This is a genomic window from Streptomyces sp. WMMB 322 (assembly GCF_900090145.1).
Classification (GTDB): Bacteria; Actinomycetota; Actinomycetes; order Streptomycetales; family Streptomycetaceae; genus Streptomyces.
Genome location: NZ_FMHI01000001.1, coordinates 56,557 through 111,440, shown reverse-complemented (window position 1 = coordinate 111,440; position 54,884 = coordinate 56,557). Strand labels below are relative to the sequence as shown.

The 54,884-nt window shown below is 72.1% G+C and carries 54 protein-coding genes and 2 pseudogenes (2 of these 56 only partly in view); 25 read left to right on the top strand and 31 right to left on the bottom strand.

Going from position 1 to position 54,884, the window contains the following annotated elements; translation table 11 throughout:
• The 7 genes from H180DRAFT_RS00530 to H180DRAFT_RS00500 all read right to left on the bottom strand — a co-directional run.
• Positions 1–526, bottom strand: partial view of a DoxX family protein gene (locus H180DRAFT_RS00530; protein WP_055483964.1) — the 5' portion only. 1,319 nt of this gene lie to the left of the window's left edge; the window shows 526 of its 1,845 coding nt (coding positions 1–526); its start codon is at positions 524–526; its stop codon lies off the left edge, out of view.
• A gap of 147 nt (positions 527–673) precedes the next feature.
• The gene (rlmB, locus tag H180DRAFT_RS00525) at positions 674–1,621 is read right to left on the bottom strand and encodes a 23S rRNA (guanosine(2251)-2'-O)-methyltransferase RlmB (protein WP_055483963.1); all 948 of its coding nucleotides are present in this window, start codon (positions 1,619–1,621) and stop codon (positions 674–676) included.
• A 223-nt stretch (positions 1,622–1,844) separates the two neighbouring features.
• Positions 1,845–3,260: a cysteine--tRNA ligase gene (cysS, locus tag H180DRAFT_RS00520; protein WP_055483962.1), complete on the bottom strand. Its 1,416-nt coding sequence runs from the start codon at positions 3,258–3,260 to the stop codon at positions 1,845–1,847.
• Positions 3,261–3,364: 104 nt separating this feature from the next.
• Positions 3,365–3,772, bottom strand: a complete 408-nt coding sequence (locus H180DRAFT_RS00515) for a PPOX class F420-dependent oxidoreductase (RefSeq protein ID WP_055483961.1) — start codon at positions 3,770–3,772, stop codon at positions 3,365–3,367.
• 121 nt (positions 3,773–3,893) lie between these two features.
• Positions 3,894–4,418: a 2-C-methyl-D-erythritol 2,4-cyclodiphosphate synthase gene (ispF, locus tag H180DRAFT_RS00510; RefSeq protein ID WP_055483960.1), complete on the bottom strand. Its 525-nt coding sequence runs from the start codon at positions 4,416–4,418 to the stop codon at positions 3,894–3,896.
• A complete protein-coding gene (gene ispD / locus H180DRAFT_RS00505; RefSeq protein ID WP_079099735.1) occupies positions 4,408–5,316 on the bottom strand; it encodes a 2-C-methyl-D-erythritol 4-phosphate cytidylyltransferase in 909 nt (302 codons plus the stop codon). Before ispD ends, ispF begins: the two co-directional genes overlap by 11 nt.
• A 469-nt stretch (positions 5,317–5,785) precedes the next feature.
• A complete protein-coding gene (locus H180DRAFT_RS00500; RefSeq protein WP_016472332.1) occupies positions 5,786–6,268 on the bottom strand; it encodes a CarD family transcriptional regulator in 483 nt (160 codons plus the stop codon).
• A 535-nt stretch (positions 6,269–6,803) separates the two neighbouring features.
• Between H180DRAFT_RS00500 and H180DRAFT_RS00490 the strand changes: the two genes are divergently transcribed.
• A complete protein-coding gene (locus H180DRAFT_RS00490) occupies positions 6,804–7,493 on the top strand; it encodes a copper chaperone PCu(A)C domain-containing protein (RefSeq protein ID WP_055483959.1) in 690 nt (229 codons plus the stop codon).
• Positions 7,494–7,600: 107 nt separating this feature from the next.
• Here the strand turns inward: H180DRAFT_RS00490 and H180DRAFT_RS00485 are convergent, their stop codons facing one another.
• Together H180DRAFT_RS00485 and H180DRAFT_RS00480 are read right to left on the bottom strand one after the other, a co-directional pair.
• The gene (locus tag H180DRAFT_RS00485) at positions 7,601–8,281 is read right to left on the bottom strand and encodes a two-component system response regulator PhoP (RefSeq protein ID WP_055483958.1); all 681 of its coding nucleotides are present in this window, start codon (positions 8,279–8,281) and stop codon (positions 7,601–7,603) included.
• A complete protein-coding gene (locus tag H180DRAFT_RS00480; RefSeq protein ID WP_079099734.1) occupies positions 8,278–9,969 on the bottom strand; it encodes a sensor histidine kinase in 1,692 nt (563 codons plus the stop codon). Before H180DRAFT_RS00480 ends, H180DRAFT_RS00485 begins: the two co-directional genes overlap by 4 nt.
• 200 nt (positions 9,970–10,169) lie before the next feature.
• Here H180DRAFT_RS00480 and phoU point away from each other — a divergent pair, with 200 nt between their 5' ends.
• Positions 10,170–10,871, top strand: a complete 702-nt coding sequence (phoU, locus tag H180DRAFT_RS00475; RefSeq protein WP_055483957.1) for a phosphate signaling complex protein PhoU — start codon at positions 10,170–10,172, stop codon at positions 10,869–10,871.
• 552 nt (positions 10,872–11,423) lie between these two features.
• On the opposite strand, the gene H180DRAFT_RS00470 is transcribed toward phoU, so the two are convergent.
• Both H180DRAFT_RS00470 and H180DRAFT_RS00465 read right to left on the bottom strand, forming a co-directional pair.
• The gene (locus tag H180DRAFT_RS00470; protein ID WP_055483956.1) at positions 11,424–12,038 is read right to left on the bottom strand and encodes a dihydrofolate reductase family protein; all 615 of its coding nucleotides are present in this window, start codon (positions 12,036–12,038) and stop codon (positions 11,424–11,426) included.
• A gap of 127 nt (positions 12,039–12,165) precedes the next feature.
• The gene (locus H180DRAFT_RS00465) at positions 12,166–12,924 is read right to left on the bottom strand and encodes a phosphoglyceromutase (protein WP_055483955.1); all 759 of its coding nucleotides are present in this window, start codon (positions 12,922–12,924) and stop codon (positions 12,166–12,168) included.
• A 113-nt stretch (positions 12,925–13,037) separates the two neighbouring features.
• On the opposite strand from H180DRAFT_RS00465, the gene H180DRAFT_RS00460 reads away from it, so the two are divergent.
• On the top strand, positions 13,038–14,546 hold the full coding sequence (locus H180DRAFT_RS00460) for an MFS transporter (RefSeq protein ID WP_079099733.1): 1,509 nt from the start codon (positions 13,038–13,040) through the stop codon (positions 14,544–14,546).
• On the opposite strand, the gene H180DRAFT_RS00455 is transcribed toward H180DRAFT_RS00460, so the two are convergent.
• Positions 14,508–16,475 (bottom strand): helix-turn-helix domain-containing protein, encoded by a 1,968-nt coding sequence (locus tag H180DRAFT_RS00455; RefSeq protein WP_055484419.1) that lies wholly within the window; start codon positions 16,473–16,475, stop codon positions 14,508–14,510. The genes H180DRAFT_RS00460 and H180DRAFT_RS00455 overlap by 39 nt on opposite strands.
• Before the next feature lie 396 nt (positions 16,476–16,871).
• Entirely contained in the window at positions 16,872–17,672 is an 801-nt protein-coding gene (locus H180DRAFT_RS00450; protein ID WP_055483954.1) for a 3-hydroxybutyrate dehydrogenase, read from the bottom strand.
• 156 nt (positions 17,673–17,828) lie between these two features.
• On the opposite strand from H180DRAFT_RS00450, the gene H180DRAFT_RS00445 reads away from it, so the two are divergent.
• Both H180DRAFT_RS00445 and H180DRAFT_RS00440 read left to right on the top strand, forming a co-directional pair.
• Positions 17,829–18,866, top strand: a complete 1,038-nt coding sequence (locus H180DRAFT_RS00445) for an extracellular catalytic domain type 1 short-chain-length polyhydroxyalkanoate depolymerase (protein WP_079099732.1) — start codon at positions 17,829–17,831, stop codon at positions 18,864–18,866.
• A 281-nt stretch (positions 18,867–19,147) separates the two neighbouring features.
• Positions 19,148–19,393 carry a hypothetical protein gene (locus H180DRAFT_RS00440; protein WP_055483953.1) on the top strand — a complete coding sequence of 82 codons (246 nt, stop codon included), beginning with the start codon at positions 19,148–19,150 and terminating at the stop codon, positions 19,391–19,393.
• Positions 19,394–19,665: 272 nt separating this feature from the next.
• On the opposite strand, the gene H180DRAFT_RS00435 is transcribed toward H180DRAFT_RS00440, so the two are convergent.
• Together H180DRAFT_RS00435 and mshA are read right to left on the bottom strand one after the other, a co-directional pair.
• Entirely contained in the window at positions 19,666–20,271 is a 606-nt protein-coding gene (locus H180DRAFT_RS00435; RefSeq protein ID WP_079099731.1) for a type III secretion system chaperone family protein, read from the bottom strand.
• Positions 20,264–21,646, bottom strand: a complete 1,383-nt coding sequence (gene mshA / locus H180DRAFT_RS00430) for a D-inositol-3-phosphate glycosyltransferase (protein ID WP_055484417.1) — start codon at positions 21,644–21,646, stop codon at positions 20,264–20,266. The genes H180DRAFT_RS00435 and mshA overlap by 8 nt, the downstream gene beginning before the upstream one ends.
• A 499-nt stretch (positions 21,647–22,145) precedes the next feature.
• On the opposite strand from mshA, the gene H180DRAFT_RS00425 reads away from it, so the two are divergent.
• Positions 22,146–22,985 carry a hypothetical protein gene (locus tag H180DRAFT_RS00425; RefSeq protein WP_055484416.1) on the top strand — a complete coding sequence of 280 codons (840 nt, stop codon included), beginning with the start codon at positions 22,146–22,148 and terminating at the stop codon, positions 22,983–22,985.
• 42 nt (positions 22,986–23,027) lie between these two features.
• Here H180DRAFT_RS00425 and H180DRAFT_RS00420 read toward each other — a convergent pair whose 3' ends face one another.
• From H180DRAFT_RS00420 to H180DRAFT_RS00370, 11 genes and pseudogenes are all read right to left on the bottom strand, one after another.
• Positions 23,028–23,408: a DUF2267 domain-containing protein gene (locus tag H180DRAFT_RS00420; protein ID WP_254665807.1), complete on the bottom strand. Its 381-nt coding sequence runs from the start codon at positions 23,406–23,408 to the stop codon at positions 23,028–23,030.
• A 134-nt stretch (positions 23,409–23,542) separates the two neighbouring features.
• Positions 23,543–23,968 (bottom strand): Hsp20/alpha crystallin family protein, encoded by a 426-nt coding sequence (locus tag H180DRAFT_RS00415; RefSeq protein WP_055483951.1) that lies wholly within the window; start codon positions 23,966–23,968, stop codon positions 23,543–23,545.
• A gap of 113 nt (positions 23,969–24,081) precedes the next feature.
• Positions 24,082–25,233 (bottom strand): CHAD domain-containing protein, encoded by a 1,152-nt coding sequence (locus H180DRAFT_RS00410; RefSeq protein ID WP_055483950.1) that lies wholly within the window; start codon positions 25,231–25,233, stop codon positions 24,082–24,084.
• A gap of 45 nt (positions 25,234–25,278) precedes the next feature.
• A complete protein-coding gene (locus H180DRAFT_RS00405) occupies positions 25,279–27,633 on the bottom strand; it encodes an RNA degradosome polyphosphate kinase (RefSeq protein ID WP_074466532.1) in 2,355 nt (784 codons plus the stop codon).
• 340 nt (positions 27,634–27,973) lie between these two features.
• A complete protein-coding gene (mshD, locus tag H180DRAFT_RS00400) occupies positions 27,974–28,891 on the bottom strand; it encodes a mycothiol synthase (RefSeq protein ID WP_055484415.1) in 918 nt (305 codons plus the stop codon).
• A gap of 130 nt (positions 28,892–29,021) precedes the next feature.
• The gene (locus H180DRAFT_RS00395; RefSeq protein WP_079099730.1) at positions 29,022–29,738 is read right to left on the bottom strand and encodes an NADPH-dependent FMN reductase; all 717 of its coding nucleotides are present in this window, start codon (positions 29,736–29,738) and stop codon (positions 29,022–29,024) included.
• Positions 29,739–29,848: 110 nt separating this feature from the next.
• Entirely contained in the window at positions 29,849–31,387 is a 1,539-nt protein-coding gene (locus H180DRAFT_RS00390) for a sensor histidine kinase (protein WP_175437710.1), read from the bottom strand.
• Positions 31,388–31,458: 71 nt separating this feature from the next.
• Positions 31,459–31,764, bottom strand: a pseudogene (locus H180DRAFT_RS30885) (winged helix-turn-helix domain-containing protein); the annotation flags it as partial.
• Positions 31,765–31,908: 144 nt separating this feature from the next.
• Positions 31,909–32,283, bottom strand: a pseudogene (locus H180DRAFT_RS30880) (response regulator); the annotation flags it as partial.
• A 165-nt stretch (positions 32,284–32,448) separates the two neighbouring features.
• Positions 32,449–33,486 (bottom strand): LacI family DNA-binding transcriptional regulator, encoded by a 1,038-nt coding sequence (locus tag H180DRAFT_RS00375; protein ID WP_055483949.1) that lies wholly within the window; start codon positions 33,484–33,486, stop codon positions 32,449–32,451.
• A gap of 251 nt (positions 33,487–33,737) precedes the next feature.
• Positions 33,738–34,517, bottom strand: coding sequence for a response regulator transcription factor (locus H180DRAFT_RS00370; protein WP_055483948.1), 780 nt, complete (start codon positions 34,515–34,517; stop codon positions 33,738–33,740).
• A 261-nt stretch (positions 34,518–34,778) separates the two neighbouring features.
• On the opposite strand from H180DRAFT_RS00370, the gene H180DRAFT_RS00365 reads away from it, so the two are divergent.
• The 11 genes from H180DRAFT_RS00365 (at position 34,779) to H180DRAFT_RS00315 (ending at position 43,230) form a co-directional block, all read left to right on the top strand.
• Positions 34,779–35,675: an alpha/beta hydrolase family protein gene (locus H180DRAFT_RS00365; RefSeq protein ID WP_055484412.1), complete on the top strand. Its 897-nt coding sequence runs from the start codon at positions 34,779–34,781 to the stop codon at positions 35,673–35,675.
• 151 nt (positions 35,676–35,826) lie between these two features.
• Positions 35,827–36,093, top strand: coding sequence for a MoaD/ThiS family protein (locus tag H180DRAFT_RS00360; RefSeq protein ID WP_055483947.1), 267 nt, complete (start codon positions 35,827–35,829; stop codon positions 36,091–36,093).
• Positions 36,090–37,082 (top strand): hypothetical protein, encoded by a 993-nt coding sequence (locus tag H180DRAFT_RS00355; protein ID WP_055483946.1) that lies wholly within the window; start codon positions 36,090–36,092, stop codon positions 37,080–37,082. The genes H180DRAFT_RS00360 and H180DRAFT_RS00355 overlap by 4 nt, the downstream gene beginning before the upstream one ends.
• A 159-nt stretch (positions 37,083–37,241) precedes the next feature.
• Entirely contained in the window at positions 37,242–37,952 is a 711-nt protein-coding gene (locus tag H180DRAFT_RS00350; RefSeq protein WP_055483945.1) for an LmeA family phospholipid-binding protein, read from the top strand.
• 348 nt (positions 37,953–38,300) lie between these two features.
• Positions 38,301–38,384, top strand: a complete 84-nt coding sequence (locus tag H180DRAFT_RS30875) for an Ms5788A family Cys-rich leader peptide (protein ID WP_368073103.1) — start codon at positions 38,301–38,303, stop codon at positions 38,382–38,384.
• Positions 38,385–38,689: 305 nt separating this feature from the next.
• On the top strand, positions 38,690–39,529 hold the full coding sequence (locus tag H180DRAFT_RS00340; RefSeq protein ID WP_055483944.1) for a sulfurtransferase: 840 nt from the start codon (positions 38,690–38,692) through the stop codon (positions 39,527–39,529).
• A gap of 62 nt (positions 39,530–39,591) precedes the next feature.
• Positions 39,592–39,879 (top strand): DUF1416 domain-containing protein, encoded by a 288-nt coding sequence (locus H180DRAFT_RS00335; protein ID WP_028437798.1) that lies wholly within the window; start codon positions 39,592–39,594, stop codon positions 39,877–39,879.
• 127 nt (positions 39,880–40,006) lie between these two features.
• Positions 40,007–40,384, top strand: a complete 378-nt coding sequence (locus H180DRAFT_RS00330; protein WP_055483943.1) for a DsrE family protein — start codon at positions 40,007–40,009, stop codon at positions 40,382–40,384.
• 632 nt (positions 40,385–41,016) lie between these two features.
• Positions 41,017–41,607 (top strand): heme-binding beta-barrel domain-containing protein, encoded by a 591-nt coding sequence (locus tag H180DRAFT_RS00325; RefSeq protein ID WP_055483942.1) that lies wholly within the window; start codon positions 41,017–41,019, stop codon positions 41,605–41,607.
• Positions 41,608–41,629: 22 nt separating this feature from the next.
• Complete coding sequence (locus H180DRAFT_RS00320) at positions 41,630–42,166, top strand: Fur family transcriptional regulator (protein ID WP_055483941.1); 537 nt, start codon at positions 41,630–41,632, stop codon at positions 42,164–42,166.
• Between the two features lie 92 nt (positions 42,167–42,258).
• Positions 42,259–43,230 carry a CAF17-like 4Fe-4S cluster assembly/insertion protein YgfZ gene (locus tag H180DRAFT_RS00315; protein WP_055483940.1) on the top strand — a complete coding sequence of 324 codons (972 nt, stop codon included), beginning with the start codon at positions 42,259–42,261 and terminating at the stop codon, positions 43,228–43,230.
• A gap of 129 nt (positions 43,231–43,359) precedes the next feature.
• Here the strand turns inward: H180DRAFT_RS00315 and dtd are convergent, their stop codons facing one another.
• A complete protein-coding gene (gene dtd / locus H180DRAFT_RS00310; protein WP_055483939.1) occupies positions 43,360–43,785 on the bottom strand; it encodes a D-aminoacyl-tRNA deacylase in 426 nt (141 codons plus the stop codon).
• Between the two features lie 160 nt (positions 43,786–43,945).
• On the opposite strand from dtd, the gene H180DRAFT_RS00305 reads away from it, so the two are divergent.
• The 3 genes from H180DRAFT_RS00305 (at position 43,946) to H180DRAFT_RS00295 (ending at position 47,150) form a co-directional block, all read left to right on the top strand.
• A complete protein-coding gene (locus H180DRAFT_RS00305; RefSeq protein ID WP_055483938.1) occupies positions 43,946–44,491 on the top strand; it encodes an RsiG family protein in 546 nt (181 codons plus the stop codon).
• A 263-nt stretch (positions 44,492–44,754) separates the two neighbouring features.
• Positions 44,755–45,717 carry an asparaginase gene (locus tag H180DRAFT_RS00300; RefSeq protein ID WP_055483937.1) on the top strand — a complete coding sequence of 321 codons (963 nt, stop codon included), beginning with the start codon at positions 44,755–44,757 and terminating at the stop codon, positions 45,715–45,717.
• 182 nt (positions 45,718–45,899) lie between these two features.
• Complete coding sequence (locus H180DRAFT_RS00295) at positions 45,900–47,150, top strand: GNAT family N-acetyltransferase (RefSeq protein ID WP_055484411.1); 1,251 nt, start codon at positions 45,900–45,902, stop codon at positions 47,148–47,150.
• 141 nt (positions 47,151–47,291) lie between these two features.
• On the opposite strand, the gene H180DRAFT_RS29645 is transcribed toward H180DRAFT_RS00295, so the two are convergent.
• Positions 47,292–47,468, bottom strand: a complete 177-nt coding sequence (locus H180DRAFT_RS29645) for a hypothetical protein (protein WP_175437697.1) — start codon at positions 47,466–47,468, stop codon at positions 47,292–47,294.
• Positions 47,469–47,697: 229 nt separating this feature from the next.
• On the opposite strand from H180DRAFT_RS29645, the gene H180DRAFT_RS00290 reads away from it, so the two are divergent.
• The 4 genes from H180DRAFT_RS00290 (at position 47,698) to H180DRAFT_RS00275 (ending at position 51,178) form a co-directional block, all read left to right on the top strand.
• The gene (locus H180DRAFT_RS00290; protein WP_055483936.1) at positions 47,698–48,573 is read left to right on the top strand and encodes a winged helix-turn-helix domain-containing protein; all 876 of its coding nucleotides are present in this window, start codon (positions 47,698–47,700) and stop codon (positions 48,571–48,573) included.
• A gap of 133 nt (positions 48,574–48,706) precedes the next feature.
• A complete protein-coding gene (locus H180DRAFT_RS00285) occupies positions 48,707–49,777 on the top strand; it encodes an aminoglycoside phosphotransferase family protein (RefSeq protein WP_055483935.1) in 1,071 nt (356 codons plus the stop codon).
• 110 nt (positions 49,778–49,887) lie between these two features.
• Positions 49,888–50,586 (top strand): HAD family hydrolase, encoded by a 699-nt coding sequence (locus H180DRAFT_RS00280; protein ID WP_055483934.1) that lies wholly within the window; start codon positions 49,888–49,890, stop codon positions 50,584–50,586.
• 169 nt (positions 50,587–50,755) lie between these two features.
• Positions 50,756–51,178 (top strand): ankyrin repeat domain-containing protein, encoded by a 423-nt coding sequence (locus tag H180DRAFT_RS00275; RefSeq protein WP_055483933.1) that lies wholly within the window; start codon positions 50,756–50,758, stop codon positions 51,176–51,178.
• Between the two features lie 69 nt (positions 51,179–51,247).
• On the opposite strand, the gene H180DRAFT_RS00270 is transcribed toward H180DRAFT_RS00275, so the two are convergent.
• Positions 51,248–52,441 (bottom strand): MerR family transcriptional regulator, encoded by a 1,194-nt coding sequence (locus tag H180DRAFT_RS00270; protein ID WP_055483932.1) that lies wholly within the window; start codon positions 52,439–52,441, stop codon positions 51,248–51,250.
• Positions 52,442–52,601: 160 nt separating this feature from the next.
• Positions 52,602–53,456 (bottom strand): class I SAM-dependent methyltransferase, encoded by an 855-nt coding sequence (locus H180DRAFT_RS00265; RefSeq protein ID WP_055483931.1) that lies wholly within the window; start codon positions 53,454–53,456, stop codon positions 52,602–52,604.
• A 219-nt stretch (positions 53,457–53,675) separates the two neighbouring features.
• Between H180DRAFT_RS00265 and H180DRAFT_RS00260 the strand changes: the two genes are divergently transcribed.
• Positions 53,676–54,410, top strand: a complete 735-nt coding sequence (locus H180DRAFT_RS00260) for a DUF4097 family beta strand repeat-containing protein (RefSeq protein ID WP_055483930.1) — start codon at positions 53,676–53,678, stop codon at positions 54,408–54,410.
• 1 nt (position 54,411) lies between these two features.
• Here H180DRAFT_RS00260 and H180DRAFT_RS00255 read toward each other — a convergent pair whose 3' ends face one another.
• A protein-coding gene (locus H180DRAFT_RS00255) for an aminotransferase class V-fold PLP-dependent enzyme (protein ID WP_055483929.1) crosses the window boundary here: on the bottom strand, positions 54,412–54,884 show its final stretch. The gene runs 634 nt beyond the window's last position; 473 of the gene's 1,107 nt are visible here — the last part of the coding sequence; its start codon lies off the right edge, out of view; its stop codon occupies positions 54,412–54,414.

The following is a 54,884-nucleotide window of genomic DNA, read 5'->3' as shown; positions in this document are numbered from 1 at the left end:
GCGGCTGCGTCGTCTCGACGGAGCGCGCACCGCGCTGGCCGACGACCGTCGGAGGGGCGAGGGTGTCCTCGTCGATCCGGGGCAGCACCTGGGTCGTGGAGGCGGCGGACTCCGCGATCCCCCGGTGACCGGGGCGCGCCGCCTGGTACTGCCGGGTCGCCCCGGTGTCGTCGGCGTCGGCACCCACGCCCCATACGACGGAGGTGCCGCTCGTGGTGCCCGGCGAAGACCCTGCCGTCCCGGGGCCGTTGGCGGGGACCGGTCCTGGCGCCGCACCCGGGAACGTTGCCGGGGTGCCGATGCCGGACATGGCTGGGACGGGACCGGTGGTGACGGACTCGGCGGCGGGCGGGGCGAGTTGCACACGGAAGCTCGCGTGGGTGACGACGACCTCTGCCGGATCGGAGGGGACCTTGACCGTGCTCAGCCCGGGCTCGTCGTCGAAGAAACCGCTCGGGCCGCCCTGTTGGGTGTCCCCAGGACGCCGGCCCGAGGGGTCGGGCGTGCGGGGTGTTCTGGTGTCCACACTCCACTAACCGAGTGATGGACGCTTAGGACACTGCCTCGACCGCCCCGATCTGTCCGAGGCCCGTCAAGGCCGTCGAGCCGCGGCGGGGCCGCGCCCGTGGCGCACGCCGGGCCCCGGGCCCGGCCCGGGTACGCCTCGCGGCCGTCAACTCCTGCGCCGCGCCGCCTCGTAGAGCACCACGCCCGCTGCCACACCCGCGTTCAGCGACTCCGCGCCGCCCGGCATCGGGATCCGTACGCGTACGTCGCAGGTCTCGCCCACCAGGCGGGACAGGCCCTTGCCCTCGCTCCCGACGACCACCACGACCGGCCCGTCCAGGGCGTCCAGATCCGGGAGTCCGACGTCGCCGTCGGCAGCGAGGCCGACGACCATCATCCCCGCCTTCTGGTAACTCTCCAGCGCACGCGTGAGGTTGGCGGCACGGGCGACCGGAGTGTGCGCCGCCGTACCCGCGGAGGTCTTCCATGCCCCCGCCGTCATTCCCGCGGCCCGCCGCTCCGGGACGACGACACCGTGCCCGCCGAAGGCCGAGACGGAGCGGACGACCGCGCCGAGATTGCGCGGATCGGTGATCCCGTCGAGGGCGACGATCAGCGGGTCCTCGCCCTCGTCGTAGGCGGCAGCCGCAAGATCGTCCGGGTGCGCGTACTCGTACTCCGGGACCTGGAGCACGAGACCCTGGTGGTGCAGGCCCTTCGTCATGCGGTCCAGCTCGGGCCTGGGCGCCTCCATCAGGTTGATGCCGCCGGCCTCGCCGGCGAGGCGCACCGCCTCGCGCACCCGGTCGTCGTTCTCGATGAACTGCTGCACGTACAGCGTCGACGCCGGTACACGCTCGCGCAGCGCCTCGACGACCGAGTTGCGGCCGACGACCAGTTCCGAGGCGCTCTTGCCGCCGGCCTTGCGCGCACGCCCCTGCGAGCGCCGGGCCTTGGCCTGCGCGGCGCGCTGCTTGGCATGTCCCTTGCGCATCTCGGCGGGCGGCGTGGGGCCCTTGCCCTCGAGCCCGCGGCGCCGCTTGCCGCCGCTGCCGACCTGCGCGCCCTTCTTGTTGGACGTACGCCGGTTGGGGCGCTGGCTGTTCCCGGCCATCGGGCACCTGCTTCTCTGCTGGTCACTTGCTGATTCGTCTGCCGGATCCCCGGGCGGGCCGTGGGGCCGTGGTGCCCGGCTGCCGACGGGCTGCCGTGCCGGCGGGCGTTCGCACGCTCGCGGCGCGCGGGGAATCGCCGGCTGCTGCCATTATTCCGGAGGACAGGGCCCACCGAAGAAGTGGATCAGTGCCGGCCCTCCCCGCGGGCGGCCGCGGGCACGGTCAGTGGCTGCCGCTGCCGCCGAGCTCCCAGCGCGGCCCCGACGGGGTGTCCTCGATGACCAGGCCCGCCTGCTTCAGCTCGTCGCGGATGGCGTCCGCAGTGGCGTAGTCCTTGCGCTGGCGCGCCGCCTGCCGCTGGTCGAGCACGAGACGGACCAGCGAGTCCACGGCCTCGCGCAGCTCGCCTCCCCGCCCGGCGTCCGTCGCCGTCGACTGCCAGTGCGGGCCGAGCGGATCGAGGCCGAGGACGCCGAGCATCGCCCGTACGTCCGCGAAGGCCTTCACCGTTGCTTCCTTGTCGTCCCCGCTCATGGCGGCGTTCCCGTGCCGGACGGTCGTGTGGAGGACCGCCATCGCCTGCGGAACCCCGAAGTCGTCGTCCATCGCCTCCGCGAAGGCCGACGGGACGTCGCCCGCCGGAGCCACCTCGCCGACGGTCTCGCCCGCGCGCTGCAGGAAGCCCTCGATGCGGCCGAAGGCGGCCTCCGCCTCACGCAGCGACTCTTCGCTGTACTCGATGGTGGAGCGGTAGTGCGGCGAAGCCAGGTAGTAGCGCAGCACGATGGGGCGCCAGTGCTTGACCATCTCGCTCACGAGCACCGAGTTGCCGAGCGACTTGCTCATCTTCTCGCCGCTCATGGTGACCCAGGCGTTGTGCGCCCAGTAGCGCGCGAAGCCGTCGCCGAACGCCTTCGACTGCGCGATCTCGTTCTCGTGGTGCGGGAAGACGAGGTCGACTCCCCCGCCGTGCAGGTCGAAGACCGGCCCGAGGTACTTGTGCGCCATGGCCGAGCACTCCAGGTGCCAGCCGGGTCGGCCGCGGCCCCACGGTGTCTCCCAGCTCGGCTCGCCGGGCCTGGCCGCCTTCCACATGGCGAAGTCGCGCGGGTCGCGCTTGCCGGTCTCGCCCTCGCCCTCGGGCTGGAGCAGGTTGTCCAGTTCCTGGTTGGACAGCTGGAGGTAGCCGTCGTAGGAGTGCACGTCGAAGTAGACGTTCCCGTCCGCCGCGTAGGCGTGGCCGGTGTCGATGAGGACGCGCATCATCTCGATCATCTCGGGGACGTGGCCCGTGGCCCGCGGCTCGTAGGTGGGCGGGAGGCAGCCGAGGCCCTCGTAGGCGGCGTTGAACGCGCGCTCGTTGTCGTAGCCGATGGCCCACCAGGGGCGGCCCTGCTCCGCCGCCTTCTCGATGATCTTGTCCTCGATATCCGTCACGTTCCGCACGAAAGTGACCTCGTAGCCGCGGTGGGTGAACCAGCGGCGCATGATGTCGAAGTTCAGGCCGGACCTGATGTGCCCGATGTGCGGGGCCGCCTGCACGGTGGCACCACACAGGTAGATCGAGACATGGCCCGGCGTCCGGGGGACGAAGTCGCGGATCTGCCGGCTGCTGGTGTCGTACAGGCGAATGCTCACGCGACCAGGGTAGTGGGCCCGTGAGGCCGGAGGCCCCGCACACCGGGCGTGCGTCAGCCCGCCGGCATGCGCCACGCAGTCCGGGGGCCGGGGTGTCAGGTCTGTCAGAGGCGCCCGGCGACCTTCCGGGGTGTGACGCGCACGACGACCCTCTCGGCGTCCTGGGCCGAACTCGGGTTGAACTCGGCGTAGTTCTTGCCCACGTACTTCTGCGCCAGTTCGTCGATGAGTTCCGGGCCGCCCTCGGTGGTGAGCGTGGCGGTACCGCGGATCTCCGCGTACGTGTACGGGCTGTCAGCGGGCTGCACCACGACACTGACGCGCGGGTCGCGCCGGAGGTTCAGGGTCTTGCGGCGGTCGGTCGTGGTGGAGATGAGCAGTTCGTCCCCGTCGCGCTTCACCCACACCGGTGACACCTGGGGGCTTCCGTCGGGCTGGATCGTCGCCAGTTGGACGAAGACGGGGGAGTCCAGAACCTGCTTGAGGTCGTCGGAGAGCTGTGCTGCTGCCACTGGGATCGCCTTCTCTCGGAGCGTCGTCGGTGTCCGCGGCACGGGCCTGTCATGGCGTGCCATGCGGTGTCATACCGTCAACCGGCTTGCGGGGCACGGTGTTCCGGGCCCCGCCGGGTTGTCACACCCGCGGCCCAGCGGCAGCTTCCGAAGGCGGCAGCACCAGTGCCGTCGCCACGGCCGCGAGCCCCTCGCCGCGACCGGTCAGGCCCAGGCCGTCGGTCGTCGTACCGGAGACGGAGACCGGGGCGCCGACGGCGTCGGACAGGACCCGCCGGGCCTCGTCCCGCCGCTTGCCGATCTTGGGCCGGACGCCGATGACCTGGACTGCGACGTTGCCGACGGTGAAGCCTTCCGCCCGGAGGATCCGGGCTGCCTCCGTGAGCAGAGCCACCCCGGACGCACCGGCCCACTCCGGGCGGCCCGTGCCGAAGTGCGCGCCGAGGTCGCCGAGGCCGGCCGCGGAGAAGAGGGCATCGCATGCGGCGTGCGCCGCGACGTCGCCGTCGGAGTGCCCGGCCAGGCCGTAGCGCTCCCCCTCCCAGAGCAGGCCCGCGCACCACAGTTCGCGCCCCTCCTCGAAGGCGTGCACGTCCGTGCCGATGCCGACCAGGGGCAGCACGCCGGACTGCCGGTCAGAAGCCATCGGTCGCCCGCCTCCTCGCCAGGACGGCCTCGGCGAGCACCAGGTCCAGCGGCCTCGTCACCTTGAACGCCTCGTCGTGGCCCGGGACGACCACGACCTCGACGCCGAGGCGCTCCACCATGCCGGCGTCGTCCGTCGCCCCGTCGCCCTCGCGGGCCACCTGGGCGTGCGCCGCGGCCAGCACCTTCAACTCGAAGCCCTGCGGCGTCTGCACCGCCCTCAGCCGTGAACGCTCCGGGGTGCCCGTCACCGGCTCGGGTTCGCCGGCGGGGCGGACCCGCACCTCCTTGACGGTGTCGGGGACGGGCAGCGCCGGCACGACGGCGGGCGCCCCCTCCCGTACAGCCGCCGCCACGGCGTCCACGGTCTCGACCGGCACCAGGGGGCGCGCGGCGTCGTGCACCAGCACTGAGTCGACATCGCCGGGGAGCGCCTCGAGGCCCAGCCGTACGGAGTCCTGACGCGTCTCGCCCCCGGGGACGACCACGACGTCGGTCAGGGTTTCTGCGGCGGCGAGGTGCTCGTCCAGGAGGCGGCGTACCTCGTCGGCACCGTCGGGGGGTGCCACCACCACGACGAGGGAGACGGCACGGGAGCGGGTCATCGCGCGCACGGCGTGCACCAGCATCGGCGTACCGCTCAGCGCGCGCAGCGCCTTGGGGGCGCCGGGGCCGAGGCGGACGCCGCGCCCGGCGGCCGGAATGACGGCGGCGGTGCGGTGTCCGGAACGGTCGGTCCCGGAATCGGCGGCCGGGGAGGTGGCGGAGCCGGACGCGGGCCGGGCGGCCGGAGGCTTTCCGGCCTGCCCGGCGTGCCCGGCGCGCCCGGCCTTCCGGGAATTGCCGCCTGCTCCGTCCGGGCGACCGGAATGCGACTCGCCCGCGGATTGGATTGACATCGGTTCCACGTTCAGGTTTGTGTCCTCAGCCGGTGTGGGTATGGCCTGGGCGTACCCCCGACGCAGGTCGGGGGCGTGCCGGGCGCGAAGCCTTGACCGGCCCTTCCGTGAACTCCGGTCGAGGCAACTGCCCGGGCCCGGCACGCCTTTGGCAGACGTCGAGTCCGCGCCGGAGTCCGGCACGGCGGGCAGTAGTGAGGTTACTGAACGCTGCCGGGGGTCGCTTGCAGTGCATGGACCGGCGCCGCGTGGACATGCCGCTGCGTGGACAGCCGCAGCGCAGACATGCCGCAGCGCCCGGCGACTGACGTCGTCACTCGGGCACTGCGGCACAGCCTTGCTCTACTACTGCTCAGACTTGCTCACTGCTGCTGCTCACGCTCACGCCGGACTCTCGCCACCGGCCTTCGCGTTGCTGCTCACGGCCCGCAGGTCGATGGCCGGCCCGCTCCGCCGTCGCCTCGCTCGGTCAGGATGCGAGAACCTCGTCGAGCAGCGCCTCTGCCTTGTCCTCGTTCGTGTTCTCCGCGAGAGCGAGCTCGCTCACCAGGATCTGGCGGGCCTTGGCGAGCATCCTCTTCTCACCGGCGGAGAGTCCGCGCTCACGCTCGCGGCGCCACAGGTCGCGGACGACCTCCGCCACCTTGATCACGTCGCCGGACGCAAGCTTCTCGAGATTCGCCTTGTAGCGCCGGGACCAGTTGGTCGGCTCCTCGGCATACGGTGCGCGGAGCACCTCGAAGACCCTGTCCAGCCCGTCCGAACCGACCACATCTCGTACGCCCACGAACTCCGCATTGTCCGCTGGCACACGAACCGTCAAGTCGCCCTGCGCAACCTTCAGAACCAAGTAGGTCTTGTCCACGCCTTTGATCTGCCGAGTTTCGATAGCCTCGATCAGCGCGGCCCCGTGATGGGGATAGACCACGGTGTCGCCAACCTTGAACGTCATGTGTCAGGTACCCCTTCCGTGGCTATCCAGAGTAACACGGAATCGGGCTCTTCTGAATGGCGTTTTCGCAGGTCAGGCCGCATCTCGGGGCTTGACAAGCGACCCCGTTACGTGCTGCGGCCAGTCATCTGGAACAGGTATTCGCAGGTCGGGGCACTTCTGAACGCACACCGAAACACAGCGGACACACCTGAAGAGGGTGCTTCAGAAAGGGTCAGCCGTCCGTTTTGTCCGACTGTAAGTCGTCGCCCGTTCGGCTCTCTTCACCTCTTCCCGGACTTTCCCAAGAATTGATCAGCAGTTCCGCTGATCAATTCACAGGGCGTTCGCATTCTTTCCCCGGAAAGGTCCTCCCCCGGTGTGCGGACGCCGCGCACTCCCGCGTACGCACGGGCCCGAACGGCGCGCGGCACGAGGGCCGGGTGCGGGGCCGCGGGAAGGCCTCGGTAATCTGAGCGGCGCCACAGATCGACGTATCCGCCCGCGACCGTCCCGTAGTTCGGCCGCCATAGCTCGCCCAGGAGTTGCCGCCGCCGTGAGCAGCAGCATTCGACGCGGCACCCTTGCCGCCACAGCCCTCACGCTCGCCGTCGTGACACTGTCCGCATGCGCCGCGGGGAACGACGCTCAGACGCTGGAGATCAAGCCGGACAACGCCGCGACCTCCGAGGGCTCCATCAAGATCCAGAACGTCAACATCGTCACGCCCGACGAGGGGGAGGGCCCCTCTGCCGTGACGGCCCGCATCTTCAACGAGGGTTCCAAGGACGAGACCCTCGCGGCCATCACGGTCCAGGGCGCCGGTGCCCGCGTGAAGCTGGAGCCGGCGAAGGGCGAGAGGAAGCTCACGGTGCCGGCAGGCGGTTCGCTCGCACTCGGCGGCAAGGACAACGCCTCGGCCGTGCTGCCCGCCTCCGGTTCGAGTGCCGTGCGGGACGGCAACGCACAGCCGGTGTCCTTCGACCTGAGCCGTACGGGCAAGATCTCGCTGCGTGCCACGGTCGTGCCGGCTCACGGCGACTACGCGAAGTTCGGCCCGACGGTCGCACCGTCCCCCAGCACCTCCCCGGGCACGCCTTCCGGTTCGCCTTCGGCGCCCGGGTCGGAGTCCTCACCGTCCGAGGGCGCCTCGGAGGAGGCCGGGCAGTCCGAGCCGCCGGCCGCCGGCGACGACGACGCGGCCGGAGCCGAGCAGGAGGCCGAGGGGCAGGCCGCGGAGCACTGAGCGTCCGCGCCACCCGCCGCCGCACACCATGAGCGAGGCCCCGCCCGTACGGGCGGGGCCTCGCTCATGGTGTGCTCGTGGTGTGCTCGTGGTGGTGTCCCCGGTGTCTACGGCTCGAACTTGTAGCCCAGGCCCCGCACGGTCACCAGGAAGCGGGGGACGCCCGGGTCGGGCTCGATCTTGGCGCGGAGGCGCTTGACGTGGACGTCGAGGGTCTTGGTGTCCCCCACGTAGTCGGCGCCCCAGACCCGGTCGATCAGCTGCATCCGCGTGAGCACCCTGCCGGCGTTGCGCAGCAGCATCTCGAGGAGGTCGAACTCCTTCAGCGGCAGATCGATCTTGCTGCCGTCGACGGTGACGACGTGCCTGTCCACGTCCATGCGCACCGGGCCGGCCTCGAGGGCCGCGGGCGTGACCTCCTCGGGTTCGCCCTGACGGCGCAGCACGGCCCGTACGCGCGCGACGAGTTCGCGTGACGAGAAGGGTTTGGTGACGTAGTCGTCGGCTCCTATCTCAAGGCCGACGACCTTGTCGATCTCGCTGTCCTTCGCGGTGACCATGATCACCGGGACGTTCGAGCGGCCGCGGAGCTGGCGGCACACCTCGGTGCCGGGCAGGCCCGGCAGCATCAGGTCGAGCAGTACCAGGTCGGCTCCGTTGCGTTCGAACTCGTCCAGCCCGTCGGGGCCGGTGGAGGCGACGGCGACTTCGAAACCTTCCTTGCGCAGCATGTACGACAGTGCGTCGCTGAACGATTCCTCGTCCTCGACGACGAGCACTCGGGTCACGGGAGGACCTCCGGGGCGGTCTCAGGGGCGCGCGGCAGCCCGCGCGGCGTTGTGAAAAGAGATGGGGAGGGACGGGAAGAGGAAGAAGGGGAGGGAGAGGAATAGGAGGGAGGGGACGAAGTGGGGGAAGAAGAAGCGGAAGGAGCCGCGGGGGCGGCGGAGGCAGCCGGTGACGGTTCCCTCCGAAGACCCGCGGGACCGGAGGAGCCGCGGAAGTGCCGTTGCCCCTCAGGGGCCGCGACCCCGGAGGTCTCGGCAGGGTTGTCAGGCTTGTCGGGCTCGTCGGGTGCGGCGGCATCCGGTCCGTCCGCGGAACCGTGCGGGTCGGATCGGCCGTCCGGGTCGCCCGGGACGGGCTGTCCCGCCCGATCGGCTCCGCCGTTCCGGCCGCCCTCGTCCAGGGGGTCGTCCGCGTCGTCGAAGTCGTCCGGCTCCTCGTCGACATCCTCCGGCGGACGGGCGCTGCCGCTCTTCCGCGACTCCGCACGGCTCCGTCCGGGGCCGCCCTCCGGAAGCCGGAGCGTGAACGTGGAGCCCTGTCCTTCGGCGCTCCACACGGTGACCTCGCCGCCGTGCGACGCGGCCACGTGCTTGACGATGGCCAGTCCCAGGCCGGTGCCGCCGGTGGCGCGCGAGCGGGCCGGGTCCACGCGGTAGAACCGCTCGAAGACCCGCTCCTTGTCCCGCTCGGAGATGCCGATGCCCTGGTCGCTGACCGATATCTCGATGAAGTCCCCGCCGGGCGCCGCAACCCGGCGGCCCGCGATGCCGACGCGGGTGCGGGCGGGCGAGTAGTTCACCGCGTTCTCGACGAGGTTGCCGAGGGCGGCCGCGAGCTGGCTGCGGTTGCCCCACACGTGGAGCCCGTCCTCCGCGCTGCCGCTCGTGGCCGTGCCCGCACCGCCGCCGCCCGACCGGCCCGCGACGAGGGCGATCTGCTTGCTGCTCGCCGACTGGCGGCAGCGGTCGATCGCCTCGTCCACCAGCTCGTCCACGCCGACCTGCTCGGCATCGCCCAGCGGGTCGTCGTTCTGGACGCGGGAGAGGTCGATGAGCTCCTGGACGAGGCTCGTCAGCCGCGTCGCCTCGTACTGCATGCGCCCGGCGAAGCGCTCGACCGCCTCGGGGTCGTCCGCCGCGTCCAGCACCGCCTCGGAGAGCAGGGACAGCGCGCCGACCGGGGTCTTCAGCTCATGGCTGACGTTCGCCACGAAGTCGCGGCGCACGGCCTCTATGCGGCGGGCCTCCGTCATGTCCTCGACCAGCAGCATCACGAGCCGGGAGCCGAGGGGAGCCACGCGGGCGGACACGGCGAGGGCCTCGCCCCGGCCCGTGCCGCGCCGGGGGAGGTCCAGGTCGACCTGCCGTATCTCGCCGTCCCGCCTCGTCTCGTGCGCCATCTTCAGCATCGGCTCGACGGCCAGCCGGCCGCCCCGCACGAGCCCCAGGGCATACGCCGCGGAGCTCGCCTTGACCACCTCGTCCGACTCGTCCAGCACTACGGCGGATGAGCGCAGCACGGAGAGCACGGTGTCCACACCGGGCGGCAGTACGGCCTCGGTGTGCAGCGAGGAGCGCGTGGGGCGGGCCTGGTCGCGCTCGCTCCAGCGGAACGCCAGCATCGCGATCACGCCGGTCATTACTCCGGCGATCGCCGCCGCTGCGGCGACCGCCGCGTTCACGTCCATGCCTCAAGGCTATGCGCGCTCGTCGGCACCGCCCCAGGGGAAGCGGGAGACCTCGAACACTCGTCTCCCAGAGTTCACCTTGAGGTCGTGACCGGTTCACCGCGGAGGTCGGCGACAGACGCATTCCGGACGGAGCGTGGGAACCTGAGGCCGGCCCTGCGGGCACCTCTGTCGAGAGAACATGCGAGGGAAGGACAGCCATGCGTGACGCGTACCACGAGGAGCTGGACTCGATCAGCGACAGCCTGGTCGACATGGCCCGGTTCGTCGGCTCTGCGATCGGCCGCGCCACGACGGCGATGCTGGACGCCGATCTGAAGCTGGCCGAAAGCGTCATCGCCGGGGACGAGAAGGTCGACGCCATCCAGCACGACCTGGAGAACCGAGCCATCCAGCTGCTGGCGCGGCAGCAGCCCGTCGCGACGGACCTGCGGATAGTCGTCACGTCGCTGCGGATGAGCGCCGACCTGGAACGCGCCGGCGACCTGGCGCAGCACGTGGCGAAGGTCACCCGCCTGCGGTTCCCCGACTCCCCCGTGCCGGGTGATCTGCAGGCGACGCTGCTGGAGATGGGGCAGCTGGCGCAGCGGCTGATGGCGAAGGCCGCGGAGGTGATCATCACGAAGGACGTCGACCTGGCTCTGCAGCTGGAGCACGACGACGACGCGATGGACGACCTGCACCGCACGCTCTTCCAGCACCTGATGGACGACCGCTGGCAGCACGGGATCGAGACGGCCGTCGACGTGACGCTGCTCGGCCGCTACTACGAGCGCTTCGCGGACCACGCGGTCTCGGTGGCCCGTCGCGTGGTCTATCTGGTCACCGGCGACTACGCGCACGAGCTCGACCCGGCGGCCGCTGCCGCCGGTGACGGCACCGCCCCGGTCGAGGACGCCTGAGCGCGGGACTGCCGCGGGCCCGGCGACGGCCGCATGCGGTTCGCGCGTCCGGGGGCGCGACGTACCGCTCGACGTTCGGTGCGGCCACCGGCGGCCGGGACGGGGACGCCGCCGACGGGCCGCCGTCACCCTTCTCGTGCAACTACGCGCCCTTTGTGCGCCCGTGGTCCGGGCCGGAGGGTGGGGAGTAGTCCGGGGAGGAGAAGGAGGAAGTCGTGGCTGAGCACAGCGATCCGGCCCTGCCCATGGCGCGGGCGGACGAGCGGCCGTCCCTGCACGTACTGGGGGCGTGCGGTTGCGGTCCGGGCTGCGGGTGCGGATGTCAGTCCGGCGGCCCGTGTCAGTGCGGCGGTTGCTGCGGCTGACAGAGGTCTGCCGCAGGCGGCTGCACCGCGGCCCGGGCGGTCCGAGCCGCTGAGGGCCCTGCCCGGTTCGACGGGGCAGGGCCCTCAGCTTGCGCTCCGGGGAGGTGCTTGCCGATGACCGGGCGCGGAAGATTCGGGAACCGGAAGTCGGTGAGGTTCCGCAACGCGAGCTTCGGCAACGCCCTCGTCAGACGACGTCGTAGATCAGGTGCGTCGCGGTCGATGTCGGGGTCACGCTCCGCTGCACCAGCGTGCGCTGCGCTCCGCCGGTGAACAGCGGCGTCCCGGCACCCAGCACGACGGGCGCGAGGTGCAGCGACAACACGTCGGCCAGTCCGGCGTCGAGGGCCGATCCGACTGTGGCGCCGCCGCCCATGAGGAAGACGTCGAGGTCCCTGCCGGCCTGCGACGACGCTGCCTCGGCGCGCTCGCGGGCGGCGCTCACGGCGTCGGCCAGTCCGGTGGTGACGAACGTCCAGTCGAGGTCGGTGAGCCGCACCGACTCCGGTGGCGAGCTCGTCACGACCACGAACGCGGGCTTGCCCACCTCGCCGGCGCCGTACCCGGATGTGTCGTCCCACCCGTGCGGGCCGTCGACCACGTCGAAGAGCCGGCGGCCGAGGACGACGGCGCCCGAGCGGGCGGTCGACTCACGCAGGATCCGGCGGTCCTCGGGGTCGTCGGAGAACGCCCAGGTGTGCAGGGCCTCGCCGGCGTCGCCCAGACCGTTGTCCGGTCCGGGGCGGGGCCCGGTGACGAAGCCGTCGAGGGAGACGGAGATGTCGGCAACGATTCGAGTCATGCCGGGGCAGACCCGGGCCGCCGGCCGGACTCATCGCCCGCCGCACGGCGGCGCGCAAGCAAGACCCCTGAGAAAAAAGGGCCCCTGCCCGCGCAAGCGCGAGCGGGAGCCCTTTCGTTCCGCAGTTCTACTTCTTGCCCTGGTTCTTCACGGCCTCGATCGCGGCCTTCGCCGCCTCCGGGTCGAGGTACGTGCCGCCACGCTTCACCGGGTGGAAGTCGGCGTCCAGCTCGTAGCTGAGCGGGATTCCCGTGGGGATGTTCAGGCCCGCGATCTCCTCGTCGGAGATGCCGTCGAGGTGCTTCACGAGGGCGCGCAGGGAGTTGCCGTGCGCCGCGACCAGGACGGTGTGGCCCGCGAGGAGGTCCGGGATGATGCCGTCGAACCAGTACGGCAGCATCCGTCCGACGACGTCCTTGAGGCACTCGGTGCGGGGGCGCAGTTCGCTCGGGACGCCGGCGTAGCGCGGGTCGTCGCTCTGCGAGTACTCGGCGCCGTCGGGCAGTTCGGGCGGCGGGGTGTCGTACGAGCGGCGCCAGAGCATGAACTGCTCCTCGCCGAACTCCTCACGCACCTGTGCCTTGTCCTTGCCCTGGAGGGCACCGTAGTGCCGCTCGTTGAGCCGCCAGGAGCGGCGGACCGGGATCCAGAGCCGGTCGGCGGACTCCAGTGCGAGCTGTGCGGTGCGGATGGCCCGCTTCTGCACGGAGGTGTGCAGCACGTCGGGGAGCAGCCCGGCGTCCTTGATCAACTCGCCGCCGCGGACCGCCTCCTTCTCGCCCTTCTCGGTAAGGTTCACGTCCACCCAGCCGGTGAACAGGTTCTTCGCGTTCCACTCGCTCTCTCCGTGCCGGAGGAGGATCAGCTTGTACGGTGCGTCGGCCATGCGGAGCACCCTACTGGGTGTGTCCGGTGGTGTGTTCGGAGGAGATATCCGTTGACTGCGGTGTGGCCCCCGCGCACATGTGTCGACAGCCGGTTCGTCCCTACGGTCACGCCATGAACCCCGAGAACCCCGCAGCTGACAAGAGTCCGACGCCACCCCAGGCGTCCCCGTCGCCGGAGTCGCCGGCACCGTCGTCCTCATCGTCCACGCCGCCCTCAGCGTCGCTGCGGCGCGTCGTCGCCGCCAGCCTCGTCGGCACGACGATCGAGTGGTACGACTTCTTTCTCTACGGTTCGGCCGCAGCCCTGGTCTTCGACAAGCTCTTCTTTCCCAGCTCCGACCCGCTGGTCGGCACGCTGCTGGCCTTCCTCACTCTCGCCGTCGGCTTCGCGGCCCGGCCCATCGGAGCGCTCGTCTTCGGGCACTACGGCGACCGGATCGGCCGCAAGAAGCTGCTCGTGCTCAGCCTGATGATGATGGGCGGGGCGACGTTCGCGATCGGGCTGCTGCCCACGCACGCCGCGATCGGATCGCTCGCGCCCGTACTGCTGACGGTGCTGCGCCTCATCCAGGGGTTCGCCCTGGGCGGCGAATGGGGCGGCGCGGTGCTGCTGGTCTCCGAGCACGGGGACGCCAAGCGCCGCGGCTTCTGGGCCTCCTGGCCGCAGACGGGCGCACCCGCGGGCCAGTTGCTGGGCGTGGCCGTGCTTGCTGTGCTGACGGCACTGCTGTCGGAGGAGGCGTTCCTGAGCTGGGGCTGGCGGGTGCCGTTCCTGCTCTCGGCCGTGCTGGTCGGCGTCGGCATGTGGATCCGGCTCGCCGTCGACGAGACGCCGGTCTTCAAGGAGGCCCGGGCCCGCGCCGAGGCGCGCAAGGCCGAGTCCGCGATGACCGGCGGGGACGAGCAGGCGGAGAAGATGCCGCTGGTCGCGGTGCTGCGCTACCACTGGAGGGACGTGCTCATCGCGATGGGCGCGCGGATGGCGGAGAACATCTCCTTCTACGTCATCACCGCGTTCATCCTCGTCTACGCGACGAAGGAGCTCGGCCTCTCCCAGCAGACGGCGCTCAACGCCGTGCTGATCGCCTCCGCGGTGCACTTCGCCGTGATCCCCGCGTGGGGTGCGCTCTCCGACAAGCTCGGACGCCGCCCGGTCTATCTGATCGGAGCGGTCGGCATCGGCCTGTGGGTCTTCCCGTTCTTCGAGCTGCTCAACACCAAGAGCTTCGGTTCGATGGTGCTCGCGGTGATGGTCGGGCTGGTCCTGCACGGTGCGATGTACGCGCCGCAGGCGGCCTTCTTCTCGGAGCTGTTCGCCACGAGGGTGCGCTACTCCGGTGCGTCGATCGGCGCGCAGTTCTCGTCGCTGGCGGCGGGTGCGCCGGCGCCGCTGATCGCCACCGCGCTGCTGGCGGACTTCGGCAGCTCGACGCCGATCGCGCTGTACGTGATCGCTGCCGCGCTGCTCACCGTCATCGCGATCGCGTGTGCGAAGGAGACCAGCCGACTGGACCTGACGAAGATCGGCCAGGACGCCGCCGTCGGCGACGGCGGCGCATCCGGCCCCGCGTCCGCGGACGGGTCATCCTCCGACCGCTCCCGCGAGCCTGTGCAGCCGTAGCGCGAGCTGCGTCTCGAGGGCGCGCTCCGGGGACTGCCAGTCGTCGCCCAGCAGCCTGGCCACACGCTCCAGGCGCTGGGCGACGGTGTTCACGTGGACGTGGAGTTCGTCCTTGGCGCGTGCCGGGCTCATCCCGCACGCGAAGTAGGCGTCCATGGTGGCCACCAGGTCGGTGCCGCGGCGTGCGTCGTAGTCCAGTACGGGCCCGAGCGTGCGGCGTACGAAGCTGCCGACGTCGCGGCTGTCGGTGAGCAGCATGCCGATGAAGCCGAAGTCCTCGGCTGCCGCGCCCTCTCCGGTGCGTCCGAGCAGCCGCAGCGCGTCCACGCAGCGTCGCGCCTCGGGGTAGGCCGCGGCGACGGCTCCGGACTCGGCGGCGGGCGCGGCCACGGGCGCCGAGGCGCCGACGGTGACGGGTGCGCCCGCGGAGTGCCCGAGTTCGGCGGCGATCTCGCCGGCGGTGCGGGACGGCGTGCCGTCGGCGCGCAGCGGCAGCAACAGCACGATCCCGCCGTCCCTGGCGGCGGCCAGCCCGTGCCGGGTGGCGGCCAGATGGGAGGCGGCGGCCCACAGACGCTGCCGGCCGAGGCTCTCCTCCCGCTCCGCCGGGCCCACGCGTCCGGAGGCCCCGGCGGAGGGCCCTCCGGACGGCCCTTCGGAAGACTTTTCGGAATGACCTCCGGAAGGCCCTCCGGTAGGACCTTCGAGCCGTGCGCTGAGAAGTACGTGCGGCGTGTCGAGGTCCGCGTGCAGCCGTGCCGCGCGGTCGCGCAGCAGGCGCGGGTCGTGCCGCGTGGAGTCGAGAAGGTCGTCGAGGAGTTCGCCGCGTACGCGCTGCTCGGCCTCGCCCGCCGATCGGCGTGCCAGCAGCAGCAGGGACGTGACCATGGCGGCGCGTTCGAAGGTGCGCTGGTCGACGGGGTCGAGCAGGGGATGGCCGTGCAGCACGAGCGCGCCCAGGAGTTCGCCGCCGGCGGTGACGGCGGTCACCCAGGTGTCTCCGTCCCGCATGGCGTGTCCGGCGCTTCGGGAGCGTTCCACCGAGGGATGGGCCGACGCGGCGGACGGCTCGACGAACTCGACGCGTCCCTCGAGGACTTCGGAGACCGCGGCGGCCACGTCCGTCACATCGCCGCCGCGCAGCACGAGTTCGGTGAGCCTGTCGTGGACGTCGCTGGCGCGCTCGATCGTCTCGTTGGCGCTCTCCAGTTCGGCCATCGCGTCGCGGGTCTCGGAGAGCAGCCGTGCGTTGTCGATCGCGACGGCGGCGTGGGCGGCGAACGAGCCGAGCAGGGCGATCTGTTCACGTTCGAAGACTCGCGCGCGGCGGTCGGCCGCGTAGAGGACGCCGATGACGTCGCGTCCGCCGAGCAGCAGCGGCACGCCGAGGATGGCGATCAGGCCCTCCTCGCCCACGGCCGCGTCGATGGGGCCGGTGTGCCGGAAGCGCTCGTCCGTCGGATAGTTGTCGGTGACGTAAGGGCGCGCTGTCTGCGCGACGAGCCCGCCGAGCCCCTCCCCCATGCCGAGGCGCACCTGCTGGAAGCGGGCCGAGACGGACCCCTCGGTGACGCGCATGTACGTGTCGCCGCGCTCGTGGTCCGTGAGGGACATGTACGCGACCTCTGTGCCCAGCAGCGAGCGGGCCCGCTGCACGATCGCGCGCAGCACGTCGTCCAGGTCGCGCAGTCCGGCCAGGTCGTGCACGGTCTCGATGAGCGCGGTCAGCTCGGCCTCGCGGCGCCGCCGGCCCTCCAGTTCCGCGCGGATGCGCAACGCGAGCAGCTTGCCGTTCTCCAGAGCCGCCAGCTCGGCGGCCGGTGCGCCGGCCTCACGGGCGCGCGCGAGAGGTTCGTCGTACGCCTCGACGGGCGCACGGCGCGAGAGGAGTTCCAGGTAGGCGGCGTCGGAAGACCGGGCTTCGGGCATGGTCACAGGCTTACCGTGGCGCGTGGCGTGACGCCAGTGGCCGCCGGTCCCCTCCGGGACGCCGGGGGCCGGTGCGCCGGCGAGGTCCGGGCGCTGCCGGCGGGGCCTGCCCGGCCGGCGGCCCGCCGCCCGGAAGCGGGACTGCCGGGCGGGATGACGGGCGGACTGACAGGCGGGCTGCCCGCTCTCCCCCAGGGCCCGGGGACACCACCCGGCCGAAGGCCCGGGGCCCGACCCTGCCCGGGGCCCGGGACGGGCCGAGCCCCGGGCCGCACGTCGCGACCGCCGTCGGTGGGCGCCTCAGCGAGCGCGTCAGTGCGGGCGTATGCGAGCGCGTCAGTGCGGGCGTATGCGAGCGCGTCAGCCAGCGCGTCAGTGCGCGGCCCAGCCAGCGCGTCAGTGCGCGGTCCACGCGCCGTCGAGGGGCAGCGAGGTGCCGGTGACGAAGGACGCCTCCCGGGTGCACAGATAGGCGACGGCCTCGGCGACCTCCTCCGGTTCGAGCAGCCGCTTCAGCGCGGAGTCGGCGAGCAGGATCTCCGAGACGACCCGGTCCTCCGAGATGCCGTGCGCCGCCGCCTGGTCGGTGATCTGCCGTTCCACCAGGGGCGTACGGACGTAGGCGGGGCAGACGCAGTTGGACGTGACGCCGTGCTCGGCGCCCTCCAGCGCGGTGACCTTCGACAGGCCCTCCAGGCCGTGCTTGGCGGAGACGTAGGCCGACTTGTACGCCGAGGCGCGCAGCCCGTGCACGGAGGAGATGTTCACTATCCGGCCCCAGCCCTGCTCGTACATCTGCGGGAGCGCTCCGCGCACGAAACGGAAGGGGGCCTCCAGCATCAGCGTTAGCAGCCTGCGGAAGTCCTCGGGCGGGAACTCCTCGATGGGGCGCACCAGTTGGGCGCCCGCGTTGTTGACGAGGATGTCGGTGCCGGCAGCGAGACGCTCGGCGGCGTCGAGCCCCTCCGCGTCGGTCAGGTCGAGGGGGTGGGGCTGGAGCGAGCCGCCGCCGTCCTCGTCCTGAAGGGCCCGCAGCCCGTCGGCGTCACGGTCGACGACCCGGACCTTCGCGCCCGCCGCCGCCAGTCTGAGGGCGCACGCCCGTCCGATGCCGCTCGCGGCACCGGTGACCAGCGCGGTGCGGCCGGTCAGGTCGAGGACGACGGAGTGGGGGCCGGGTGTCAGCTGCTCGGTCATGCGGCAACGCTAGGTGCGCGTGCAGCGGCCGCCCAATGTGGTGGCGCCACACTCACACCTGGTCACCACTGGACGCACGACACGTTCGGGTGCCGGTTGCCGCGCCCCTACCGTCGACGGGTCCCCAAGGGACGCCCCCCCCACGGAAGGAGCGCCATGAAAGCAATCCGCTCGAAAGCCGCTCTGCTGCTGACCGCACTGACCGCACTCGCCACCGCAGGCCTCGCCGCCGCAGCCGGCTCAGGCACCTCGTTCGCGGCGGACCCCGTCGGAGCCTCGCGCTCCGCGGGACCGGCGGACGGGAAGGCCGCGGCGGCCGGCCTGGAGAAGGTCGACGGTTTCGGCTCCAATCCAGGAGCGCTCGGCATGTACCGCTACGCCCCGGACGGACTGCCCGCGAAGGCTCCCGTCGTTCTCGCGCTGCACGGCTGCACGCAGGACGCGGCGACGTACTTCGAGGGCGCCGGCTGGCAGAAGGCCGCGGACGACGGAGGTTTCTCCGTCGTCGCACCGCAGCAGGAACAGGCCAACAACGCCAACAAGTGCTTCAACTGGTTCCAGTCGGGCGACACCGACCGCGGCAAGGGCGAAGCGCTGTCGATCAAGCAGATGGTGGACCGGACGGTCGCGGATCTGGACGCCGACCCCTCACGCGTCTTCGTCACGGGCCTCTCGGCGGGCGGCGCCATGACCGCCTCGATGCTGGCCGCCTACCCGGACGTCTTCAAGGGCGGCGCGGTAGTCGCGGGCCTGCCGCACGGGTGCGCGAACAGCGTCGTCGAGGCCTTCACCTGCATGAATCCCGGTGTCTCCAAGTCGGCCTCGGCATGGGGCGACCTGGTCAGGAACGCCGCCCCGGACCACTCGGGGGCCCGGCCGCAGGTGTCGGTCTGGCACGGCACGGGTGACACGACCGTGGCCCCGAAGAACGCCGAGGAGTCCGTCAAACAGTGGACGGACGTGCTCGGCGCCGACCAGCAGGCCGACGCGACCGAGGAGTTGCAGGGCGGCACCGCCCGCTCCGACTACGAGAACGCGGACGGCGACGTCGTCGTCCGCAGCTACCTGGTGGACGGGATGCCGCACGGTACGCCCGTGAAGCCGGACGAGGACTGCGGCAAGGCAGGCCAGCACTTCCTCGACAAGATCTGCTCGACCAAGCACATCACCGCGGACTGGGGGCTGGGAGGCTGACGCCAGGTCCCTCCCCGTTCCCGGCTGCTCCCCCGGAGGTGCAAAGGCGCGCTCCGGCACCCGGCACCCGTGCGCGCCGGCCCGCTCACACCTCTGGGGGAGCACGCATCTCCGAGTCCCTACACCCCTGTTGTGGCTTGTCCGCGCCCTCCGCGGCAGGTACGCACAGGGGTCGCGGAGCTTCCCGGGCGGGCACGGCGGTTGCGCGCCTCGCACGATGGATCCGGCGCCGGCGTCGTGCGGGCGCCATCCACGTGCAGGCAACCGCGGAAGGGAAGCAGATGATCAACCTCGCACGCGCGATAACCACTGCCGGTGTCGCACTCGCTGTCTCACTCGTCGCCGTACCCTCGGCCTCGGCCGTCGTGAGGGAAGCGGGAAGGACCGTGGCCCGTGCCGCGGCCCAGGCCCACAACGAGCCCGCCGACGCGGGCCGCATCCTGGCACCGGCCGGCGGGGATCTGACCGGCAGTCCCCTCCCCTGCGAGGTGGAGGATTCGAAGCCGGAGACCACCGTGGCGTCCTGAACGCCTCCGGCCGCTCTGTCGCCCCCGGCCGCTCTGTCTTCGGTCTCCCTGGTTCTCCGGTTCCGGTTCACCTTCTCCGGTTCACGGTTCTCCGGTTCTCGGTTCACCGGTTCTCCGGACCCTCGATCACTGCGCACCTGTCGCGCACCGTCAAGGACCGACCGCGCGTCCGGACCCTCACCGGCCGCGCATCGGACCCCGTCGCGCTCCGTCGCACTCGGGCGGCGGACGTCGGACCCGGGCCGTGGCCTCGCCCCGGCCCGTGCCGGCCGTCAGCCGCTCCCGCCGTCCGGTGTGCCTCCCGTCAGATGCGTGAAGGCGTCCAGGTTGCGCGTCGACTCGCCGCGCGAGGTGCGCCACTCGTACTCGCGGCGGATCGCCGTCGCGAAGCCCATCTCCAGCAGGGTGTTGAAGGAGCCGTCGGCGTTCTCCAGCACCGCCCCCAGCAGCCGGTCCACCTCTTCCGGGGTGACGGCGCCCAGCGGCAGCCGGCCCGCCAGATAGATGTCGCCGAGCTTGTCCAGTGCGTAACTCACCCCGTACAGGCGGGTGTTGCGTTCCAGCAGCCAGCGGTGCACGGCCGCGTGGTTCTCGTCGGGGCAGCGCACGACGAAGGCGTTGACGGAGAGCGAGTGCCGTCCGACGGCGAGCGAGCAGGTCGTGGAGAGTTTGCGCGTGCCCGGAAGCGTGACGACGTAGGTGCCCTCGGCGGGGCTCTCCCACTCCAATCCGGCCTCGCGCAAGGCCTGTTCGACGGCACCGCGGGCCCGGCCCGGCGCGTCGCCGCGGCCCCTCGCGGCGCCGGCGCCGTTCTTCTCCCCGGCGGACCCGGCACTCTCGGTGCCACGGGCGCCCTTCGCATCAGCCGCGTCAGCCATGGGCCGATCGTAGGTGACGGCGACGGTCGTGCATCGCGTCGGCATAGACCTCGAGGGTGCCTGCCGCTGCCGCGTCCCAGCCGAACCCGGCGGCGTGCCGGGCCGCGGCCTCGCCCATGCGCTCGACGGGGCTGTCCGGCCCGTCGGTGACGAAGCGCCGCAAGGTCCGCGCGTAGTCCCGCGGGTCGTGGCCGTCGACGAGGAAGCCGCTCACCTCATCCCGCACGGCGACCGGCAGCCCGCCCACCGCCGCCGCGATCACGGGCGTCCCGCAGGCCTGTGCCTCGACCGCCACCAGCCCGAAGGACTCGCTGTAGGACGGCATCACCAGGACGCTGGCGGCCCGGTACCAGTCCGCGAGCTCCTCCTGGTCCACCGGCGGGCGGAACCGCACGATGTCCGAGATGCCGAGCTTCGCGGCGAGCTTGTGCAGCCACTCCGGCTTGGCCAGTCCGCTGCCGCTCGGCCCGCCGACGACCGGGACGAGCAGCCGCCGGCGCAGTGAGGGCTCGTCCTGGACGAGCAGCGCCGCGGCACGCAGCAGGATCTCGGGGGCCTTCAGCGGCTGTATCCGTCCGGCGAAGAGCGGGATCAGGGCGTCCTGCGGCAGTCCCAGGCGGCCACGGGCGGCGGCGCGTCCGTCGGCTGGGCTGAAGCGCTCCAGGTTGACGCCCGGGTGCACGACGGCGGTGCGTGCGGGGTCGGCCTCGTAGTGCCGGACCAGTTCGCCGGCCTCCTCGGCCGTGTTGGCGATGAGCCTGTCGGCGGCGCGCACGATCTGCGTCTCGCCGATGACGCGGGCGGCCGGTTCCGGGGCGTCGCCCTCGGCCAGTGCCGCGTTCTTCACCTTGGCCATGGTGTGCATGGCGTTGACGAGCGGAACGCCCCAGCGCTGAGCGGCGAGCCAGCCGACGTGGCCGGAGAGCCAGTAGTGGGAGTGCACCAGGTCGTAGTGCCCGGGACGGTGGCCCGCCCACGCCTGCATCACACCGTGGGTGAACGCGCAGAGCTGCGCGGGCAGTTCCTCCTTGGCCAGGCCCTCGTACGGGCCCGCGTCGATGTGCCGGACGAGGACTCCGGGGGCCAGTTCGACGCTGGGCGGAAGGGCGGCCGCCGTCGAACGCGTGAATATCTCCACCTGGGTGCCGTGGGCGGCGAGCTGCTTGGCGAGTTCGACGATGTAGACGTTCATGCCGCCCGCGTCTCCCGTCCCCGGCTGGTGCAGGGGGGAGGTGTGCACGCTCAGCATGGCGACCCTGCGGGGGCGCCGGCCGGACCCGAGCCGCAGCCACGGGCGCTGCTGCTGCGGCTGGGCGGGCCGACGGGCCCGGGGGAGGGAGCGGAGCTGACCGAGCCGCGCCATGTACTGGCTCACGGGCGATGCCTCCTCGTGTGGAGTGCCTGCGCTGCGGACACCGGCGGTGCCGCCGGAGCCGCGGACTCTGCGGCACGCCCAGCGGTCCGGCATGCGGCGGGCGTGCGTACGCGGAGCCTCCGGCCCTCCCAGCGAGAACACCGGAGTTGCTGCTTCCCATTCCGGCTGTACCGAATCGTGACACCGCGGCTTTCCGATCACGGCGACGCGGTCCGCCGGATCACGGCAAAGCGGTCCGCCGGGAACGGCGACGCGGTTCCGCCGGATCACGGCACCAGATCGTGACGCCGGGGCTCGACGCGTGGGGAGCGCCTCGCCTCGACGGACGCGGTTCGAGGCGGCGAGGCGGCGATGCGGCACGGGGGCCGGTTCCTTGCCGTCCGGCCTCGGTGGCTTCTGGTCGCCCGGCCTCGGTCCGCCCGGGGCGTTCTGCTCCGGGCCACGGCGTGACCGTGGCCGCCGGTCCCGGCGCATGCGCCGTCCCCGTACGCTCGTCGGCATGAAAGCCCGCCCCACGGCCCGTTCCATCGGGAACGTGACGCGGGGAACCACCGGCCCCAACCGGCTGCGCCGCATGGACCGGTGGATCGCCGCCGTCCACGCTCCGCTGCTTCGCGGCCCGCTCCCGGACGGCACGCCGACCGGCGTCGGCGCCCGGCCCCCGGTCGCGGTCGACCTGGGATTCGGGGCCGCCCCGTGGACCGCCATCGAGCTGCTTCACCGGCTGCGCAAGGTGCACCCGGGAGTGCACGTCGTCGGGGTCGAGATCGACCCCGGGCGGGTCGCCACCGCGCGGCCGTACGAACGTGACGGCCTCACCTTCGTGCGCGGCGGTTTCGAGGTGCCGCTCCCGGACGGGGCGCGCCCCGTGCTGATCCGCGCCGCGAACGTGCTGCGTCAGTACGGGGAGGACGAGGTCGCGCCGGTGTGGGACCGGCTGTGCGGACGCCTGGCGGGACCCGGCGGGCTGCTGGTCGACGGCACCTGCGACGAGATCGGACGCCGGCACGTATGGGTGGCGCTGGGGCCCGAGGGACCGCGCACGGTCACCTTCGCGGCGCGGCTCGCGTCGCTGGCGACGCCGTCCGATCTGGCGGAGCGGCTGCCCAAGGCGCTGATCCACCGCAACGTTCCGGGGGAACCGGTGCACGCGTTCCTGCGCGACTTCGACCGTGCCTGGGCGGCTGCGGCCCCCTACGGGGCGCTGAGCGCCCGGCAGCGCTGGATGCGGGCGGTGGAGGCGGTGGCCGGCGAGTGGCCCGTGACGGACGGGCCGCGCCGGTGGCGGCAGGGCGAGGTCACCGTCGAGTGGTGGGCCCTCGCCCCGCGCGGCGGCTGACCACTGCTGAACTCTGCGCGGAGAGACCGCGGATGCCGCACTTCAGGCGGCGCTCGCCAGTTCGGCCCGCCCGAAGAGCAGGGCGTATCCGGGAGGCAGGTCGTCGAGCACCTGGCCCGTGAGGGCGTCGCCGCACACGTCCGCCAGCACCGACAGCACCGAGCCGACGTCCCAGCGGGCCGTCGCGGGCGTCGCGCCCTGCAGGCGCCCCTGGACCGACTCGACGAACTCCGGGCCGGTGAGCGGCTTCGTCGCCGGCAGCTGGTACCTCAGCGACTCCGCGGCCGTGGCGGGCAGCTGCGCTGCGACCTGCTCACGGACCTCGTCGCTCAGGTGACCGCCGAGCGCCGACAGTATTAACCGGACGACCTGCTTGGTCTGCTCGTCCGAGGTGTACCGGCCGTGCTCACGAACTTGGGCCACTAGTTCGCTCCATTGCATACCTTTTTGTCCCTTTCCTTTTTTCTTCCGTTCGACCTTGGAGGCCGCTCTCCGTCGTGCCCAGGAGAGCGGCCTCAAATGTGCAGCAGAGTCGCAGATCACATGAGAGTCAGGTCTCACCCGGAGATCTGCTTGGCACCCGAAGTGCCTCCGCTGATCTCGATCTTGCGGGGTTTCGCCTGTTCGGCGACCGGGATCCGGAGGGTCAGCACACCGGAGTCGTAGGAGGCGTCGATGCGCTCGGAGTCGAGGGTGTCGCCGAGGAAGAGCTGGCGGCTGAAGCGGCCCGAGGGGCGCTCCGCGGCGATCAGCTCCGCGTCCTCGGGGGCGGGCGAGCGGCGCTCGGCGTGGACGGTGAGCACGTTGCGCTCGACGTCGAGATCGATGGTCTCGGGGGCGACGCCGGGGAGGTCGAAGTGGATCACGAACTCGTCGCCGGAGCGGTAGGCCTCCATCGGCATCCCCGCAGGGCGCGACTGGGTTCCGAAGACCTGCTGGGTGAGGCGGTCGAACTCCCGGAACGGGTCGGTACGCATGAGCATCACTGGTCATCTCCTTCCGTGGATTGCACGTCGTGCGATGCCATGTGCCTTGTTATATACACCAACCCGAGGAAAGTTGACAACCGGAGACTCAACTAACGCTCTTGACCAGGTCAGACGGCCTGCTGTGCCGCTTCCCGCTGCGACCCCGCCTGCTCGCCCTTCATCGCCCGCTGCCACAGCACGCCGAACTCGCGCCGAGCCGCCTCGGCCTCCTGACGCTGACCCGCGTGGAGCACGCCGAGCGCGTACGCGGTGGCGGGTGCGATGCGGGGCGTGCGGGCGGCAGCGGCGGCCGCCTCGGCCGCCTCCACCGAGTCGCGGTACCGGTCGAGCGCGGCGCTCGCCTGCCTGAGCAGCGGGTCCGGGCCCGCCTCGCCGCCGCCCTCGCTGCCGCGGCGGGCGGCACCGGACGCGCCGCCGCCGGGGTCGCCGGAAGCGGACCCGACGGTGGCGTCGGGAGGAGCACCGGCCGTGTGCAGCACCTCCTGCGCGTAACGGTGGTGCCGCAGCAGAGTCCGCACCTCGAGCCACGCGGCGTCCTGCCTGCTCTGCAGGCCGGGGCCGCCCCGCGCCGGCGGGACCTCCGGCGTCTCCTGCCCGTCGCGCGCCTCCTTCCCCTCCGGCGGCCGCGCCGACGCCCGCGCCGACGGCGGCAGAGCCTCGACCGCGCGGACGAGACTCGTCCTCGCGCGTTCCGCCATCGGCACCAGCACTGCAGCCGCGCTGCCCTCTTCCGCGCCCGCCGCCAGCGGCACCTCGTAGGCCAGCACGGCCACCGCGTCCGCGACCGCGTGGAAGCGGGAGGAGACCAGCGTCTCCAGCGCGGCCGAGTGGGCGCGGTTGCGGGCCAGGGTGTGCTGCCGCTCCAGCAGCGCCGCCGCCCGGTCCCCGCCCGCTCCCTCGACCGCCAGCCGGTGCAGCGCGGTGAGCAGCCGCCTCTGGCGTGCGGCACAGCGGTGCTCGCGGGCGAGCGTGCCCGAGACATGGCGCAGCTCACCGCTCAGTTCGTCCGCCCAGGCGGCGTCGACGAGCGGGCGGTACGTGAGGAGCGCGGAGCCTATGCGCCGGGACGCCCGCCGCAGCCGGCGCACCGCTTCCTCCGCCGCGGCGGCCGTCTGCGCGCTGCCCGCGTTCTCCCGGTGCATGCGCAGGCTGCGCATGAAGCCGGCCGCCCACGCGTGCAGGCTCTCGCTGAGCACTCCGGCCGGATCGGCGCTCTCCAGCGCCGCGGGCACGGCGAGACCGCCCGCTTGTCCCGTCACGGCTGCGTCACCCCCTCACCCCCGTCGTTGCGAACTCCGTGTCCCTCAGCCGGGCGCCGGTCCGCGCCGGCGCCTGCGGCGCTCGATCATCGATTCCTGGATGTTGCGCAGCGGGCGGCCCTCCGCGTCGTGCGCGTGCCGCGTCCACTCCCCGTCGGGACCGAGGTGCCACGAACTGGTCTCGTCGGACATCCCCGTATCCAGCAGCTTCGTCAGCGCCACCCGGTGCGCGGGATCGGGTACGCGCACGAGCGCCTCGATGCGGCGGTCGAGGTTGCGGTGCATCATGTCGGCGCTGCCGAGCCACACTTCCGGGTCGCCGCCGTTCCCGAAGGCGAATATCCGCGAGTGCTCCAGGAACCGCCCGAGGACGCTGCGCACCCGCACCGTCTCGCTCAGGCCCGGGACGCCGGGGCGCAGCGCGCAGATGCCGCGCACCCACAGGTCCACGGGCACGCCCGCGCGCGAGGCGCGGTAGAGCGCGTCGATGACCGCCTCGTCGACGATCGAGTTGACCTTGAAGCGCACGTACGCCGGCTCTCCCGCGCGGTGCTGGTGGATCTCCCGCTGGATGCGCGCGATCAGCCCGTCCCGCAGCGAGGTGGGCGCGACGAGCAGCCTCCGGTAGGTCTCGCGCCGCGAGTAGCCGGACAGCCGGTTGAACAGGTCGGACAGGTCCGCGCCGACATCCTGGTCCGCGGTGAGCAGCCCCAGGTCCTCGTAGAGGCGTGCCGTCTTGGGGTGGTAGTTGCCGGTGCCGACGTGGGCGTAGCGGCGCAGCGTGTCCCCCTCCTGCCGCACCACCAGCGACAGCTTGCCGTGCGTCTTGAGCCCGACCAGGCCGTGCACGACGTGGCAGCCGGACTCCTCCAGCTTCCGCGCCCACTTGATGTTGGCCTGCTCGTCGAAGCGTGCCTTGATCTCGACGAGCACCAGCACCTGCTTCCCGGACTCGGCGGCGTCTATCAGGGCGTCGACGATCGGCGAGTCGCCGGAGGTGCGGTACAGCGTCTGCTTGATCGCCAGTACGTCCGGGTCCGCCGCAGCCTGCTCCAGGAAGGCCTGGACGGAGGTGGAGAAGGAGTCGTAGGGGTGGTGCAGCAGCACGTCACGCTCGCGCAGCGCGGCGAAGACGTCCGGCGGCTGCGCGGACTCCACCTGGGCCAGATCGCGCTGCGTGCCCGCCACGAACTTCGGGTACTTCAGGTCCGGCCGGTCCAGGTCGTGGACGATCCCGGACAGGCCCGTCAGGTCCAGCGGCCCCGGCAGCGGACAGACCTCGGCCTCGGAGACGTTGAGCTCCCGCACGAGCAGGTCCAGCACGTGGGGGTCGATCGACTCCTCGACCTCCAGGCGCACCGGAGGGCCGAAGCGGCGGCGCAGCAGCTCCTTCTCCAACGCATGGAGAAGGTTCTCGACGTCGTCCTCCTCCACCTCCAGGTCCTCGTTGCGCGTCACCCGGAACATGTGGTGCCCCAGCACCTCCATGCCGGGGAACAGCTCCTCCAGGTGCGCGGCGATGACGTCCTCGACGGGCACGTACCGGTGCGGCGAGGCCTCCAGGAAACGCGAGAGCAGCGGCGGAACCTTCACGCGTGCGAAGTGCTGGTGGCCGCTGACCGGGTTGCGCACGACGACGGCGAGGTTGAGGGAGAGCCCGGAGATGTACGGGAAGGGGTGCGCCGGGTCGACGGCGAGCGGCGTGAGCACCGGGTAGATCCGCTGCCGGAAGAGGGTGAAGAGGCGTGCCTGCTCCTTGTCCGTCAGCCCGTCCCAGCGGATCAGGTGCAGGCCCTCCTCGGCGAGGGCCGGTGCGATGACGCGCTGGTAGCAGCCGGCGTGCCGGGCCATCAGCTCGCGCGAGCGCGTCCAGATCTGGTCCAGGACCTCACGCGGCTGGAGTCCGGACGCGGAGCGGGTGGCGACGCCGGTCGCGATGCGGCGCTTGAGACCGGCCACGCGGACCATGAAGAACTCGTCCAGGTTGCTGGCGAAGATCGCGAGGAAGTTGGCGCGCTCCAGCAGCGGCACCTCCTCGTCCTCGGCGAGCTCCAGCACTCTTTCGTTGAACGCCAGCCAGCTGCGTTCACGGTCGAGGAACCGGTCGTGGGGCAGATCGTCCGCGCCGCCGTCCGCCTGCCCGGCCGCGGCGTCCGCCGGGTAGATGTCCGGGTCGGAGTCGAGATCCGGGGCGAGGTCGGGGACGGTGCCGCCGTTGCGGCCGGTGGGCAGGGCGGACGGGGCGGACGGGGCGGACGGGGCGGACGGGGCGGACGGGGCGGACGGGGCGGCGTACGCGACGCCGTCACGGTTGTCGTCGTCGGGGCCCTGGAGGCTTCCGGGGCGGGATTCGGCGGATGAGGGGGACTCGGACGGGGCTCGCGAGGTGGGCTCGCTCATCACTCCATTGTTCCGCGCGCCGGCGACTGCGGCAGGGGGTAGGGCGCGGAGGCGACGACGGGAGGGGAGCTGCATTCCGCGATGCTCACAAGCCCGTCTTAATCAGCGGTTACGCCCACATGGCCACCGGGCGAGCGCCACACCACCGGCACACGCCGCGGGAGTCCTCGCGAGCGTCCCCGCGGGAGTCCTCGCGAGCGTCCCCGCGCCCGGACCGGGTCCGGCACGCAGCCGCACGCCGGAGGGTGCCGGCACGGAGCCGGGCCGCAGGGGACGGTACGGCATTCCGGCCGCCCCGCCGGCCCCGTGGGTGCATCCGTGTCAGCCCCCGCGGGGCCGGTCAGCTCTCCGTGCGGTACATCAGGTCCGTCTCGTACGTCGTGAAACCCAGCCGTTCGTAGACGCTGACGGCGGCGAAATTGTCCGCGTCGACGTAGAGCATCGCGGTCGGCAGCCCCCTGTCACGCTCCAGGTGGCGCAGCCCGACCGCCGTGAGCGCCTTGCCGAGCCCGCCGCCCTGCTCCCCGGGAGCCACACCCAGCACATAGACCTCGCCGAGCTGCTCCGCGCTGTGCACCTTCGTCCAGTGGAAGCCGACCAGCGTGCCCTCCCGCTCGGCGAGGAAGAAACCCGACGGGTCGAACCAGGGCTGCGCCTTCCTGTCGTCCAGGTCGCGCTGGGTGAGGCTGCCCTGCTCGGGGTGGTGCGCGAACGACGAGGCGTTCAGGGCCAGCCAGGCCGCGTCGTCCTCACCGGGACGGAAGGTGCGAAGCGTGACCCCCTCGGGGAACACCGGCTCCGGCAGCTCGGGCACGGAAGCCGAGACGGCGGACGCGGTCAACGGGCGCCGCATCTGGCGCAGTTCGCGGAACAGGCTGAGCCCGAGCACCTGCGCCAGATGCCGTGCGGCGGGGTGGCCGCCGTGCGCCCACACGCGCAGCCGCTTGCCGGACTCCTTCAGCAGTGCCTGCCCGAGCTGACGCCCGTAGCCGCGTCCGCGGTGCGCGGGGTGAACCGCGAACTCGCCGGTCGGCGGTTCGACGGGATCGGTGTCCTCGAGCTGTGCGTAGCCGACGAGTTCGCCGTCCTGCCGCAGCAGGAGATGCCGCACGCCGGCACGCGGCCCGCCGCGCAGCTGGAGCCGGCCCTGCTCGGAGAGGGGGGACTGACCGTCCGTACGGGCCGACTCGTCGATCAGCGACTGCGCATCCCGCACGACGTCGGCCGACGCCTCATCCACTACCACCACGTCGCTCATGAACACGACCTTACGAGACGCCGACGACACTCCATCTCCCGCCCACCTCCCGCCGACCTCCCGTCCGTCACGAACGAGGCGGCGACGCCGAGGTCCCGCCCCGGTCCGTGACGGACGGCCGCCTCCGAGGTCAAGCAGCGGAACCGTACGGGGAGTTGGCGCGCGCCTCACGCAGCGCGTTCCCCCACCACTCCAGCTGGCGCAGCATCCCCTTGGCGGCGGCCGCGCTGCCCTCCTCGTCGCGGGGGCGGCCGTCCTCGTCGAAGCGCTCCCACGCCGTGTGGAAGCTGAGCGTCTCGCGGACGGTGACGGTGTGCAGTTCGGCGAAGACCTGCCGCAGATGCTCCACGGCGCGCTGGCCGCCCGCCATTCCGCCGTACGAGACGAACCCGGCCGGCTTGGCCTGCCACTCGTCACGGAACCAGTCGATCGTGTTCTTCAGCGCCGCCGGGAAGCTGTGGTTGTACTCGGGAGTGACGATCACGAAGGCGTCCGCAGCGCCGAGCCGCCGGGACAGCCCACTGTGCACGGCCGCCACCCGCGGCGGCAGCGGCGTGCCGAACTCCGGGAAGGCGACGGGCAGTTCGTGTTCCGCCTCGGCGAGGTCGATGACGTCGACGTCATAGGAGCCGTACTTGCGCGCCTCGTCGGCGAACCAGGCCGAGACGACCGGGCCGAACCGGCCCGCCCTGACGCTGCCGACGATGACGGCCAGCCGCAGGAGCCCGCCGGGCCTCTCCGGCCCTCCGGCGGTGGCCGCCGTCCCTTCCCCGGTCTCCGCCGTGCCCGCGGTTCCTGCCGTGCCTGCCGTACCTGCTGTGCCTGCCGTGTCCGATGCGCCTGTCATGAGTCTGCTCCCTCTGCTCGGTCTCCGGGTTGCGGCTTCCTGTGGGCACGCCGTGACGTGCGGCTGCCGCGAGTGACCGAGCCAGGTTCAGACATGAAGTTCAGTTGAAGTCAAGCTTTCCGCTCCGGCCGCGGTGCCGCGCGCCCCCGGCCGGTCCCAGGTTCGGGTCGAGCCTCGGGCACCGTCCCGGGCGCCGTCCCTGGGCCGGGCGCCGTCGCACCGCCGGTCTCCGCACCGGCCCCGGCCCCGGCACCGGCCCCGGCCCCGGGCTCGGGCTCGGGCTCGGCCCCGGCCTCGGGCTCGGGCTCGGGCTCGGGCTCCGGCGATCCCGGCAGGTCCAGCACCGCCACCGTGCCGCCGCCCTCCGCCGGCTCCAGGGAGACCTCACCGCCCGACTGCCGCGCCGTACGGGCCACGATGGACAGCCCGAGCCCCGAGCCCGGCTGACTCCGCGCCGACGGGGAACGCCAGAACCGGTCGAAGACATAAGGGAGTTCGTCTTCCGCGATGCCCGGACCGCGATCGCGCACCCACAGCGTGCCCCCGCTCAGCACGGCCTCGACGGTGCCGCCCTCCGGGCTGAACTTCACCGCGTTGTCGAGCAGGTTGACGACGGAACGCTCCAGCGCCGCCGGCTCCCCGTGCACGTACCACGGCTCCGTCCGCACCGTGACCGGGATGCCGGCGCTGCGCAACCGCACGCGTTCCGCGGCCCGTTCGGTGATGTCGTGCAGCGCGATGCCCGCGACCGGGCCGCCGAACGGCGGCATCTCACGGGAGAGTTCCTGCAAGTCCCCGACGAGCGCCCCGAGTTCGCTCATCTGCGCCCTGACCGACTCCAGCAGCGCCCGGCGGTCCTCCGCGGGCAGCGAACGGCCCGTCTCCTCGCTCCGCACGAGGAGTTCGATGTTGGTACGGAGCGAGGTCAGCGGAGTGCGCAGCTCGTGCCCCGCGTCGGCGATGAGCTGCTGCTGCAGCTCGCGCGAGGAGGCCAGCGCCGCCGTCATCGAGTTGAACGAACGTGAGAGGCGGGCGATCTCGTCGTTTCCCTCGGCGGGAATGCTCACACCGAGGTCCTCCGTACGGGCGATGTGCTCGACGGCGCCGGTGAGCCGGTCCACGGGCCGCAGCCCCGCCCGCGCCAGCACGACCCCCGCCCCGGCGGCGGCGAACACGCCGGTGCCTCCGACGAGCGCGAGGATCAGCGCGAGGTTCCGCAGGGACCTGTCGGTCTCCGTGAGCGGCCGCGCCACCGAAACCGCCACGTCGGTGCCCTCGACGGGCGTGGTCAGCACCCGGTAGTCGGGCCCGGAGCCGCCCTCGCTGCGGGCGGTGTGCACCGACTCGTCCTGCCGGTGCTCCGCCACGCGCTCGTCGCCCTGCGAGACCTCGACCCTGCTGCCGACGATCACGCAGCTCCTGCCGTGCCGGTCGACGACCTGGACGGTCGCGTCGAAGGGGTTGGGGGCTCTCTCGTCGGCCGGCGAACACTGGCCGGAAGTGAGCTGACCGACGACGAAGCTGGGGTCGACACGGCTGTTGCTGCGCAGCGACTCGTCCAGCGAACCGATCAACTGTGCCCTCACGAGGAACCAGCAGGCCGTCGCGCACGCCGCCACCGCGAGCGCGACCGTCACCGCCGCGAGCATCGCCAGACGGGAACGCAGCGCCGGAGCCGGCAGCCGGAACCGGCGTTTCGCGCCCGCCGCACGCGGCAGTCTCACGCCCCGTCGTCCCTGAGCACGTATCCGACGCCCCGCACCGTGTGAACGAGACGGGACTCACCCCCGGCCTCGGTCTTGCGGCGCAGATACATCACGTACACGTCCAGGGAGTTGGACGACGGCTCGAAGTCGAAACCCCAGACGGACTTGAGGATCTGCTCCCGCGTGAGCACCTGGCGCGGGTGCGAGAGGAACATCTCCAGCAGCATGTACTCGGTGCGGCTCAGCTCCACCGTGCGCGGGCCCCTGGACACCTCCATCGTTCCCAGGTCCATCCGCAGATCGCCGAAGACGAGGGATTCGGGGCCGGCACCGCGGCCTGCGGGAGCGCCGCTCACGCCCTCCCCCTGGGCATTGCTGCCCTGGGGGTGCCTCCCCCAGGGCCGCAGGCCCGGGGGGAGGTGCCCCCGGCCGTCCCCGCCGACGCCGGCGCCCGCCTGCTCCCGTGCGTACGAGGTGCGCCGCAGCAGTGCCCGTATGCGCGCCAGCAGTTCGTCCAGCTCGAACGGCTTGACGAGATAGTCGTCCGCTCCGGCGTCGAGGCCCGTGACGCGGTCGCCGACCGTGTCGCGCGCCGTCAGCATCAGGATGGGCGTGCGCCGGCCCGTGTCGCGCAGGCGGCGCGCGACGGACAGCCCGTCCATGCGCGGCATCAGCACGTCGAGCAGGATCAGGTCCGGTCCGTACGACGCCGCCTTCTCCAGGGCCTCCAGACCGTCCCCGGCGAGTTCGGTCCCGTAGCCCTCGAAGGCGAGGCTGCGGCGCAGCGCGTCCCGCACGGCGGGCTCGTCGTCGACGATCAGCACCTTCATGGCCACCATGAACCCAAGCCTCGCACCGTGCGGGCACGGGCCGCGTGTCAGTCGTGTCACAGGGCAGGCGGGCGGCCCGGGGCGCGGGCGGCCCAAGAGGCGGCAGGGAGCCGGAACGGCAGGCGGAGAGGGAGTGGGAGCGCGGCGTCAGCGGCGCGGGGGCAGGGCGAGGCGTCAGCGGCGCGGGGGTTCCCCGCACCCGCACGAGCGCCGCACCACGAGTCCCGCCGGGAACTGCCGCACCCGCTGCCGCTGGGAACCGGCGACCCGCAGCCCGTCGTCCAGGACCAGATCGACGGCCGCCTTCGCCATGCCCTCGCGGTCGGAGCCGACCGTGGTGAGCGGCGGGTCCGTCAGTCCCGCCTCCTTCACGTCGTCGAAGCCGGCGACGGCCAGGTCCTGCGGGACGTCCAGGCCGAGTTCGCGCGCCGCGCGCAGCACGCCGAACGCCTGGTCGTCGGTGGCGCAGAAGACGGCGGTGGGACGGTCCGGGCGGCCCAGCAGGTCGAGCGCCAGCTGGTAGGTGCCGTACCGGTTGTACGGGGACTGGTAGAGGCGGCCGTCCACGGAGCGCCCGGCCTCCGCCATCGCGCGGGACCAGCCCTCGACGTGGTCGGTGACCGGGTCGCCCGACTCGGGGGTGGAATCGATGCCGCCGAGACAGGCGACATACTCGTGGCCGTGATCCAGCAGGTGGCGGGTGGCCAGCTGCGCACCGCCGACGTCGTCGAGCACGACCGCCACGTCGTCGATGGCCTCGGGGCGGCGGTGCAGCAGCACGACGCGGGCGTCCCAGGCGTCTATCTCCACCGCGGCGTGCTCGCTGGGGCCCTGGCTGATGAGGATCAGACCCGAGACGCGCATCCCCAGGAAGGCCCGCAGGTAATGCACCTCGCGCTCGTCGAGGTAGTCGGAATTGCCGACGAGGACCATCTTTCCGCGCTCGGCGGCGGCCTGCTCGACGGCGTGGGCGAGTTCCGCGAAGAAGGGCTGCCGGGCGTCGGGGACGATGAGACCTATGAGGTCCGTGCGGCGCGAGGCCATCGCCTGCGCGACTCTGTCCGGCCGGTAGCCCAGCTCCTTGATGGCCGCCAGCACGCGCTCACGCGTGGCCGGAGCGACGGGCCTCGGCCCGTTGTTGATCACATAGCTGACAACCGCGGTCGACGTACCCGCAAGTCTTGCCACATCGTCCCGCGTCACCCTGGCCACCCGGGCAGTCTACGCGTGGAGCATCCGGCCGTTCAGGGGCCTCGGGGTTCCGGCCGGCGGCGCTCCGGGCGCCCGCCCACCGGCCGCTTCGCGGGCGGACTCGCGGACTCCGCGGAGGACTGCGCGACGGAGTCCACGCAGCGGAGTCCGCGAACGCCGATTCCGTGCCCGGCACGGGCCCGTGTCAGCCTCGAACCCGTGTCAGCTGCAGGTGAACCTGGCAGGGCAACCTGTCACAGCAACCTGTCAGGTCACCCGGCGCCGTCGCCCGCGGCCTCCCGCACCAGGCGGGTGGCCTCGTCGGTCACGGCACGCGCGTCGGCTTTCGCCTGCTTCTCCTGCGGCGTCTTCCCCTCCTTCTTCTCCGGGGAGACGAAGCGGTATCCGACGTTGCGTACGGTGCCGATCAGCGACTCGTGCTCGGGGCCGAGCTTCGCGCGCAGGCGCCGTACGTGCACGTCCACGGTGCGGGTACCGCCGAAGTAGTCGTAGCCCCACACCTCCTGGAGCAGCTGGGCGCGGGTGAAGACGCGGCCCGGGTGCTGAGCCAGGTACTTCAGCAGCTCGAACTCCTTGAAGGTCAGGTCCAGGACCCGGCCCTTCAGCTTCGCGCTGTAGGTGGCCTCGTCGACGGACAGGTCGCCGTTGCGGATCTCGGTCGGCTCGTCCTCCGCGCCGCCCTGCATCCGGCCCAGGGCGAGACGCAGCCGCGCCTCGACCTCGGCGGGGCCCGCGCTCTCCAGCAGAACGTCGTCGACGCCCCACTCCGCGGTGACGGCGGCCAGACCGCCCTCCGTGACGATGAGGATCAGCGGGCAGCCGGGGCCCGTCTGGTGCAGCAGCTGGCACAGCGAGCGGACCTGGGGCAGGTCGCGGCGCCCGTCGACGAGGATGGCGTCGGCTCCGGGGGTGTTCACGAGAGCCGCCCCTTCGGCCGGTGCCACGCGCACGTTGTGCAGCAGCAGACCGAGGGCTGGAAGCACTTCGGTGGAGGGCTGGAGGGCGTTCGTCAGCAGGAGTAGCGAACTCACGTCAGATCCTTCCTCGGTCCCGCTCGGGACTTCGGTACGGCTCGGCACTGCTTCGTACGTATGCGCTCCTGAAGGCACGGGCTCCTGAAAGCACAAAAGGACCCGGGGGCGGCGCTGCCCGGATCCTTCACTCAGAGCAGAATAGCGGACATGGGCGACGATGCGGAGTGTGAGTTCGCTCGCTCCGGTGCCGACACCGGCACCGCGGGTGACCCCGGCGCCGCTCCGGACCTACGGCAAGGGCCCGGGGAGAGGGCGGTGCTGCGGACCTCCGACGGGGTGCGGATCGAGGCCGCGTACGACCCGTACGAGGGCAGCGGCGGCCACGGCGGAAGCGCGGAAGCCCCGGGCGCGATCGTGCTCGCACACGGCTTCAGCGGTTCCGTGGACCGGCCGGCACTGCGCCGGGCCGTGCGGGTGTTCACGCAGTACGGAGCCGTGATCACCTTCTCGTTCCGTGGTCACGGCGGCTCCGGCGGCCACTCGACGGTCGGCGATCTCGAAGTCCTCGATGTGGCGGCGGCGGTGGGCTGGGCCCGGTCCCTCGGTCATGCGCGGGTGGCGACGGTCGGCTTCTCGATGGGCGGCTCCGTCGTCGTCCGGCACGGCGCGCTGCACCGTCCCACGGCCCACGAAAGGCGCGAAGGTCACGAGGGGCACGAGGGGCGGGAGGCGCACGAGGGGCGCACGGTCGCACGGGCCGGCACGGAGCACCCCGGCACCGGGCCGGCCGGACCGGCCGAACACTCCGACGCGGTCGTGGCGGTGAGCGCACCGGCCCGCTGGTACTACCGCGGGACCGCTCCGATGCGCCGGCTGCACTGGGTGATCCAGAAGCCGGTGGGACGGCTCGTCTCCCGCTACGGGCTGCGCACCCGCATCCACCCCCACGACTGGGATCCGGTACCGCTCTCGCCGGTGGCCGCAGCACCGCTGCTGGCGCCGACCCCCTTGCTCGTCGTGCACGGCGACCAGGACCGGTACTTCCCCGTCGACCACCCCGACTCCCTTGCGGCGGCGGGCGATCCGGACTGCACCGAGCTGTGGCTGATCGAGGGCTTCGGTCATGCCGAGAACGCGGCGGAGCCGGAACTCCTGCACCGGATCGGAAGTTGGGTCGGCCGTCAGTGGCCGGACCCCGCCGCGGGCCCGGCATGATGGGTCGCGCAACGACGCGCGATCCGTACGTACGGGCCCGTCCCGTGCTGCCGCGGCAGGACCGTGAGGCGGACCGCGGTCCGGCGGAGCGGCGGCAGGACAGGACGGCGCGGTCCCGCGGGACGGACAGGCTGAGAGGGCAGGACCCACGATGGCGAGTGGCACGATCCGCTACTGGGCGGCGGCGAAAGCCGCGGCCGGTACGGCCGAGGAGCACTACGAGGCGGCGACGCTCGCCGACGCGCTGGACGGCGCCCGCGAGCGTCACACCGGACGTCCGGACTTCGCGCGTGTGCTGATGCGCTGCTCCTTCCTCGTGGACGGCGACCCCGTCGGCAAGCGCGAGCACGACGCGGTGCGGCTCAGCGAGGGCGGCACCGTCGAGGTCCTCCCGCCGTTCGCCGGGGGTGCCGCATGACCGAGAACTCCCGCTCCCGTCCGGGCACGCAGCACCAGCACCCGAACCAGCCGCAGTCGCAGTCGCGTTCCGGCGTGTACGGGCAGTCGCAGCCGCTGCCGTCCGCCGTCACCGCCACCGCCACTGGCAGGGGCGTTGCCGCCGGCAGCACCGGCACCGGTGGCACTACTGCCGGCAGTGGCAGTGGCGGCGGTGCGCGGGCCGACGCCCCGCCGGCCCGCTCCACGGGTTCCCCGCTCATCGCTCCCGGGCTGCTGCCCGCGGCCGTGACCACGGCGCTCGCCCTGTTCGTCGCGGGTGCCGCGCAGATCGGCGGGGCCGCGCTCGCCGTCGCCGTGGCGCTGCTCCAGGCGGTGACGGCGGCCGGCTGGTTCCGCCTGAACGGGATGTGGCCCGCCCGCCAGGGCATCGCGCTCGCCTTTCTGGCGGGAGTGGCGACGGACGTCTCCCTGTTGCTCGCCGACAGCGGCCACGCGCCCGCCGTGATCATCGGGACGCTCGGCATGTGGTGTGTGCTGACGCTTGTGCTGCATCTGCGCAACCTGTCCGGGCCGGACGAGCGCCTCTACGCGCTGACCGCGGCGTTCACGGCGACCGCCCTCACGGTGATCGCGGCCGGTTTCCTCGCCTCCCTCGACGCGGCGACGGCCGACGCCGTGACGGCCGGTGCCGCCGCCGTGGCGGTCGCCGCGCTGGCCCGCGCACTGCCGCTGCCGCCGTTCGTCTCACCCGCCGTCGCCCTGTTGGCGGCCGCGGGGGCGGGAATCGCAGCCGGGCAGCTGACCGTGCTCGGCGGTGACGGCGCGGCGACCGCTCCGGCGGCGGCGGGCGGCGTACTGGGCCTGGTGACGGGCGGATGCGCGCTGCTGGGGCTGCGGGTGGCGAGCTACGACTACCCGTCGCGGTTCGTCCACATGACGGCAGGTGTGGCACTGCCACTGACTCTGGCAGCGCCGGTCGTCTATCTGTTCGGCAGAGCGTTCGTCTGAGTGCTGCCGGGTTAGGCTCGCTGCTGTCCCGGAGTCTGTGAGGCCGCGTGAGGCCGTCCCGGTTTTCTCCGGGGCCGCAGCCCTCCCACTCGGCCCCCCGGGTCCGGGCGGGACCTCGTCAAGCACGGAAAGCCGCCCGGGAGCAGGGAGAGAACGCAGATGCGCGCACTACGCAGAGGGCTCATCGTCCTCTTCGTCCTCGCGGTGCTGTTCGTGGCCGCCGACCGGCTGGCGGTCAACATCGCCGAGGACAAGGCCGCCGAGAAGATCAAGACCTCCCCGGGCATCGCGTCCGCCGGGAAGACCTCGGTCGACATCAAGGGCTTCCCCTTCCTCACCCAGGTCGCGGCGCAGGAACTCAGCGAGGTCGACGCCGAGATGAGCGGCCTGAAGGCCGAGGCCTCCGGCGGCCGGCTGAAGGTCAACCGCATCGACGCCAAGCTCCAGGACATCCGTTTCAGCGGCGACTTCTCCTCGGCGGTCGCCGGCCGGGCGGACGGCACGGCGTTCGTCTCGTACGGAGAACTGACCAAGGCCGCCCTCGACGGCGTGAAGGTGGGCTGGGGCGGCAAGGACGGCAGCGGCCAGGGCAGGGTCAAGGTGAGCGCCGGTGTCACGGTGCTCGGCCAGAGCTTCCAGCGCAGCGTGACGAGCACGGTCAGCGTCGCGGGCGGTGACACGCTGAGGCTGCGGGCCGACAAGGTGCCGGGGGCGGACATCCCCGGTGTCGAGAACGCGATCCGCGGCAGGATCGACTTCGAGCGGAAGATCGCGGGACTTCCCGACGGGCTCGAACTGAAGAAGGTCGAACCCACGGTCGAGGGCATCGAGCTGACCGTCGGCGGCCAGGACGTGAAGCTCGGCCGCTGAGGTGGTCCCGGCGGCCGGGTCCGGCCGCAGACCCGGCCACGGCCGCTGACCGACCACGGCGGACCGCGGTCCCGGTTCACCGGCGGTCCCCGTTCACCGGCGGGCCGGCGGGCCCGGGCGGGACGGCTGCCGGAGGGCCCCGGGCCGGAGCCCAGGCCACCGCCCCGACTGCGTCCCACTTCACGAGACAGCAGCGTCCGCGACAGCGGCTTCCGGGCCGCCACGCGAGCACGCGTACCCCTCCGCGGGGGCGGCGGACCGAACAGACGTCCCAAATCGCGGTCGATCACGTCTCACGATGTGGATTCGCGGTGACACGAGCCCTCCGCCGTCCCTACGATCGTCCCCATGAAGCGACAGGCGGACCTCACGAAGCGGCGTGCAGTCGACCTCTGCCGCGTCGCCGCGATGCTCTGTCGCACTTCCTCCTGACGGCTGCCGGCCCGCCGGAGTTCGCATGAACCCGGTCGAAATGCCGAGCGCGAGTGCGCTGTCCTCGCCCCGGCCCGGGGGCACCACCCGGGCCGAAGGCCCCGGGGAGGCCCGGGCCGTACCCCCAGCCGTTCGTCCCGCCCCGCCGGTTCCCCGGCCACCGCACGGTCTTCGGTGCCGTGCGGCCACGACCCCGACGTACGTGCGCCTCCGCATCGCCGTCCTGATACCGCACCCGTACCCGTACCTCCACAGCCACGCGTGGGAGGTGCCCCGCCATCCGCTACCTGCCCGGAGGAGAAACCATGAGCCGCAGTGACGTCCTCGTAGACGCCGACTGGGTCCAGGACCGCGTCGACGACCCGAAGACGGTCATCGTCGAGGTCGACGAGGACACCTCGGCCTACGACAAGAACCACATCAAGAACGCAGTGCGCATCGACTGGAAGCAGGACCTCCAGGACCCGGTCCGCCGCGACTTCGTCGACCAGGCGGGCTTCGAGAAGCTCCTGTCCGAGAAGGGCATCTCCAACGACGACACCGTCGTCCTCTACGGCGGCAACAACAACTGGTTCGCCGCATACGCCTACTGGTACTTCAAGCTCTACGGCCACCAGGACGTGAAGCTGCTCGACGGCGGCCGCAAGAAGTGGGAGCTGGACTCCCGCGACCTGGTCGCCGAGGTGCCCACCCGCGCGAAGACCGAGTACAAGGCCAAGCCGCAGGACACCTCCATCCGTGCCTTCCGCGACGAGGTCGTCGACGCGATCGGCACCAAGAACCTGGTCGACGTGCGCTCCCCCGACGAGTTCAGCGGCAAGCTGCTCGCCCCGGCCCACCTGCCGCAGGAGCAGTCCCAGCGCCCGGGCCACGTGCCGAGCGCCCGCAACATCCCGTGGTCGAAGTCGGCCAACGACGACGGCACCTTCAAGTCCGACGAGGAACTGAAGGAGCTGTACGAGGGCGAGGGCGTCGACCTGGGCAAGGACACCATCGCCTACTGCCGCATCGGTGAGCGCTCCGCTCACAGCTGGTTCGTCCTGCACGAGCTGCTGGGCCAGCAGAACGTCAAGAACTACGACGGCTCCTGGACCGAGTACGGCTCGCTGGTCGGCGTCCCCGTCGCCGTCGGCACCGAAGACTGACTCCCCCTGGGGTACCCCCACCCGGGCCGGCCCCGATCCGATCAGAACCGAAGGGAACTTTCATGTGCGGAGCCAAGGCAGGCGGTCCCGACGCCTCCACCATCAAGCCCGGTGAGACCACGATCCAGGGCAGCGTGACACGCGACGGCGAGCCCGTCACCGGGTACGTGCGGCTGCTGGACGCCGGCGGCGAGTTCACGGCGGAGGTTCCCACGTCCGCCACCGGCCAGTTCCGCTTCTACGCGGCAGAGGGCACCTGGACGGTCCGCGCACTGGTGCCGGGCGGCACCGCGGACCGTACGGTCGTCGCGCAGGACGGCGGCCTGTCGGAGGTCGCCATCGCCGTGTGACCACCCGGAGCGGACCGCCCGGCAGGGCGGCCCGCTGACGGGCAAAGGGCCGCGCCCGGGTACGCCCGGTGCGCGGCCCTTCGTGCGCGGCGCACGGCCCGGCCCGTCCGCGGCATAGGCTTGCCGCATGGCAGCAGCATCAGCAGGCAAGAAGCTCGTGATCAAGGTGACGGCGGGCGCGGACGCGCCGGAGCGCTGCTCACAGGCCTTCACCGTCGCCGCGGTCGCGGCAGCCAGCGGCGTGGAGGTGTCGCTCTGGCTCACCGGGGAGTCGGCGTGGTTCGCACTGCCCGGACGGGCCGAGGAGTTCGAACTGCCGCACGCGGCGCCGCTGCCGGAGCTGATCTCCGGGGTGCAGGCCGGGGGCCGGATCACGCTGTGCACGCAGTGCGCCGCCCGACGCGGCATCGAGGAGAAGGACGTGCTGGAGGGTGTCCGTATCGCGGGCGCCCAGGTCTTCGTCAGCGAGATCATGGGTGAGGGCGTGCAGGCGCTCGTCTACTGACGCGTCCTTCGCGCTTTGCCCGTCTTTCCCCGTCCTGTGTCCCCGTCCTGTGACCCCGTCGCGGCACTCTTATCGCCGACGCGTCCGCTCGTCCGCTGCGTCCGCTCCGCCCGCGCATCCACCCGCATCCGATACGTCCGGTGCATCCGGTACGTCCCGTGAGCCTGCCGTCTCCCGGACAGGCCGTGTACGGGCCCTTCCGCGACGCCGATTAGACTCGGGCCCGTACGGCGTCCCACGTTCCCCGCGGGGCGGCCCGTACGCCGAGGAACACCCACGACGAACGATCCGAGGAGCACACCCCGTGCTTGAGGCATTCTTCACCGCGCTGATGGTCCTGGTCTGCGTCGGCACCGTGGCCTTCGCCGGTCTCGCGTTCAAGAAGCTCTACCAGGGGCAGCGTTAGTCCCCCTGGGCCTGGCGGGCCCGGGTGGGGGTCCCCCCAGCGCAGCGAGGGGGCGTACCCCCACCCCTGGGCCTGGCGGGCCCGGGTAGGGGTCCCCCCAGCGCAGCGAGGGGGCGTACCCCCACCCCTGGGCCCTGGCGGCCCGGGAGGTACCTCAGCGCAGCCTCCTCCCCTGGGCCTCGCGGCCCGGGAGGCATCCCCGTCCGTACCGACCGTCTGAGTTCCCATGATCGAGATCCCGTCCGACCTGCACCCGGACCTCGTCCCCCTCGCCTTCCTGCTCGGCAACTGGCAGGGAGCGGGCGTCGCCGCCCTCGACAGAGAGGACGGTCCAGGCACCGACAAGTGCAACTTCGGGCAGGAAGTCACCTTCAGCCACGACGGCCGTGACTTCCTCGAGTACGTCTCGCACAGCTGGCAGCTCGACGAGGAGGGCGAGAAGATCCGCCCCCTGGAGACCGAGAGCGGCTACTGGCGCATCGACTCCGAGCGCAAGGTCGAGGTCGTGATGATCCGCGACCAGGGCATCGCCGAGGTCTGGTACGGGGAACTGGCCGACCAGAAGCCCCAGATCGACCTCGCCACCGACGCGATCGCCCGCACGCCGTCCTCCGCCGAGTACAGCGGAGGCAAGCGCCTCTACGGCTACGTGAACGGCGACCTGATGTGGGTCGGGGAGCGCGCCGCCCCCGGAGTACCGCTCCAGCCGTACATGTCCGCCCAGCTGAAGAAGGCCGTCGACCTGCGCGGGATCGCCAAGGACCTGAGTGAGAAGGACGGCGATCTGCCCGACGACGGCATCGCCTTCTTCAAGTGAGCGGCGGTTCTACACTGTCGATGTGGTGACGACCGACTGGCAGAGCGACCTGAGGGCGCGCGGATACCGCCTCACTCCGCAGCGCCAGCTCGTGCTGGAAGCCGTCGACAAGCTGGAGCACTCGACGCCCGACGACATCCTCGCCGAAGTGCGCCGCACCGCGGGCGGCGTGAACATCTCCACCGTCTACCGGACCCTGGAGCTCCTCGAGGAACTCGGTCTCGTCTCGCACGCGCACCTCGGCCACGGCGCCCCGACGTACCACCTCGCCGACCGGCACCACCACATGCACCTGGTGTGCCGGGACTGCACGGAGGTGATCGAGGCTGATCTGTCGGTGGCCGAGCCGTTCGCGGAACGCCTGCTCGCCACCTTCGGCTTCGACACCGACATGAAGCACTTCGCCATCTTCGGCCGCTGTGCGAAGTGCTCCGCGCAGACCTCCGGGACCGCGGAACCGACCGAGCCGGACTCCGGGCCGGCAGGGCAACCTGCGCCCGGGCCCCGGGGCGCGGAGACCGGGGAACGCTCCTGCAGGGGCGGCCGCGGGCCGTCGTAGGCTGGTCGTATGTCCTCCAACCTCCCCCTTGGGCCTTGTGGCCCTGGGGGTACCCCCATCCGCTGCCTCCTCGTGCTGTCCGGTGATGCCGCATGAATTCCCCCCTGCTGTCGTTGCCCGGCGCCGTCGCCGCCGAGGGCCAGGACGAAGGTGTCGCCGCGCACTACGGCGACCTCTTCCGGGAACAGCGGTCCCTGGCCGAGGGCGAGGGCTTCGTCGACCTCTCCCACCGCGGGGTCGTCACCGTCTCCGGCGCGGACCGGCTCTCCTGGCTGCATCTGCTGCTGACGCAGCACGTCAGCGAACTCCCGGCGGGGCACGCCACGGAGGCCCTGATCCTCTCGGCGAACGGACACATCGAGCACGCGCTCTACCTCGTCGACGACGGGGAGACGGTGTGGATGCACACCGAACCCGGCACACAGGGCGCGCTGATCGCGTACCTGGAGAGCATGCGGTTCTTCTACCGCGTCGAAATCGCCGACCGGACCGAGGAGGTCGCCGTCGTGCACCTGCCGGCGGGCTCCATCACGGAGGCGCCGGAAGGGACCGTCGTACGGGAGACGGCGCACGGCCGTGACCTGTTCCTGCCCCGCTCCTCCCTGAAGTCCTTCGCGGAGTCCGGCCCCGCGGCGATCGGCCTGCTCGCGTACGAGGCGCTCCGCGTCGAGGACCGCCGCCCGCGGCTGGGCATGGAGACCGACCACCGCACGATCCCGCACGAGCTGGGATGGCTGGGCACGGCCGTGCATCTCGAGAAGGGCTGCTACCGCGGCCAGGAGACCGTCGCCCGCGTGAACAACCTCGGCAAGCCTCCCCGGCGGCTCGTCTTCCTCCACCTCGACGGCAGCGAGGTGCGCCTCCCCGTGCACGGGGACGCCGTGCGGCTCGCCGGCGACGGACCGGACGGTCGCAAGCTCGGCTTCGTCACCACCTCCGCCCGGCACCACGAACTCGGGCCCATCGCACTGGCGTTGGTCAAGCGCAACGTGCCCGTGGACGCGGCGCTGGCGGTCGGCGAGGACGCGACGGCAGCGGCGCAGGAGGTCGTCGTCGCGCCCTGACGGAGGGCCGGGCTCCCGGCCTCTGGTCTCCGGGCCTCTGCTCTCCGGGCCTCTGGGCCGCAGGGACCGAACGGGTCGGCTCCCGAGCGGCGCCGGGAGGGGTCGGCTCCCGAGCAGCACCGGGAGTGTTCAGACCTCGAGCAGCACCGTGAACGGGCCGTCGTTCGTCAGCGTCACCCTCATCTTCGCGCCGAAGCTGCCCGTGGCCACCTCGGCCCCCAATTCCCGCAGCTGCTCCACCACTTCGTCCACCAGGGGTTCCGCGACGGGGCCGGGGGCCGCTGCATTCCACGTGGGGCGGCGGCCCTTGCGCGCGTCGCCGTAGAGCGTGAACTGGCTGACGACGAGGAGCGGCGCACCCACGTCCGAGCAGGACTTCTCGCCATCGAGGATCCTCAACGACCAGAGCTTGCGGGCCAGTTGAGCGGCCTTGGCCGTCGTGTCGTCGTGGGTCACGCCGACCAGCACGCACAGTCCCTCGCCGGCGATCTCCCCGGTCGTCCGTCCGTCCACGACGACACTTGCGCCGTCCACTCTCTGCACCACAGCTCGCATGGCAGCCATCATGCACTGCGGCTCGGCGATCTGTTCGTATGGTCCGGATGGGTGTGAGATCGCTGCACCGAAGCACCCCGCAGTGGCACGATGCGTACACGCGGTACGTACCGCTGCTCTCATCGCCATTGGGGCAATAAGGATGAAGGGGACACCTTCCATGAGCGCAACCGGCGCCGCCCGTACCCCCAGCCAGGCCACCGCCTCCGGACCGGCCGGGCCCGCCGAGGTGCCCGAGCTGTCCGGGATGCAACTGCCCCAGCTGCGCGCCCTCCTGCGGGACGCCAAACAGGAGGAGGGCGAGCTCAGTTACGTACGACGGCTGCTCCAGGGGCGCATCGACATCCTCCGTGCCGAACTCACGCGGCGCAGCGCCCCCGGCTCGCCGCTGCTGGACCTGCTGCCGCAGATCCTGGCGGACGGCCCGTCCAGCCAGCGCAGCTCCGCTCGGCACGTGACGCTGAGCACACCGCAGAGCGACGAATACCGCTCCCTGGCCGAGGAGATGCTGGCGCAGGTCGAGCTGAGCGACCTGACCGCCCGCACCGACCAGGAGCTGCACGACGCGATGGCCCGTCTCGTCGGCTACGAGCAGCAGGTCTCGCAGCGGCGGCAGGTGACGCAGCGCACGGCGGACGGATGCAGCAAGGAGATCGCACGCAGGTACCGTGAGGGCGAAGCGCAAGTGGACGACCTGCTCCCCTGAGTCCCCTGCACTCCCGGCAGTCCCCGCCCCCCTGAACCGCCGGGATCCCCGGCCGAGGGCCCACGCGGCCCCGCACGCACCGCGCCCCGGCCCGCCCGGGGCCCGCGTGCGGGCCCGACCCCGGAGGGCCGGGGCCGAAGGACCCGGGAGGAGACCGGAGAGGCCCGGGGATGCCTTGGAGCTGCCTGGAGCTGCCCGGGGCTGACCGGGGCTGCCGGAGGACGAAGCCGGGAGCGGGTCGGTGAACTGAAAGGCTCCCGCCCATGCCGTCCGAGACGCCCCCCGTACTCGCCGAGGTCGTACGCTCCGGTTTCGTCGAGGGACACCACCGCGGCTCGCTGATCGTGCTCGCCGCCGACGGCAGCGTCGAGCTGTCCATGGGCGACCCCGGCGCCCCCTTCTTCCCGCGGTCGTCCAACAAGCCGGTGCAGGCCGCCGCGATGCTGCGGGCAGGGCTCGAACTCCGCGGACCGCGGCTGGCGCTGGCCACCGCGAGCCACTCGGGAGAACCGTTCCATCTGGAGCTCGTGGGCAAGATGCTCGCCGAACACGGCCTGACCGAGGACCTTCTGCAGTGCCCGCCCGAACTACCCCTCGACCAGGGCGAGATGACGCGGGCCGTCGTCTCCGCGGGCTCGGAGGAAGCGGCGCGCAGCCGCCTCGCGATGAACTGCTCCGGCAAACACGCGGCGATGCTCGCCACTTGCTCGGCGAACGGCTGGCCCCTGGAGACGTACCTCGAACCGGCCCATCCGCTCCAGGAGTTGATCGCGGAAACGCTCGAATCCCTCTCCGGTGACCGCGTCTCGCACGTCGGCACGGACGGCTGCGGTGCCCCCCTCATGGCGATAACACCGGCCGGGCTGGCGCGGGTCTTCCGCAACCTCGCGCTCGCGCCCGCCGAGAGCCCCGAGGGCCGGGTCGCCGAAGCGATGCGTGCACACCCCGAGTACGTGGCGGGCACGCAGCGGATCGACACCTGGCTGATGAGCGAGGTGCCCGGGGCGCTCGCGAAGGTGGGGGCGGAGTCCGTGCAGGCGGTGGCGCTGCCCGACGGACGCGCCCTCGCCTTCAAGATCTACGACGGCGGCAACCGCGCGGTGGGGCCCGTGCTGGCCCGCACGCTCGCCCTGCTCGGCGTGGACTCCCCCGTGCTGGAGCGCATCGCGGACTCACCGCTGCTGGGCGGCGGCCGGCGGGTCGGCGAGGTGCGCGCGGCGTTCTGACGGCGGCGGTTCCGCTGCCGTCGTCCGTGCGGGTGGCGACCGACGGGCCCCGGCACGTCCCGCGGCGAGAATGTGGGCCGGCCGGAGGAGCGTGTGAGCCGGGGGCGACCCCGGCCCGGGTACCGCCGGGCCGGCCCGTAATGCAGGTGCGGCAGCCGCCGTACGGCCATACCGTGACGCGCATGAGCCTGGAGATCCGCACCCTCGCCTCCCGTGACGAACTGCCCGAGTGGTACCGCGCACTCGCCGTCGGCTTTCTCCGCGGCGGCTCCGCGCCCGAGGAGGAGGCGGCGGCGCTCGGCCGCGACGTGGACCCGGACCGCACGCAGGGTGCCTTCGACAGGGGCCGGTGCGTGGGCACCTTCCGTACGTTCTCCCAGGAGCTGACAGTCCCCGGCGGCACCACCCTGCCGTCCTGCGCCGTCACCAACGTCACCGTCTCTCCCACCCACCGGCGCCGCGGCCTGCTCACCCGCATGATGGGCAGCGCACTGGACGCCGCGAAGGAGCGCGGCGACGCGTTCGCCTCGCTCATCTCCGCGGAGTACCCGATCTACGGCCGGTACGGCTTCGGCCCGGCCTCCTGGACCTCCGAGTGGGAGGTCGACGTCCCGCGCTCGGGGCTCGATCCGCGGCTCTCCGGCCCGGACGACGGCAGCCGGCTGGACCTCGCCGACGGCGAGGAGATCCGCCGCGTCGGACCCGCCCTGCACGAGCGTTTCCGCACCCAGCAGCACCGCCAGGGCGTGATCGACCGGCCCGACCGCTGGTGGGCACGGCACACCGGCCAACTGCGGTTTCCCGCGGACGACTTCACACCGCCCTTCCACGCCGTGCACCGCGACGCGCAGGGCGAGCCGCAGGGCTTCGTCTCGTGGACCGTGCGCGAACGCTGGGACAACAAGCTCCCGCACAACACCGCCGAGGTGAAGTGCCTGACCGCCCTCACCCCGTCCGCGGAGCGCGCGCTGTGGCTCTTCGTGCTCTCCGTCGACTGGATCACGCGCGTACGTTCCGGGCACCGCGCCCCCGACGACGTGCTGCCGCTGCTGCTGCCCGACCCGCGGGCGGCCCGGCTGGACACCCACGCCGACTTCCTGTGGCTGCGTCCCCTCGACGTGCCGCGGATGCTGGAGGCCCGCAGCTACCCCGTCCAGGGCAGGCTCGTCCTGGACCTCCACGACGAGGCAGGGCCGGCCGGCGGCCGCTACCTGCTGGAGGCCGGCCCGGACGGCGCGACGTGCAAGGCCACGCACGAAGACCCCGATCTCGCCCTGGACATCGCCGAGTTGGGCGCCCTCTACCTCGGCGACGAGTCCGCCGTGCGGCTCGCCTCGCTGGGCCGCGTCGAGGAGCGCCGCGAGGGTGCCGCCCTGTCGGCGGACACCCTCTTGCGTACGCCGCGCCGCGCCTGGTGCCCGGACATCTTCTGACGCGGGTTGCCGCTTGCGCGGCCTCGTTCCCGAAAGGCACCACCCTGTTCCCGGGGTGGCGCCGCCCCGTTCGCGGGGCGGCGCCACCCGCACCGGCACGCGGCGCGCGGAAGGCGTGGGTCGGTACCGCGCGCCGCGTGGTCAGACGATCAGCATCGTCAGTACGACGGCGCCGATGCAGCTGCACGTGACGTTCTTCGCCTTGACACCGACGCTCAGCAGCACGAAGCCGATGACGCCGACGGGGCCGAACTGCCACTCCACAAGTTGCTCGAATCCGATAACGGCCGCCGCGAGAGCGAGAGCGAACACAGGCATGGCATCCCCCTTCGTTCGAGCACGGGCCCGTACGTCGTCGGACAGGGCGGGAACCGGAGCGCTCTGTGTTGGCGAGCACCTGCGCCTACTTGGCGAAACCTGATTTGACTTGGCAACCATCCTTGCGAAGTTGTCCACCAACTTATTCGAAGTCTGCCCACTTGGCCGGAGATTGAAAACAGTTGACCAACAACTCCCGCGTCTTGGTGCGAAGTTGTACGGTCATGGTGTGAACAGGACGAGCCCCGCGAAAGGCGCACGGTCCCCGCACGAAGCGGTCGCCGCAGCGCTGCGTGAGCGGATCGACTCCGGCGAACTGCCGCCGGAGGCCCGCATCCCCACACAGAAGGACCTGGCCGAAGAGTTCGGCGTCAACCGCGCCGCCGTCCGCCAGGCCGTCCAGGACCTCAAACGCCAGGGGCTCCTCACGGACCCCGGCCGCGGAGCCCCGCCGACCGTCGCCAGGCCGGGCCCGTCCCAGGAGGAACCCAAGCCGGCCGGCACGGAACTGGCCGAACGCCTCTACGAGGCCTTCCGCGCGGAACACGTCACGATCGACACGTACTCCCTGACGACGGAGACCTTGAACAACGCACTGGCGCGGCCCCACCGTTCGATCGTGGACGGAACGATCTTCCCTCGATCGATCAAGGTCCGTGCCATCGTCCCGAGCCCTCAGGCCGACCTCGCCCTGCCCCGTCTGGTCGACGACCCGGACGACCGGCGCCCCTTGGACCGTCTCCACGAGATCCAGCGGACGTGGGCCACGGCGCTGCGCAACACCTTCGGTACGTTCCGGGGCAGGTACGAGGTGCCCGAAGTCTCGTGCGAGATACGGACCGTGGCGGCGACGCCGCTGCACAAGATCTACATCCTCAACGGCACCGAGGCGCTGATGGGCTATTACACAGTCGTCCGCGACCGGGTGCCCTACCGGGACGAGGAACTGGAGATCTTCGACGTCCTCGGGCTCGAAAGCCCCCTCTTCCGCTTCTCCGCCGGCCCGGACGGTCACGACAAGCAGGACGACGCCTTCCTGGCCCACTCACAGGCCTGGTTCGACTCGCTGTGGGAGAACCTCTCCACGCCGCAGATGCCGGACTGACCGTACGGCCCGGGTGATGACCCCGTGGTGATCGGGCGCCTCAACAGGGGAAATCTGTTCCGGCCCGCGACGGGAACTGTAAGGTTCCCCCACTCGAGCCGGTCAGTGCCCGCACAAGAAAGTCACTCAGCCGATGACGTCCCACGCATACCGACAGGCCGAACGTGCCGGGACCATCGACGGCCCGCTTCAGGGCCACCACCGGGAGTGGTACGTGGTGAGTCCCGACTCCGCCGAGTTCGCCGGCTCACCGAGGCTGAAGGTCGGACAGCCGAGGGAGCAAGTCCTCTGGTTCGACCGGCGTTCCTTCGACTCCGAAGAAGAACTGCTGCTGCTTCTTCCCGGGCTCGGGATTCCGCGCATTCCTTCCGTCCTTCGCCTCGGCTCCCCCGGCCCGGTCGTCCTCGGCTTCATCGAGGGAGACCCGCTCAACCGGCTTGCGCCTGCCGGCAGCCCCGTGACGGCCGGTGTCGTGGACCAGATCATGGAGCTGTTCGGGGCACTGGGACGCGTGCCGGCCGAGACCGTCATGCAGTGGGAGATCAGCACCCGCAGGGACGGACAGCTCAAGGACTGCGCACAGTTCCTGCAGAGCCTGATCAGCTTCACCCATGACGAGGTCTACGAGGCGAGACAGCCGGAGTTCGGCGAGCTCTTCGCCCAGCTCGGCATCCGGGGCGCGGCCGTCGCGCCGGATTCGCAGCTCATGTACGAGGCGGCACAGCTGACCCCCCGCCCCTTCTGCCTTGTTCACGGGGACCTCCACCGGGCGAACTTCATCGTGGACGACGCGGACCGGCTCTGGACGATCGACTGGGAGCTCGCCACGCTCGGCGACCCGCTCTACGAACTCGCCACTCACCTGCATTTGATGCGCTACCCCGACCGCCAGCGACGCGACGTCACAGAACGATGGCGGACCACCATGGAGAGGTCGCTCCCGGGAGCCGCAGCGGGGCTCGACTCCGATCTCCCCCGCTACCTGGCTTACAAGCGCACGCAGTCCGTCTACACCGACGTCATGCGGCACGCCATCAAGGTCCGTACGTGCAGGACACCCGAAGAACGGGCGAGGCAGCTGGACGAGAGCGCAAGGGCCGTCAGGCGGGTGCTCACCCAGGCCGGAACGTGCCCGGGACTGCCCCCCGTGCCCGGCTTCACGCAGATCAAGGACGCGTACAGGGCGTACTGCGCAGCTCGGTGACCACCCGGCCCCTTCCGGGCCTTCCGGGCCCGGTGGTCCGCTGTACGTCGTCCGCCGCGCGGGGGATAGTTGGGGCCCGACAACGCCGCGGACCTGGCACGAGGAGTGAAATGCGCGATCTCATCGAAGCCGCGAAAGCTGTTCTCTTCGACTTCGACGGGCCCATCTGCCACCTCTTCCGGAAGCGTCCGCCGGCGGCCATCGCACAACGACTCGAAGAGGTCGCCCTGGCCCACCACAGCGGCGCTGCCGACTGGTTGCCGCGGGGCACCCGTGATCCCCAGGAGATACTGCGCGCCGTCTTCGAACAGCCGGGCCTCGTCGAGAGCGGCGTCGCGCGGGACATCGAGCGGGCGCTGACCGAGGAGGAGGTGCAGGCGGCGCCGGGCGCCTTCCCCACCGCGTACGCCGACGCGCTCATCCGCACGCTCGTCGCCACCGGACGGGAGCTGGCCGTCACGACGAACAACTCGCAGCAGGCGGTGGAGCGTTACCTGGAGACCCGTACGACGCACGAGCTGTTCGCGGGCCGCGTCCACGGCCGGAGCGCCGAGGGCGCGCTGCGCCTCAAGCCGGACCCGGACTGTCTGCTGCGTGCCCTGGAATCCACCAAGACACCGGCGCAGGAAGCGCTGATGATCGGGGACGCGCCCCGGGATCTGGAAGCGGCGCGGGCCGCCGGAGTGGCCTTCCTCGGTTACGCGCGCAACGAACGCAAGGAGCAGGAGCTGCGGGCGGCCGGCGCCGGGCACGTGGTCGGCTCACTGCGGGACGTCCTGCTGACGGTGGACCCCCGCGCGCACGTGTGACGGTCCGCCGGGAGGGTGCCCTGCGCGGAAGTGGGCACGCGGTGAAGCGTACGTAAGGTGGGAGGCAGAGGCAGTGCCGGGCGCACGGCCTCCGCCTTCCGGGCACCCGGCCTGCCGGGGCCGGCGACGCGGCCGGCTCCGGCGCAGCGCACGAGGAGGACTGGACGCGATGACCGACGCCCCCATGCCCCAGAGCAACGAGCCGGCGCACGACCCCGAGGTGCTGGAGCTCGCCCAGAAGATCTTCGGGCTGGCGCGGCACGGCGACACGGACACGATCGCCGCCTACGTCGACGCGGGTGTCCCGGTGAACCTCACCAACGACAAGGGTGATTCCCTGCTCATGCTCGCCGCCTACCACGGTCACGCCCCCGCCGTGCGCGCTCTCCTGGACCGGGGCGCCGACCCCGACAAGCCGAACGACAAGGGCCAGATGCCGATCGCGGGGGCGGTCTTCAAGGGCGAGGACGAGGTCGTGCGCGTGCTCCTGGAGGGCGGCGCGGACCCGCGCGCGGGCGAGCCGTCCGCGGTGGAGACTGCGCGGATGTTCGAGAAGAAGGAGCTGCTGGAGCTCTTCGGCGAGAGCGCGTAGCGGAAGCCGTCGGGGCCGGGCCGGTACGGAGAATCCGTACCGGCCCGGCCCCCGTTCGCAGACCCGGGACTACCGCGCCCGCTCCGCCCCGCCGGCCACGTTCGCCGTACCGGCTGCATCCACTGCATCTGCTGCATCCGTCACATCCGCCACGACGCAGCTGACGTTGTCGGGCCCGCCCGACCGGTTCGCCAGGGCGACGAGCTCGCGGACGGTCGTCTCCGGGTCCGCCGTCCCCGCGACGGTCCGCCGCACGTGCTCCTCCGGGACGACCGACGTCAGCCCGTCCGAGCAGAGCAGGTAGCGGTCACCGGCCCGTACGTCCTGGAGCCGTACGTCCGGACGGTCGCCGGGCCGTCCGGTCAACGCCCTCATCAGCAGCGCACGCTGCGGGTGCGAGGCCGCCTCCTCCTCGCTGATGCGGCCCTCGTCGACCATGGACCGTACGAGGGTGTGGTCGTGGGTGATCTGGAAGAAGTCGCCGTCTCGCAGCAGATAGGCCCGGCTGTCCCCGATGTGCACGAGCGCGAGCTGCGACCCCGTCCACAGCATCGCGGTGAGGGTGGTGCCGGCCTCCGCGTCGCCGTCCGTGCCGGTGTTCGTGTCCCCGCCCGTCTCCGGGGCCACGGCCTCGCCGACCGCGCGGTCGACGGACGTCAGCGTCTCGTCGAGGACGTTGAGCAGGTCCGCCGCCGGGATGCTGCCCTGTTCGAGCTGCTTGAGCGCGTCGATGGCGGCGGCGCCGGCGGTGCCGCCGCTGCCGCCGAAGCCGTCGGCGACGGCGAGCAGCCTGGAACCGGCGTACGCCGCGTCCTGGTTGCTCTCCCGTTCGAGGCCGGCGTCGGTCAGCGCGGCGTACCGGATGGCGAGTGGTCTCTCGGTGTGCGGCATGGCGGTGTCCTTCCGTGACAGTTGGCCGATGAGGAAGGCGGCCAGGTCGCGCCGGGCGGCCAGGTCGTCCTCGACCTGGGCCCAGTAGGCCCGCACCTCGCGCGCGACGGCGGGCCCGTCCAGCCCGTCCAGCTCACGGATGCGGGCCAGAGGCATCCCGAGGCGGCGCAACCAGGCGACGAGCCGGGCCTGTTCCAGCTGGCCGGGCGCGTAGAGGCGGTAGCCCGTGACCGGATCGACCCGGGCGGGGAGCAGAAGACCCAGCTCGCCGTAGAGGCGCAGTGCCTTCGGTGACAGCCGGGACGCCTTCGCGAACTCCCCGATCGTCAGCAGGCCCTCCGAGCCCGCCTCTGCGTGCCCCGCGGCACCCATGCCTCGCTGAGCGCCGGCGCCTGGCTGAGCGCCCGTGCCTCGCTGAGCGCCCGCGCCGCCCGCGCCGGACGGAGTGCCCCTGCTCTCACCCATGCCGCTCCTCCCCACGCCGGGCCCGTCGCCCGGCACGCCGATGCTGCGGCCTCCCCCAAGGACAAGGTCAAGGACTGCCGGTCGGGGCAGCCCGGCCCGGCAACTTCCCGGTCGGCCTGCCGGTCGCCTCGCCGGTCTTCCTGCCGGTCAGCACGGAGACATCGACCCGCTCCGTGAAGGTCTCCCGGTGCGGCAGCGCCTGCCGGACGCGCTGCGCGAAGGCGGGCCGGTCCGCGGGCGCGGGCAGCTGCCGTTCGGGGAGTGCGGAGTAGATCCCGCCGACGAGTTCTTCGCATGTCACCTCCTCCGTGTAGGAGACGACGCGGTGCCGGACGTCCGTGAAGCCGGCGGCTTCGAGGGCCGGGGCGTAGCGCTCGCGGTCCTTGCGCGCGGTGCCGCAGGAGTCCTTCAGTTCCGTACCGAAGTGCTCCTCGAGGAAGCCGCGCAGGGCACGCGACCAGTCGCTGTCCTGAAGCCATGCCGGTGTCCCGTTGGCCAGGACGGCGACTCCTCCGCCCGGTCGGATGAGCGGGAGGAGCGCGGCGAACAGGTCTTCGTGCTGCATCCAGTGCAGGGCCTGGCCGATCACCGTTGCGGCGAGGCGGTGTTCGCCGAGCAGCGCACCGAGTGCGGGGACGTCGGCATCCGCCCCCAGTACCCACGTGACGTCGGTGCCGCCGGCGGCCGGTGCGGCCTCCCTGGCCATGCGGAGCATGTCGGGTTCCGGGTCCATGCCGATCACTGCGCGGACGCGGCGGGCGAGCGGGACGGTGAGCTGCCCCGTGCCGCATCCCAGGTCGAGGACGGTGTCCTGCGGGGTCAACGCGAAAGTCTCGTCCAGCGCTTCGAACACCTCGGGCGGATAACCGCGCCGGAACCGGGCGTAGTACCTGGCCACGTCACCACCGAATCCGAGTTCCATGCGCACACCCTGCCCGGGCGGGCGTCCGGCCGCGGGGGAATCGCTGCGGGCTGAACTCCCGGCGCGTCTTCCGTGAGCGTCCCCGGGGCAACCCCGCGGGCGATGCGGGAGCTTGCCTCGTCGCCGCGCCCGGGCGGGTGCCATTGCGTCGGCGGGCGACGGGAGCGGGAAAGGCTGACAGCAGCAGCCTCCGCCTTCGACGAAAACGGGGAGAACATCATGCGCAGGCACATCCGCCTCGTCGGGGCGGTCGCGGCGGCCGGAGTCGGAGCGGGCACGCTCGGGGCGTGCGGGCTGATCCCCGGGGAGACGTCGGAGGACAGCGCGACGTTGTCGCAGAAGGTCGGCGCCGTGCGGCTGGACACCGATTCGGGCGCCATCCGGCTCCGCAGCAAGCAGACCGTCACGAAGGTCACCGTGAAGCGGACGATCGAGTTCGACGGGGACGAACCGAAGAAGCGCACGTTCCACGTCGAGGACGGCGTCCTCGTGCTGCGCGGCTGTGGCGACGACTGCCGGGTGAGCTACACGGTCGACCTGCCGCCGAGGGTCCGGGTGAGCGGCAGCACCTCGTCCGGGGGGATCAGCCTCACAGGCGTGGGCAAGGTGGATGTGACCACCCGTTCCGGTGCGGTCGACCTCGACGACGTCGATGGCCGCGTCGCGGTGCGCACGACCAACGGGCGCATCAACGGACGCGGCCTGAAGGGCGACGGCGTACGGGCCGAGACGTCCAACGGCGCGATCGACCTCAGGCTGAGCACGCCGCAGGACGTGCGGGCGAAGACGTCCAACGGCGCGATCTCCGTGACCGCGCCGGACAACCGCTACAAGGTGTCGGCGAAGACGAGCAACGGCAGCAAGCAGCTCGGCATCCGCAACGACCCGTCCGGCCGCGACACCCTCGACCTGACGACGACGAACGGCTCCATTCGCGTCAAGAAGGCCGGCTGACTCAGGCCTCCACCAGGCGGCCTGCGACGACCTCGGCGGCCCGGTCGGCGTCGGCGCCGGTGTTGTAGAGGTGGAAGGCGAGCCGCATCCGTCCGGCCCGGGTGCTGGCGACGACTCCCGCACGGCGCAGCTCGGCGGGTGTGCCGGAGTCGACGGCCGCGCTGACGATCGCGGAGTCGCCCGGCGGCAGGCCGACGGCGCTGCGGAAGCGGTTCGCGAGCGCGAGAGCGTGCTCGCGGAGTGCGTCCGTACCGATGCCGTTGAGCAGCTCCAGGCTCTTCTCCTGGCCGATCCAGGCCTGCCACACCGGGGAGACGTCGAAGCGCCGTGCGTCCTTCGCGAGCCGCAGGGGTGCGCCGTACAGGCTCTCCCAGCGCTCCTCGCCGGCGAACCATCCGGCCGAGTGCGGAACGAGATCGTCGACGTGCTCGGGCCGCACGGTGAGAAAGCACGTGCCCCTCGGGGCCAGCAGCC

Bases quoted from the DNA above. Each gene is read 5' to 3' on its own strand.
- rlmB (WP_055483963.1), bottom strand. From the start codon at position 1,621: ATGGCCGGGAACAGCCAGCGCCCCAACCGGCGTACGTCCAACAAGAAG.
- ispF (WP_055483960.1), bottom strand. From the start codon at position 4,418: ATGGCTTCTGACCGGCAGTCCGGCGTGCTGCCCCTGGTCGGCATCGGC.
- ispD (WP_079099735.1), bottom strand. From the start codon at position 5,316: ATGTCAATCCAATCCGCGGGCGAGTCGCATTCCGGTCGCCCGGACGGA.
- H180DRAFT_RS00500 (WP_016472332.1), bottom strand. From the start codon at position 6,268: ATGACGTTCAAGGTTGGCGACACCGTGGTCTATCCCCATCACGGGGCC.
- H180DRAFT_RS00480 (WP_079099734.1), bottom strand. From the start codon at position 9,969: ATGGACGTGAACGCGGCGGTCGCCGCAGCGGCGGCGATCGCCGGAGTA.
- phoU (WP_055483957.1), top strand. From the start codon at position 10,170: ATGCGTGACGCGTACCACGAGGAGCTGGACTCGATCAGCGACAGCCTG.
- H180DRAFT_RS00470 (WP_055483956.1), bottom strand. From the start codon at position 12,038: ATGACTCGAATCGTTGCCGACATCTCCGTCTCCCTCGACGGCTTCGTC.
- H180DRAFT_RS00465 (WP_055483955.1), bottom strand. From the start codon at position 12,924: ATGGCCGACGCACCGTACAAGCTGATCCTCCTCCGGCACGGAGAGAGC.
- H180DRAFT_RS00460 (WP_079099733.1), top strand. From the start codon at position 13,038: ATGAACCCCGAGAACCCCGCAGCTGACAAGAGTCCGACGCCACCCCAG.
- H180DRAFT_RS00455 (WP_055484419.1), bottom strand. From the start codon at position 16,475: ATGCCCGAAGCCCGGTCTTCCGACGCCGCCTACCTGGAACTCCTCTCG.
- H180DRAFT_RS00450 (WP_055483954.1), bottom strand. From the start codon at position 17,672: ATGACCGAGCAGCTGACACCCGGCCCCCACTCCGTCGTCCTCGACCTG.
- H180DRAFT_RS00445 (WP_079099732.1), top strand. From the start codon at position 17,829: ATGAAAGCAATCCGCTCGAAAGCCGCTCTGCTGCTGACCGCACTGACC.
- H180DRAFT_RS00440 (WP_055483953.1), top strand. From the start codon at position 19,148: ATGATCAACCTCGCACGCGCGATAACCACTGCCGGTGTCGCACTCGCT.
- H180DRAFT_RS00435 (WP_079099731.1), bottom strand. From the start codon at position 20,271: ATGGCTGACGCGGCTGATGCGAAGGGCGCCCGTGGCACCGAGAGTGCC.
- H180DRAFT_RS00425 (WP_055484416.1), top strand. From the start codon at position 22,146: ATGAAAGCCCGCCCCACGGCCCGTTCCATCGGGAACGTGACGCGGGGA.
- H180DRAFT_RS00415 (WP_055483951.1), bottom strand. From the start codon at position 23,968: ATGCTCATGCGTACCGACCCGTTCCGGGAGTTCGACCGCCTCACCCAG.
- H180DRAFT_RS00405 (WP_074466532.1), bottom strand. From the start codon at position 27,633: ATGAGCGAGCCCACCTCGCGAGCCCCGTCCGAGTCCCCCTCATCCGCC.
- mshD (WP_055484415.1), bottom strand. From the start codon at position 28,891: ATGAGCGACGTGGTGGTAGTGGATGAGGCGTCGGCCGACGTCGTGCGG.
- H180DRAFT_RS00395 (WP_079099730.1), bottom strand. From the start codon at position 29,738: ATGACAGGCGCATCGGACACGGCAGGCACAGCAGGTACGGCAGGCACG.
- H180DRAFT_RS00390 (WP_175437710.1), bottom strand. From the start codon at position 31,387: ATGCTCGCGGCGGTGACGGTCGCGCTCGCGGTGGCGGCGTGCGCGACG.
- H180DRAFT_RS00360 (WP_055483947.1), top strand. From the start codon at position 35,827: ATGGCGAGTGGCACGATCCGCTACTGGGCGGCGGCGAAAGCCGCGGCC.
- H180DRAFT_RS00355 (WP_055483946.1), top strand. From the start codon at position 36,090: ATGACCGAGAACTCCCGCTCCCGTCCGGGCACGCAGCACCAGCACCCG.
- H180DRAFT_RS00350 (WP_055483945.1), top strand. From the start codon at position 37,242: ATGCGCGCACTACGCAGAGGGCTCATCGTCCTCTTCGTCCTCGCGGTG.
- H180DRAFT_RS30875 (WP_368073103.1), top strand. From the start codon at position 38,301: ATGAAGCGACAGGCGGACCTCACGAAGCGGCGTGCAGTCGACCTCTGC.
- H180DRAFT_RS00340 (WP_055483944.1), top strand. From the start codon at position 38,690: ATGAGCCGCAGTGACGTCCTCGTAGACGCCGACTGGGTCCAGGACCGC.
- H180DRAFT_RS00335 (WP_028437798.1), top strand. From the start codon at position 39,592: ATGTGCGGAGCCAAGGCAGGCGGTCCCGACGCCTCCACCATCAAGCCC.
- H180DRAFT_RS00330 (WP_055483943.1), top strand. From the start codon at position 40,007: ATGGCAGCAGCATCAGCAGGCAAGAAGCTCGTGATCAAGGTGACGGCG.
- H180DRAFT_RS00325 (WP_055483942.1), top strand. From the start codon at position 41,017: ATGATCGAGATCCCGTCCGACCTGCACCCGGACCTCGTCCCCCTCGCC.
- H180DRAFT_RS00315 (WP_055483940.1), top strand. From the start codon at position 42,259: ATGAATTCCCCCCTGCTGTCGTTGCCCGGCGCCGTCGCCGCCGAGGGC.
- dtd (WP_055483939.1), bottom strand. From the start codon at position 43,785: ATGCGAGCTGTGGTGCAGAGAGTGGACGGCGCAAGTGTCGTCGTGGAC.
- H180DRAFT_RS00305 (WP_055483938.1), top strand. From the start codon at position 43,946: ATGAGCGCAACCGGCGCCGCCCGTACCCCCAGCCAGGCCACCGCCTCC.
- H180DRAFT_RS00300 (WP_055483937.1), top strand. From the start codon at position 44,755: ATGCCGTCCGAGACGCCCCCCGTACTCGCCGAGGTCGTACGCTCCGGT.
- H180DRAFT_RS00295 (WP_055484411.1), top strand. From the start codon at position 45,900: ATGAGCCTGGAGATCCGCACCCTCGCCTCCCGTGACGAACTGCCCGAG.
- H180DRAFT_RS29645 (WP_175437697.1), bottom strand. From the start codon at position 47,468: ATGCCTGTGTTCGCTCTCGCTCTCGCGGCGGCCGTTATCGGATTCGAG.
- H180DRAFT_RS00285 (WP_055483935.1), top strand. From the start codon at position 48,707: ATGACGTCCCACGCATACCGACAGGCCGAACGTGCCGGGACCATCGAC.
- H180DRAFT_RS00280 (WP_055483934.1), top strand. From the start codon at position 49,888: ATGCGCGATCTCATCGAAGCCGCGAAAGCTGTTCTCTTCGACTTCGAC.
- H180DRAFT_RS00275 (WP_055483933.1), top strand. From the start codon at position 50,756: ATGACCGACGCCCCCATGCCCCAGAGCAACGAGCCGGCGCACGACCCC.
- H180DRAFT_RS00270 (WP_055483932.1), bottom strand. From the start codon at position 52,441: ATGGGTGCCGCGGGGCACGCAGAGGCGGGCTCGGAGGGCCTGCTGACG.
- H180DRAFT_RS00265 (WP_055483931.1), bottom strand. From the start codon at position 53,456: ATGGAACTCGGATTCGGTGGTGACGTGGCCAGGTACTACGCCCGGTTC.
- H180DRAFT_RS00260 (WP_055483930.1), top strand. From the start codon at position 53,676: ATGCGCAGGCACATCCGCCTCGTCGGGGCGGTCGCGGCGGCCGGAGTC.